Annotated in this window: 49 protein-coding genes and 1 pseudogene (1 of these 50 running past the window's edge); 41 read left to right on the top strand and 9 right to left on the bottom strand. The window is 41.1% G+C overall.

Features of this window, described 5'->3' with window-relative positions; all coding sequences use genetic code 11:
• Positions 1-380: 380 nt before the first annotated feature.
• The gene (locus HPK16_RS14070) at positions 381-1292 is read right to left on the bottom strand and encodes an ArsR/SmtB family transcription factor (RefSeq protein WP_181677550.1); all 912 of its coding nucleotides are present in this window, start codon (positions 1290-1292) and stop codon (positions 381-383) included.
• Positions 1293-1751: 459 nt separating this feature from the next.
• On the opposite strand from HPK16_RS14070, the gene HPK16_RS14075 reads away from it, so the two are divergent.
• The 17 genes and pseudogenes from HPK16_RS14075 to HPK16_RS14160 all read left to right on the top strand — a co-directional run bounded on the left by HPK16_RS14075 (position 1752) and on the right by HPK16_RS14160 (position 24481).
• Positions 1752-3014 carry an extracellular solute-binding protein gene (locus HPK16_RS14075; RefSeq protein ID WP_181677551.1) on the top strand — a complete coding sequence of 421 codons (1263 nt, stop codon included), beginning with the start codon at positions 1752-1754 and terminating at the stop codon, positions 3012-3014.
• 67 nt (positions 3015-3081) lie between these two features.
• Positions 3082-3984 carry a carbohydrate ABC transporter permease gene (locus HPK16_RS14080; RefSeq protein WP_181677552.1) on the top strand — a complete coding sequence of 301 codons (903 nt, stop codon included), beginning with the start codon at positions 3082-3084 and terminating at the stop codon, positions 3982-3984.
• Positions 3985-4007: 23 nt separating this feature from the next.
• Positions 4008-4850 (top strand): carbohydrate ABC transporter permease, encoded by an 843-nt coding sequence (locus HPK16_RS14085; protein ID WP_181677553.1) that lies wholly within the window; start codon positions 4008-4010, stop codon positions 4848-4850.
• Between the two features lie 70 nt (positions 4851-4920).
• Entirely contained in the window at positions 4921-5349 is a 429-nt protein-coding gene (locus HPK16_RS14090) for a hypothetical protein (RefSeq protein WP_181677554.1), read from the top strand.
• Positions 5346-7082, top strand: coding sequence for a glycoside hydrolase family 2 protein (locus tag HPK16_RS14095; RefSeq protein ID WP_181677555.1), 1737 nt, complete (start codon positions 5346-5348; stop codon positions 7080-7082). Before HPK16_RS14090 ends, HPK16_RS14095 begins: the two co-directional genes overlap by 4 nt.
• 124 nt (positions 7083-7206) lie before the next feature.
• Positions 7207-8412, top strand: a complete 1206-nt coding sequence (locus HPK16_RS14100; protein WP_181677556.1) for an FtsW/RodA/SpoVE family cell cycle protein — start codon at positions 7207-7209, stop codon at positions 8410-8412.
• Between the two features lie 135 nt (positions 8413-8547).
• Positions 8548-9135, top strand: a complete 588-nt coding sequence (locus HPK16_RS14105) for a type IV toxin-antitoxin system AbiEi family antitoxin domain-containing protein (protein WP_181677557.1) — start codon at positions 8548-8550, stop codon at positions 9133-9135.
• Positions 9136-9215: 80 nt separating this feature from the next.
• Positions 9216-9989: pseudogene (locus tag HPK16_RS16875) on the top strand (nucleotidyl transferase AbiEii/AbiGii toxin family protein).
• A 207-nt stretch (positions 9990-10196) separates the two neighbouring features.
• Positions 10197-13640, top strand: coding sequence for a pyruvate carboxylase (pyc, locus tag HPK16_RS14120; protein ID WP_181677560.1), 3444 nt, complete (start codon positions 10197-10199; stop codon positions 13638-13640).
• A 74-nt stretch (positions 13641-13714) separates the two neighbouring features.
• Positions 13715-14620, top strand: a complete 906-nt coding sequence (locus HPK16_RS14125) for an ABC transporter substrate-binding protein (protein WP_181677561.1) — start codon at positions 13715-13717, stop codon at positions 14618-14620.
• A 292-nt stretch (positions 14621-14912) separates the two neighbouring features.
• A complete protein-coding gene (locus tag HPK16_RS14130; protein WP_181677562.1) occupies positions 14913-15719 on the top strand; it encodes an ABC transporter permease in 807 nt (268 codons plus the stop codon).
• Positions 15720-15732: 13 nt separating this feature from the next.
• A complete protein-coding gene (locus tag HPK16_RS14135) occupies positions 15733-16746 on the top strand; it encodes an ABC transporter ATP-binding protein (RefSeq protein ID WP_181677563.1) in 1014 nt (337 codons plus the stop codon).
• Between the two features lie 90 nt (positions 16747-16836).
• Positions 16837-17670: a DUF6270 domain-containing protein gene (locus HPK16_RS14140; protein WP_181677564.1), complete on the top strand. Its 834-nt coding sequence runs from the start codon at positions 16837-16839 to the stop codon at positions 17668-17670.
• Between the two features lie 573 nt (positions 17671-18243).
• Positions 18244-19191 (top strand): glycosyltransferase family 2 protein, encoded by a 948-nt coding sequence (locus HPK16_RS14145; RefSeq protein ID WP_181677565.1) that lies wholly within the window; start codon positions 18244-18246, stop codon positions 19189-19191.
• Positions 19188-19625 carry a GtrA family protein gene (locus HPK16_RS14150; protein WP_181677566.1) on the top strand — a complete coding sequence of 146 codons (438 nt, stop codon included), beginning with the start codon at positions 19188-19190 and terminating at the stop codon, positions 19623-19625. The genes HPK16_RS14145 and HPK16_RS14150 overlap by 4 nt, the downstream gene beginning before the upstream one ends.
• Positions 19626-19640: 15 nt before the next feature.
• Positions 19641-21131, top strand: a complete 1491-nt coding sequence (locus HPK16_RS14155) for a DUF6056 family protein (RefSeq protein WP_181677567.1) — start codon at positions 19641-19643, stop codon at positions 21129-21131.
• Positions 21132-21232: 101 nt separating this feature from the next.
• Positions 21233-24481, top strand: a complete 3249-nt coding sequence (locus HPK16_RS14160) for a PA14 domain-containing protein (RefSeq protein WP_181677568.1) — start codon at positions 21233-21235, stop codon at positions 24479-24481.
• A 48-nt stretch (positions 24482-24529) separates the two neighbouring features.
• Here HPK16_RS14160 and galU read toward each other — a convergent pair whose 3' ends face one another.
• Complete coding sequence (gene galU, locus HPK16_RS14165) at positions 24530-25426, bottom strand: UTP--glucose-1-phosphate uridylyltransferase GalU (protein WP_181677569.1); 897 nt, start codon at positions 25424-25426, stop codon at positions 24530-24532.
• 208 nt (positions 25427-25634) lie between these two features.
• Here galU and HPK16_RS14170 point away from each other — a divergent pair, with 208 nt between their 5' ends.
• The 16 genes from HPK16_RS14170 to HPK16_RS14245 all read left to right on the top strand — a co-directional run bounded on the left by HPK16_RS14170 (position 25635) and on the right by HPK16_RS14245 (position 46938).
• Positions 25635-27986, top strand: coding sequence for a bifunctional glycosyltransferase/CDP-glycerol:glycerophosphate glycerophosphotransferase (locus HPK16_RS14170; RefSeq protein WP_181677570.1), 2352 nt, complete (start codon positions 25635-25637; stop codon positions 27984-27986).
• A 216-nt stretch (positions 27987-28202) separates the two neighbouring features.
• The gene (locus HPK16_RS14175) at positions 28203-28916 is read left to right on the top strand and encodes an IspD/TarI family cytidylyltransferase (RefSeq protein ID WP_181677571.1); all 714 of its coding nucleotides are present in this window, start codon (positions 28203-28205) and stop codon (positions 28914-28916) included.
• Entirely contained in the window at positions 28909-29934 is a 1026-nt protein-coding gene (locus HPK16_RS14180) for a ribitol-5-phosphate dehydrogenase (RefSeq protein WP_181677572.1), read from the top strand. The genes HPK16_RS14175 and HPK16_RS14180 overlap by 8 nt, the downstream gene beginning before the upstream one ends.
• Positions 29935-30743: 809 nt before the next feature.
• The gene (locus HPK16_RS14185; protein ID WP_181677573.1) at positions 30744-32123 is read left to right on the top strand and encodes a glycosyltransferase family A protein; all 1380 of its coding nucleotides are present in this window, start codon (positions 30744-30746) and stop codon (positions 32121-32123) included.
• 18 nt (positions 32124-32141) lie between these two features.
• Positions 32142-33296 carry a CDP-glycerol glycerophosphotransferase family protein gene (locus HPK16_RS14190; RefSeq protein ID WP_181677574.1) on the top strand — a complete coding sequence of 385 codons (1155 nt, stop codon included), beginning with the start codon at positions 32142-32144 and terminating at the stop codon, positions 33294-33296.
• 9 nt (positions 33297-33305) lie between these two features.
• A complete protein-coding gene (locus tag HPK16_RS14195) occupies positions 33306-34460 on the top strand; it encodes a CDP-glycerol glycerophosphotransferase family protein (protein WP_181677575.1) in 1155 nt (384 codons plus the stop codon).
• 56 nt (positions 34461-34516) lie between these two features.
• On the top strand, positions 34517-34900 hold the full coding sequence (gene tagD, locus HPK16_RS14200; RefSeq protein WP_036076578.1) for a glycerol-3-phosphate cytidylyltransferase: 384 nt from the start codon (positions 34517-34519) through the stop codon (positions 34898-34900).
• Between the two features lie 154 nt (positions 34901-35054).
• A complete protein-coding gene (locus HPK16_RS14205) occupies positions 35055-36506 on the top strand; it encodes a sensor histidine kinase (RefSeq protein WP_181677576.1) in 1452 nt (483 codons plus the stop codon).
• Positions 36503-37195, top strand: coding sequence for a response regulator transcription factor (locus tag HPK16_RS14210; protein ID WP_181677577.1), 693 nt, complete (start codon positions 36503-36505; stop codon positions 37193-37195). Before HPK16_RS14205 ends, HPK16_RS14210 begins: the two co-directional genes overlap by 4 nt.
• 188 nt (positions 37196-37383) lie before the next feature.
• On the top strand, positions 37384-38871 hold the full coding sequence (locus HPK16_RS14215) for a nicotinate phosphoribosyltransferase (protein ID WP_181677578.1): 1488 nt from the start codon (positions 37384-37386) through the stop codon (positions 38869-38871).
• Positions 38872-38892: 21 nt separating this feature from the next.
• Entirely contained in the window at positions 38893-39720 is an 828-nt protein-coding gene (gene nadE / locus HPK16_RS14220) for an ammonia-dependent NAD(+) synthetase (RefSeq protein WP_181677579.1), read from the top strand.
• 19 nt (positions 39721-39739) lie between these two features.
• Entirely contained in the window at positions 39740-40048 is a 309-nt protein-coding gene (locus tag HPK16_RS14225) for a putative quinol monooxygenase (RefSeq protein ID WP_036092636.1), read from the top strand.
• 235 nt (positions 40049-40283) lie between these two features.
• A complete protein-coding gene (locus HPK16_RS14230) occupies positions 40284-40706 on the top strand; it encodes a PTS sugar transporter subunit IIB (protein WP_181677580.1) in 423 nt (140 codons plus the stop codon).
• A 64-nt stretch (positions 40707-40770) separates the two neighbouring features.
• Complete coding sequence (gene guaA, locus HPK16_RS14235) at positions 40771-42315, top strand: glutamine-hydrolyzing GMP synthase (RefSeq protein ID WP_181677581.1); 1545 nt, start codon at positions 40771-40773, stop codon at positions 42313-42315.
• A gap of 648 nt (positions 42316-42963) precedes the next feature.
• The gene (locus HPK16_RS14240) at positions 42964-45705 is read left to right on the top strand and encodes an AAA domain-containing protein (RefSeq protein ID WP_181677582.1); all 2742 of its coding nucleotides are present in this window, start codon (positions 42964-42966) and stop codon (positions 45703-45705) included.
• A 420-nt stretch (positions 45706-46125) separates the two neighbouring features.
• Positions 46126-46938 (top strand): Cof-type HAD-IIB family hydrolase, encoded by an 813-nt coding sequence (locus HPK16_RS14245; protein WP_181677583.1) that lies wholly within the window; start codon positions 46126-46128, stop codon positions 46936-46938.
• A gap of 46 nt (positions 46939-46984) precedes the next feature.
• Here the strand turns inward: HPK16_RS14245 and HPK16_RS14250 are convergent, their stop codons facing one another.
• The 4 genes from HPK16_RS14250 to HPK16_RS14265 form a co-directional block, all read right to left on the bottom strand.
• Positions 46985-47893, bottom strand: a complete 909-nt coding sequence (locus tag HPK16_RS14250) for a CorA family divalent cation transporter (RefSeq protein ID WP_181677584.1) — start codon at positions 47891-47893, stop codon at positions 46985-46987.
• 120 nt (positions 47894-48013) lie between these two features.
• Positions 48014-48481: a DMT family transporter gene (locus HPK16_RS14255; protein WP_181677585.1), complete on the bottom strand. Its 468-nt coding sequence runs from the start codon at positions 48479-48481 to the stop codon at positions 48014-48016.
• A 13-nt stretch (positions 48482-48494) separates the two neighbouring features.
• On the bottom strand, positions 48495-48944 hold the full coding sequence (locus HPK16_RS14260) for a DMT family transporter (RefSeq protein WP_059140529.1): 450 nt from the start codon (positions 48942-48944) through the stop codon (positions 48495-48497).
• A gap of 60 nt (positions 48945-49004) precedes the next feature.
• Positions 49005-49646 carry a uracil-DNA glycosylase gene (locus tag HPK16_RS14265; RefSeq protein WP_181677586.1) on the bottom strand — a complete coding sequence of 214 codons (642 nt, stop codon included), beginning with the start codon at positions 49644-49646 and terminating at the stop codon, positions 49005-49007.
• A gap of 69 nt (positions 49647-49715) precedes the next feature.
• Between HPK16_RS14265 and HPK16_RS14270 the strand changes: the two genes are divergently transcribed.
• The gene (locus tag HPK16_RS14270) at positions 49716-49910 is read left to right on the top strand and encodes a hypothetical protein (RefSeq protein ID WP_181677587.1); all 195 of its coding nucleotides are present in this window, start codon (positions 49716-49718) and stop codon (positions 49908-49910) included.
• A 42-nt stretch (positions 49911-49952) separates the two neighbouring features.
• On the opposite strand, the gene HPK16_RS17215 is transcribed toward HPK16_RS14270, so the two are convergent.
• Positions 49953-50207, bottom strand: a complete 255-nt coding sequence (locus HPK16_RS17215) for a GH85 family endohexosaminidase C-terminal domain-containing protein (RefSeq protein WP_425487941.1) — start codon at positions 50205-50207, stop codon at positions 49953-49955.
• Positions 50208-50303: 96 nt separating this feature from the next.
• Between HPK16_RS17215 and HPK16_RS14275 the strand changes: the two genes are divergently transcribed.
• The 5 genes from HPK16_RS14275 (at position 50304) to HPK16_RS14295 (ending at position 54712) form a co-directional block, all read left to right on the top strand.
• Positions 50304-51137: a MerR family transcriptional regulator gene (locus HPK16_RS14275; protein ID WP_181677588.1), complete on the top strand. Its 834-nt coding sequence runs from the start codon at positions 50304-50306 to the stop codon at positions 51135-51137.
• A complete protein-coding gene (locus HPK16_RS14280) occupies positions 51127-51741 on the top strand; it encodes a GyrI-like domain-containing protein (RefSeq protein WP_181677589.1) in 615 nt (204 codons plus the stop codon). Before HPK16_RS14275 ends, HPK16_RS14280 begins: the two co-directional genes overlap by 11 nt.
• Positions 51742-51929: 188 nt before the next feature.
• The gene (locus HPK16_RS14285; RefSeq protein ID WP_181677590.1) at positions 51930-52478 is read left to right on the top strand and encodes a DUF3267 domain-containing protein; all 549 of its coding nucleotides are present in this window, start codon (positions 51930-51932) and stop codon (positions 52476-52478) included.
• 94 nt (positions 52479-52572) lie between these two features.
• Positions 52573-53424, top strand: a complete 852-nt coding sequence (locus tag HPK16_RS14290; RefSeq protein ID WP_181677591.1) for a glucosaminidase domain-containing protein — start codon at positions 52573-52575, stop codon at positions 53422-53424.
• Between the two features lie 220 nt (positions 53425-53644).
• Positions 53645-54712: a glucosaminidase domain-containing protein gene (locus tag HPK16_RS14295; protein ID WP_181677592.1), complete on the top strand. Its 1068-nt coding sequence runs from the start codon at positions 53645-53647 to the stop codon at positions 54710-54712.
• A gap of 98 nt (positions 54713-54810) precedes the next feature.
• On the opposite strand, the gene HPK16_RS14300 is transcribed toward HPK16_RS14295, so the two are convergent.
• The gene (locus tag HPK16_RS14300) at positions 54811-55566 is read right to left on the bottom strand and encodes an exodeoxyribonuclease III (protein WP_181677593.1); all 756 of its coding nucleotides are present in this window, start codon (positions 55564-55566) and stop codon (positions 54811-54813) included.
• 75 nt (positions 55567-55641) lie between these two features.
• Here HPK16_RS14300 and HPK16_RS14305 point away from each other — a divergent pair, with 75 nt between their 5' ends.
• Both HPK16_RS14305 and pepT read left to right on the top strand, forming a co-directional pair.
• Entirely contained in the window at positions 55642-56169 is a 528-nt protein-coding gene (locus tag HPK16_RS14305) for a DUF1697 domain-containing protein (protein WP_181677594.1), read from the top strand.
• Between the two features lie 23 nt (positions 56170-56192).
• Entirely contained in the window at positions 56193-57425 is a 1233-nt protein-coding gene (gene pepT / locus HPK16_RS14310) for a peptidase T (protein WP_181677595.1), read from the top strand.
• A gap of 59 nt (positions 57426-57484) precedes the next feature.
• On the opposite strand, the gene HPK16_RS14315 is transcribed toward pepT, so the two are convergent.
• Positions 57485-57671: the end of an ABC transporter ATP-binding protein gene (locus tag HPK16_RS14315; RefSeq protein ID WP_181677596.1), read on the bottom strand. Its footprint extends 587 nt past the window's final position; only the last 187 of its 774 coding nucleotides appear in the window; its start codon lies beyond the right edge, outside the window; it ends in the stop codon at positions 57485-57487.

The raw sequence follows: 57671 nt of genomic DNA on the forward strand, positions 1-57671 counted from the left end.
ACGGGCCGTTTCAGCACTTCATCAGATCCGGCTTCAACGGCTAGCTTCTCGGAAATTTCGTGACCTCCAAAAAAGTCAAAAGAGGACTTTTCTTACGCCCCCTAACAATTTCTGTCGAAGCTGAACGGGCCGTTTCAGCACTTCATCAGATCCGGCTTCAACGGCTAGCTTCTCGGAAATTTCGTGACCTCCAAAAAAGTCAAAAGAGGACTTTTCTTACGCCCCCTAACAATTTCTGTCGAAGCTGAACGAGCCGTTTCAGCACTTCATCAGATCCGGCTTCAACGGCCAGTCTCTCGAAAATTTCGTGGCCTCCGAAAAAAACAAGGGCGGTTTTTTACTGCGCCCCTAACAATTTTTTTCGAGCCTAACGGGCCGTTTCAGCACTTCTCGCTATAATAAAACTTAAACTCCATATCCTTCTGATGGTTCCCAAATCCTTTCCCAAATATCGTTGTCCCGCCGATGTTCTTCGCGTCTTTTTCAACGGCTATTCGGAATGTAAGTAGCTCTTCGGTTATGTCTAGATCATCCAGTGTTAACTCGGATAGAATTTCGCCGTCAAAATGGGTGCCATGTTTGGATATGCGAATGGTTTTGAAGAGGCCGTACTGGCTGTTAGAGTCTTCCCACCAACTTGGCGTGTATTTGCCGCGGATATCGGAAAAATTGCCTGGGCAGGTCCATGTTCCGAGTGTGTGGCCGTTTAAGTAGAAGGAGATGTCGGAGGGCCAGACGTTGTTGGAATAGGGAAACTCGGAGGCGATTTCGAAACTGATCTCGAGTAGCTCTATTTGTTCTTCTTTTTGAAGTGGATTTGGAACTTTGTATTCTAGGTAGCCTTGTGTGAACCAGATGATTTGTGCTTCCATGCGTCGGGCGTCCATGAAGTATTTTGGTTCGTCTACGTGGCCGATGAAGTCCTTGCTAGATGCCAGTCCGCACGTTGGTGTGACGTTATAATCTGTGTAATGTCCCACTGGTAATTCTAAGGAGCGCATCTTAAAATTAGGGTAAATGGTGGTCGGGAATGTAATCTCAATCTTATCTACGACGAGCTTGGAAATTTTCTGGATGCCAGATTTTCCAGGTATTTTTTCTGTGCGGATTAATTTGGCGTGCTCGAGTTGATTGATGTGTCGCGTGATGATGGCGCTACTCATATGTAAAGCGTGTGCGAGCTCTTTAATATTCATCGAACTTTGTGAAAGTAGGTTCAAAATTTGGATTCTAGTGTCGCTGGCAAGGGCTTCGTAAACATGAATGGAATCTTTGGAAATGTCTAATTGCATGTAAAAAAATCCTCCTTTAGTTAATGATTAGATAGATTAAATAGGGTATAAATTAGATGTAAATCTGTTTAGTGAACCTATTAGTTTATCATAACATAAAATTGCTATCAAAAGAACTAAAAGTGTTGACAATAAAATTTTAGTGAATTATAGTAAAAACATAAAAGAAGTTTAGTTATTAATTTACTTAAAGGTTAACTAAAGAGCTTCTTTTTTAAATATTTTATGTAGGCGTTTACATTCTGTGTGGATAATGTGAATGGGTGGTTGGATTTAGAAGTGTGAGGTGGGTGAGTTGGTTTTCACAAGGTGGAGGTAGGTTAGCGCAGAGGTTGTTCTGGGTTTGGTGTCTAAGAGCCGCTGGGGGATTACCTGCTCGCTTTGCTCGCATGCATATTGAGGCTCTAAGAAAACAAAGTACGTTTTCTAAGAGCCTCAACAAATAGGGAGGAATTTAAAATGAAAAAAATGTTAGGTCTTGTTTGTATGTTATTATTGGTCGCTGGATTGGCTGCGTGCGGTGGTTCTAGTGATGCGAAGGACACTGCCAAAAGTAAAGAAATCATTTTCTGGAATCCATTTACTGGTCCGGATGGCGCGAATATGCAGAAAATGGTGGATGCTTACAACAAAACAAATCCGGAGTTCAAAGTCAAAAACATGTCTTTAAAAGAGGGCGATATGTACACGAAAATCCCGACGGTTGTAAACTCTGGTAAGAATATTCCTGATTTGACGATTGTCCACGCCGAGCGTATTAAGCAGTATGTAGACAACGATATGTTGATGACGTATGACGATTACTTAGCTGATTTTCCAGATATCAAGGCGGAGAATTATGTACCTGAAGCTTGGAATATTGGTCAAATAGATAATAAACGATACAGTGTGCCGCTTGATATTCACTCCTTTATTATGTACTACAACAAAGATTTGGTGAAAAAATATGCTCCAACCGCGCTTGATGATGACGTCGTTACTTTTGATGAGATAAAAGCGGCGGGGGAACTTGCTAAAAAAGACAAAATTGATGCGGTGTCGGTGAGTTGGGTGAAGCCAGTGTTCTTATCGTTATATGCGCAAAATGGCGGGAAGTTAACGGAGAATGGCGTGGATCCGACGCTTGATAATCAGCAGGCGAAAGATACGTTTAATCTTTGGAAAGACATGTATAAAGACGGTATCACAACGAAGGATGGCGAGGATTACTTCCAAAAATTCATCGCTGGAAAAGTGATATTTGCGCCAGAGGGTATTTGGATGCAAAATAATGCGAAAGATGCCAAGTTCGATTGGGGAATCACGAACGCGCCGCAGTTGAGTGAGGATAAAAATAAGATGGTGAACTGGTCTAGCTCGCATCAATTTACGATGTTTAACAGCGAAGGGCGCTCGAAAGAAAAAACAGAAGGCGCGCTGAAATTCATTGATTGGGTGCAAGATAACTCACTGGAATGGGCGAAGTCAGGTCAAAATCCAGCGTCTCTGAAGATCGTGGAAGATCCGACTTACAAAGAAATGCCGCAATCGTTCTTGTTGCTAAATCCGGCCGAGCAGAAATCGCTGAAGATTTTTGATTATAAGTATAATGGTTACGTTTCCGAGCAATTGGATGCGAACGGGAATGACATTATTTTTGGGAAAACGCCGGTGAATAAAGGGTTAGCGGATATGCAAAAAGCGGTGGAAGATAAGACAGCAAAAGATAAATCCAATAAATAAATCGAAAAAGAGACTTGGGGATTTTCGTGTCCTCGAGTCTTAAGATGAAAGATTGGGAGTGATGGAAATGGAAGCAAACGCTAAAACGATAACGTATAAAAAGAGGAAATGGCAATTTACACCTTGGTTGTTCGCAGGTCCACATTTAATTATTTTCTTGATCTTCTTTCTCGTTCCTGTTGTTTACGGAATTTATATTTCTTTTACCGACTGGGATTTGATTGGGACGCCAGATTTTGTTGGTTTTGATAATTACCGCGAAATTTTGTTTCAGAAGGATTCAACTTTTTATGAGCAGTTACATAATGGGTTGCGAAATACATTCATTTTCGTCGTGTTGACCGTTCCATTTTGTATTATTGTGCCGTTGTTGTTGGCCAGTGCATTGAACGCAAAACCGAGGCTAAATAAGCTGTTTCAATCGTTATTTTATTTGCCATCGTTGTTCGCGATTTCGGCGGTTATCATTATTTGGGGTTTGATGTTTAACGTGAGTTTCGGGCCGATTAATCAGTTTCTGGGGACGACGGTGAACTGGGTGGGGACGCAACCTTATGCTTGGTTGACGCTTGTGATTGTAACGGTTTGGTGGTGTATCGGTGGGAATATGATTATTTATCAGGCCGCGCTAAACGGGATTTCGAAGGACTTTTATGAGGCGGCGGAAATCGATGGCGCCACTTCTGTGCAAAAATTCTTCCGGATTACGTTGCCAAGTATTCGCGCGCAGTTATTATACACCGTTGTGATGACGACGATTGCACAGTTTAACGTATATGGGCAACCGCTGATGCTGACAAAAGGTGGTCCATCTGGTTCGACATCGGTGCTGTTAATGTACATTCAGCAAAATGCATTTGGTACGGGACAATCGATTGCTGGGATTGCGTCCGCGATGGCGGTTATTCTTGGACTATGCATCATGGTTGTTTCTGCGATTCAATTTTTCTTTTTACGGAATAAAAACTAACGACGAGGGGGATGGGATTTCTGATGAAAAAAGATACGCGTTTTATACCAAAATTAATTGCTTTTATATTCCTGCTCGTGATGGCGATCATCTGGGTTGTTCCGCTCGCGTGGGGGATTGTGACGTCGTTTAAATCGGAGGCTGAGGTCGCGTCGGTGGGCTTTAAGTTTCTTCCGGTGCAATGGGTGACGACGAATTATACTGAATTGTTGTTTGATAATGCTGCGACGCCACTGTTGCGGTGGTTCATGAATTCGATGATTATCGCGTTATCGCAGACGGTGTTGGTGCTTATCGTAGTCTCGCTAGCGGCTTTTGCTTACAGCCGTTTGAAATTCCGCGGACGCAATGCGATGTTCGTTTTTTTGATGGCAACGATGATGTTTCCGAGTGTTGTGAATTTGATTCCACTGTATAAAATTATCGATACATTCGGTTGGGTGAATAATTATTTGGCGGCGATCGTGCCGGGAGCTGCGGCTGTGTTTAATATCTTTTTAGTGCGGCAGTTTATGGTGAATATTCCGATTGAATTTGATGAGGCAGCGCGCATGGACGGTGCTGGTGATTTCAAAATTTTCCACAAGGTTATCTTGCCACTTTTACGACCGGTGTTGATGGTTGTGGCGTTGTTCACATTCACGGCAGCTTGGAACGATTTCCTATGGCCTTCGATCGTGTTTAATGACATCGAAATGATGCCGATTACGCCGGGACTTCAACTGCTGCAAGGGATGTACCAAGCGCAACCAGCACATTTAATGGCAGGAGCACTTGTCGCGATTGTACCGACTTTCATACTATATTTATTCGCGCAAAAGTACTTCTTGCAGTCAATGGCACTCTCATCTGGCGTAAAAGGATAGACAGATTATATGCAGAGGAAATCGTAATTTAGAGCTTATTATCTTGATGAGAAGTTAGGAGGGCTTTCGAGTGAGCAGACGATTGGAACGAGTTTTTATTTACATCGCAGCGGCTTGGCAGTTGTTGGATGGGTTGTTGACGGTTTTTGTTTATGGATTATTTATAAAACGACAAGGTTTGGATGTGGCGGGGCTTTCTGTGGCGCAGATGCGGGCGATGAAGGCGTTGTTTGGCAGTATCTTTAATTTCGTGGTGATTTTTGGGGTGTTGCTGATTTTACTCGGATTATTGAATATTTATTTAGCGCGGAAGCATTGGAAAGATGGTGCGATTGGTTGGAAATTGCCGGTTTGGTTTTTAGTTTGTGGCGTATTTTCCTATTTTATTATGGATATGCCGAATATTTTCTTGTTTATGAGCGCGGGAATTATTGGTTTGGCTAAGAATAAAGGTATGAGAGTACAGAAAAATAGCTTGATTGGGGAGGAATTGGGATGACGAAATTGCATCCGAGGCCGCAGTTTGTGCGGAAGGATTGGGAGTTGCTTGACGGGAAATGGGCATTTGCGTTTGATGATGCTGGCGTTGGTTTGGCGGAGGATTGGTGTGCGCATTTGCCATCAGAACGTGTGATTGAGGTTCCGTTTACGTATGAAACAAAAGCGAGCGGGATTCACGATGAGTCGCATCACACGCTTGTTTGGTATGAGCGGGAAGTGGAGGTTGCGGCGGCGGAGAAAGATGTGTTGCTGCATTTCGAAGGTTCGGATTATGCGACGACGGTTTGGGTGAATGGGAAAGTGGTCGGTGAGCATCGAGGGTGTTATACGGCATTTGTTTTTAATATCACGGATTATGTGACGACAGGCAAAAATCGGGTGACGGTTCGCGTCCGGGATAGTATGGATACGGCGCAACCACGCGGGAAGCAGCGCTGGATCAAGGATAATTTCGGTTGTTGGTATGTGCAGACGACTGGGATTTGGAAGTCGGTTTGGCTGGAATACGTGTCGCCGATTCATATCGATTATGTGAAAATGACGCCGGATTTTGACGCTCGAAAAATCGATTTGGAAGTGGAAGCGAATGCTTGGCATGAAGGCGTGACGGCGCGCGCGACCATCCGTTTCGACGGCGAATGGCTCGAAGAAGTGAGCGCGACTTTGAAGGATGGCGTGGCGGTCATGCGCGCTTCCGTTTTGGAAAAAGGCGACCCGTGGAGCATGAAAGTTTGGAATACTGAGACGCCTAATTTATACGATATCACATTCACCTTAATAGAAGGAACTACCGTCGTCGATAGCGTGGAATCCTATTTTGGAATGCGGAAAATCGCGGTTGAGGGTGAGAAAATCCTGCTGAATAACGAAGAGCTGTATCAGCGGTTGATTCTCGATCAAGGTTACTGGCAAGACAGCGATTTGACGCCACCATCTGTCGCGGCGCTGGAACTTGATATCGACAAAATCATCGAGATGGGTTACAACGGTGTCCGCAAACATCAAAAAGTTGAGGATAATCGTTTCCTGTATCTGTGCGATAAAAAAGGGTTGCTCGTTTGGTCCGAAGTTGGCTCGACCTATAGTTTCAGCGATAAAGCGGTTGCTAATTTCACGGCAGAGTGGCTCGAAATTGTGAAGCAAAACTACAATCATCCATCGATTATCACGTGGGTGCCGTTCAATGAATCATGGGGAATTGAGGATATTCACAGCAATAAGAAACAGCAACAATTCACAGAAGGCATTTACTATCTGACCAAAAGTTTTGATGCGATGCGCCCAGTTGTGACGAATGATGGCTGGGACCACACGATTTCTGATATTATCACGCTACACGATTATGAGGAAAACGGTGAAATTTTTATCGAGCGCTATGCGAATCAGGAAAAACTGCTAGCCAATGCATTTCAACATAATGGTTTCCGTCATCCTTTTGCTAGTGGTTATGAGAATATCGGGAAACCGGTCATTATTTCTGAGTTTGGCGGTATTGCCTTCCAATCCGAATCTGGCTGGGGTTATGGCAATCAGGTGCAGGACGAGGCGGCGTTTTTAGAGCGTTTTGAAAGTATAACGAGTGCGATTCAAGGCTTGGATTACATTTCTGGTTTTTGTTATACACAAGTCAGTGATGTGCAGCAGGAAATCAATGGCCTGCTCACGATTGATCGCCGGGATAAGGTGGATTTGACCGCAATTCGCGATATTAACCAACGACGTAAGAAATAATACCTTGCGTATACATTTTCTAATAGGGCGTACTTATCATTTCTTTTCGAGCCGATTTCCTATATAATAGATAGATACTACAGTAGGGACCTTGAATAAGGCTCGAAATGATTGGACGATGTGTATGTTTAAAAAAATGTTGAAATCCTATGACTATCCTCTTTTGGCGGTATACCTCATTGTGTGTATCTTTGGATTGATCATGGTCTATAGTTCGAGTATGTTTGTCGCGATTAATAAAGGGTGGGACCCGGCGACGTTCTATAATAGTCAATTAAAAAATTGGATTATCTCGCTTGTTTTGCTGATTTTCTTCGCGGTTTTTCCATATAAAATTCTTCAAAATAATAAGATGTTGATGCTGATTATGTTCGGCTCGGTCGCGATGTTGTTGCTCGTATTGATGTTCGGTGACTCGGCGAATAACGCGCAAAGTTGGCTGGCATTAGGGCCAATCCGAATTCAGCCTTCTGAGTTTATTAAAGTGTCGATGATTATTTACATGGCCGCTGTTTATTCGAAAAAGCAGCGGTACATTGATGATTTTAACCGTGGTGTTTTGCCACCAGTCTTGTTTCTAGTTGTAATCTGCTTCTTGATATTGCTCCAACCAGATATCGGGACGGCTGCGATTATTTTTCTAACAGGATGTGGCATTATTATGGCATCAGGTATGCGACTGAAAACGATATTAAAATTAGTCGGGCTAGGATTGCTGATTTTAGCGGTTTTATGTGTGGTCGTTTTCCTGTTGCCAGAGGAGCTTCGTTCGAAATTGATTACGACGAAGCGGATTGGACGGATTACGAGTTTTCAAAATCCGTTTACAGATCATGGCGCGAGCGGGTATCAGTTGGTGAACTCGTTTTATGCGATAGGTTCGGGTGGTTTCTTTGGACAGGGGCTTGGCGAAAGTGTCCAAAAGCTGGGTTATTTGCCAGAAGCGTACACCGATTTTATTAGCGCGATTATTGCTGAAGAACTTGGCTTTTTTGGTATTATGATTACAGTCGGTGGGATTTTCTTCATCGTTTTGCGTTCGATTACAAATGGGATGCGTTTGAATGATTCGTTCGGCTCCCTACTTTGTTACGGGACGGCGACGCTCATTGGGATTCAGGCGTTCATTAACCTAGGCGGTGCGTCGGGCATGATTCCGCTAACCGGGGTGACGCTGCCGTTTACGAGTTTCGGTGGTTCGTCGCTGATGTCGATGTCGATTTTGGTCGGAATTGTGCTAAACGTATCGATGATGAATAAATTTCAAAAGAATTACGGCTCGGAAAAAGATTTGGCGAAACCGGGGAAACCGGTGCGGGCACGAACGTAGCAGTGAAGATAGGAGGAACGGGCTGAGATTTTGCGGCTCGTTTTTTTTGTATTATTTGCTTTTGGGTATCAAATATACTACACTTATTATTAAAATATAGTATATTTGATACCTAGGGTGAGGCAGTGATTGAGAATGGAAAAGTTAATGAAGCTATTAGGAGAATATAATGGAACGTTAACACTTAAGGTTGCTAAAGCTAATGGAATCAACGTTAAAACACTAGAGGATTTTGTGAAGAAGGGTATTTTAGATAGGGATGTACCAGGTGTATATACAAAATCTGGGGAATTTCCAGATGAATTTTACATGTTACAGCAAAAATTCACAAAAGGTATTTTTTCACATGAAACAGCGCTTTTTCTGTACGGTTTGACAGATGTGAACCCTGATCGCTATGTTTTGACGTTTCCAAGAGGCTATAATAACCCAAATTTGAAACAGTATTTTGTGCAGCCAAAACATGTGAAAGTGGAAGTCTATAGCCTGGGGATAGCGACGATGGAAAGTCCTAATGGTAACGAAATTCGAGTATATAATTTAGAAAAAACGATGTGTGATATGTGGAAAAAATCCTATAAAGCAGATTATTATGTGAAGATCGAGGCATTAAAAAAATATATGGAGCGCCCGGACAAAAACTTGTTTAGATTGTTAGAATATGCAGAAATGTTGAAAATTGGTACAGACTTAAAAATGGCAGTGGAGGTATTAAACCAATGACACCAAAACAATTGAAAGACTGGGTGAAGAATGAATCACAGAGATCCGCTATTAACGCTCAATTAGTGATGAGGACTTACATGTTGGAAAAAGTACTACAAAAAATAAGTGAGTCAAAGTATAATGAAAATTTTGTTTTAAAGGGCGGATTTCTAATAGGCTCGATGATTGGAATCTCGCGACGAACAACAATGGATATTGATGCTACAATGAGGGAAATGAACTTGTCACAAGATAAAATTTTGCGAATTTTTCAAGAAATCTTAGAAACGCCTACTAAGGAAGGCATGGTACTTGAGGTGACAAAGATAACGAATATCAATAAGGGTGATTTTTATGCAGGGGTCTGATTGCATATTAAAACGTATTTGGGGTCTCTAAAAGGAGATGTCAAATTGGATATTACGACTGGCGATTCTATTTATCCAGAGGTAAAAAGGTACGCACATAAAATGATGTTTGAAAATAAGTTTATAGATGTCTACGCATATCCTGTGGAGCAAATACTCGCTGAAAAATTGCATAGTATTCTGGACAGAGGGCTTGCTAATACAAGGGCACGGGACTTTTATGATATTTATATGCTTACCAGTATGGAAAGAAATCTTTTTAATTATCCTGCATTGGCTCTTTCGGTAAAAAATACTTTTGTGCATCGGAATTTTTTATTGAGTGTGGAGGATTATTTCAATGAAAGAATGGAAGCGATTAAGCACAGTCAAGATTTACAGCTGATTTGGAGCAATTATGCAAGGAGCTTACCGCACGCGGAGGAACTTTCCTATAGCGAGGTAGTTGCATCTGTTGAGAGATTGTTACTAGATATTATCGCATTGGAGGAAGTAAAGGATTAGTTAGATATTATGGCTGGTTAAACCATTGACACCACTCACTTTACGCGGAATCTCCGAACATTTTTTGCAAAAATCAGCGAAAACAATTTACATTCGGGGTACTTTAATACTATAATTGTCTGATATACCGTTTTTCTCCATGACGGTAATAATGTTAGCAGCTATGTATATAGAAAAATTAGGTAGTGTAGGTTAGGAGGAAAAAAAATGAACAACATTAAAAAGGTATTAGTTGCCAATCGTGGCGAGATCGCGATTCGCGTACTTCGGGCGTGTACGGAACTAAACATTAAGACAGTGGCGATTTATTCGCAAGAGGATACGGCGGCGTTTCACCGTTATAAGGCGGATGAGGCTTACCTCGTAGGGGAAGGGAAAAAACCGATCGATGCGTATCTGGATATCGATAATATTATCGAGATTGCCAAGATAGCCAATGTTGACGCGATTCACCCGGGTTATGGCTTTTTGTCGGAAAATATCGACTTTGCCAAGCGTTGTGAAAAAGAAGGCATCATTTTTGTAGGACCTAAATCGAAACACCTAGACATGTTCGGTGATAAAATTAAAGCGAAAGAACAAGCTTTACTAGCCGACATCCCAGTTATCCCAGGTAGTAATGGACCTGTGGCGAACGCGGAAGAAGTAGCTGCATTCGGAGAAAAACACGGTTATCCGTTGATGGTAAAAGCTTCTCTTGGCGGCGGCGGACGTGGTATGCGTGTCGTTCAAGGACCGGCGGACGTGAAAGATGCGTTTGAACGCGCTGGATCAGAAGCAAAAGCGGCTTTTGGGAACGATGAAGTGTATGTTGAGAAATGTGTTGTTAATCCGAAGCATATCGAAGTGCAGATTTTAGGGGATTCTCACGGAAATATCGTCCATTTATTTGAACGTGATTGCTCGGTACAACGTCGTCACCAAAAAGTAGTGGAGGTCGCACCATGTAACGCGATTACATCCGATTTACGTCAGCGTATTTGTGATGCTGCCGTGAAATTAATGAAGAACGTGGAGTATTTAAACGCTGGGACGGTCGAATTTTTAGTTGCTGGTGAAGAGTTTTATTTCATCGAAGTTAACCCGCGTGTTCAAGTGGAGCACACGATTACCGAAATGATTACAGGGATTGATATCGTTCAGTCGCAACTGTTTATCGCAGATGGTTGTTCGATGCATGACCAAATCGTGGGTATTCCGCAACAAGAAGAGATTCGTATCAACGGTTCGGCGATTCAATGTCGGATTACGACGGAAGATCCTTTGAACAACTTTATGCCAGATACTGGTCGTATTAATACATACCGCTCAACTGGTGGTTTTGGAGTGCGTCTAGATGCTGGGAATGGTTTCCAAGGTACGATTGTGACGCCGTTTTACGATTCTTTACTTGTAAAATTATGTACGTGGGGTATGACGTTTGAACAAGCATGCCGCAAAATGATTCGTAACTTGATTGAGTTCCGGATTCGTGGCGTGAAAACGAATATTCCGTTCTTGCTAAACGTGGTACAACATCCTGATTTCATTAGTGGAAACTACAATACATCGTTTATCGACACGACGCCTGAATTGTTCGATTTCCCGAAAGTCCGTGACCGCGGTACGAAGACGCTACGTTATATCAGTAACGTGACGGTGAACGGCTTCCCAGGTATTAAGCATCGTGAAAAACTGGTGTACGATGAGTTGCGAATTCCGAAGATTCCTTTCGACGCAAAAATCGAACCAGGAACGAAACAAATTTTGGACGCAAAAGGTCCTGCGGGAATCGTAGAATGGGTTAAATCACAAGAAGAGGTATTGCTGACCGATACGACATTGCGTGACGCGCATCAATCACTACTTGCGACGCGTGTTCGTTCGAAAGATATTTTCCAAATTGCCGATCCAATGGCGCATTTATTACCAAACATGTTCTCGTTTGAAATGTGGGGCGGGGCAACGTTTGATACGGCTTACCGGTTCTTGAATGAAGATCCGTGGGTGCGTCTGGAAACGTTGCGTAAACAAATTCCGAATGTCATGTTCCAAATGTTGTTACGTGGCGCGAATGCTGTTGGTTACAAGAATTATCCAGATAACGTGATTCGCGAATTCGTGAAGCAGTCCGCGCAAAGTGGTGTCGATGTGTTCCGTATTTTTGATAGCTTGAACTGGCTAAAAGGCATGGAAGTGTCGATTGAAGCGGTTCGTGATGCTGGTAAGGTCGTTGAAGCAGCGATTTGTTATACGGGCGATATTGAAGATGCGACGCGCACGAAATACAACGTGGATTACTATAAAGATATGGCGAAAGAGCTTGTGGCGCAAGGAACGGATATCTTGGCGATTAAAGATATGGCTGGACTTTTGAAACCGCAAGCGGCGTATCGTCTTGTGAGCGAACTGAAAGACACGGTTGATGTGCCGATTCATTTGCACACGCATGACACGAGTGGTAACGGGATTTATACGTATGCTGCGGCTGTCAGTGCGGGAGTGGATATCGTCGACGTATCGTCAAGCGCGATGAGTGGCGCGACGTCTCAACCGAGTATGACGGGTCTTTATTACGGTCTTGAAAACGGGAAACGTCAAACGATTCTCAATGCGCACAATTCGCAAATGATTAACCATTATTGGGAAGATGTTCGCAAATACTACAAAGACTTTGATAACGCGTTGAACTCACCGCAAACCGAGGTTTATATCCACGAAATGCCAGGTGGTCAGTACACGAACTTGCAACAGCAAGCCAAAGCAGTGGGCCTAGGTGATCGTTGGGATGAAGTGAAAGACACGTACGCGGTCGTGAATGACATGTTCGGCGATATCGTGAAAGTAACACCATCCTCGAAAGTAGTCGGTGATATGGCGCTATTCATGGTGCAAAACGACCTTTCTGAACAAGATGTGTACGATAAAGGTGAAACGTTAGATTTCCCAGATTCGATTATCGAGTTCTTTATGGGCGAGATTGGCCAACCGTACGGCGGATTCCCGCAAGAGTTGCAAAAACTTGTCTTGAAGGGCCGCACACCTTTGACAGAACGTCCAGGTGCTTTGATGGAGCCAGTTGATTTTGAAGCAGTTCGCGCAGAGCTTGCTGGGAAAATGACGACAGGTGACCCAACAGACCACGATGTGATGTCTTATATTCTATATCCGAAAGTGTTCTTAGACTACTTGACGATGATTGAGAAATATGGTGACGTGACGGTGCTTGATACGCCGACCTTCTTCAAAGGAATGCGTTTAGGCGAGACGGTGGAAGTGGAGCTTGAAAAAGGTAAAACACTGATTATCAAGTTAAACTCAATCGGAGAACCAATCGCAGACGGCACACGCGTGATTTACTTCGAGCTAAACGGCCAACCGCGTGAAATCTCAGTACAAGACTTTAACGTCCAATCAACCGTTGTGACACGTCGCAAGATTGATACGACAAATCCAGAGCATGTCGGCGCAACAATGACCGGTTCCGTGATTAAGATTGTCGCTGAGAAGGGCCAAGAAGTGAAGAAAGGCGATCCACTTCTAATCACCGAAGCAATGAAGATGGAAACAACAATCCAAGCCCCATTCGACGGCAAAGTCAACGCGATTTTTGTCACAGACGGCGATGTGATTGAGTCAGCCGACCTATTAATGGAAGTAGGTCGTGTCTAACACGTAGAACGCACAGGAAAAAGTCGGGATATCTAAACGCCCGACTTTTTCCATTTTTGAAAGGGAGAATTCAGATGCAATTAAAAAAAATAATCACGGCTTTAAGTCTAGCTATTATCCTTGTTTTAGCAGGCTGCGGGGCACAAACGACATCTGAGAAAACGGCACAAAAACCAGAATACATAGCAACGGATGCGACTGGCGCCAAAATGGAGCTTAGCGCGAAACCGAAAAAAATAGTTTCTTTGATTCCTAGCAATACTGAAATTTTATACCGACTTGGGCTTGGCAAAAACGTGGTAGGTGTCACATCGAGTGACGATTATCCAGTCGCTGTCAAAAAAGTTTCCGTCGTTGCCACAACGGAAATCAACGTCGAGAAAATCATCGGCATGAAACCGGATCTTGTTCTGGGCCACGCCTCCATGATGAGCTACAATAAAGATGCCTACGACCAAATCAAGAAAGCGAATATCCCGCTGTTCGTGGTAGAAGATGCGCAAGACTTCGATGCCGTGTATAAAACATTTACGCAAATCGGTGACCTAACTGGCACGACGAAAGAAGCCGAAAAACTAGTGTCATCCATGCAAGCGACAGACAAATCGATACGCAAGGAAGCGGCAAAAAAAGTTGAAACCAAAGCAAAAGTATGGCTAGAAATCAGTCCGGATCTATACACAGCAGGGCAAGACACCTTTATCAATGAAATGCTCACCAATATCCAAGCTACAAACATTGTCTCCGAAAAAGGTTATCCGCAATACAGCGAAGAGCAGGTTATCCAGGCCGCACCAGACGTTATCATCACGATTTATCCAAATGCCAAACAAGAAATCGCGAAACGATCTGCTTGGAAAAACATCCCGGCTGTAAAAAATAATCGTATCTATGAAATCGATCCATCCATTGTCAGTCGCCCAGGACCACGACTCATAGAAGGACAAGAAGCGCTATTCGAAGCCATCTATCCAAAATAAATTGGAGTAAAATAAAGATCTTGCTTTACAAATGCCCACTTTTGAGGTAATTTAACATAAGGTGGGTTTTTACGATTTTTCAAATAGCTCACCGCCAATACATAGAAACAGACCTACATTTACGGAAGAATCGACTAAAAAGCAGCTAAGAAAAACAAGCCAGAAATGCGTAAACGACATCATTATGTACCTTTTTCTAAGAACTAGGGGTGGAGCCTATACGACATGGAGCAAGTGATTTTCGGTTACTAAAATAGCTAACCGCATTATTATTCCGGAAAGAAGTGTTTTTGTGAAACAAGTAATAGAAGTCCTAAAAGAACAATTTAAGTACGCGCCAATGATTTTTCGAATTGCGCGTTATGAAGATAAAGCGACGTATCAGAGCCATTACCTAGGCCTTGCGTGGCAAATTTTAAATCCATTAATTCAAGTTGCGATTTACTACTTTGTATTCGGATTCGCGATGCGCACTAGATCAGGGATAGAAGGTGCCAGTTACATCGAGTGGATGCTAGCTGGTATTATTCCATGGTTTTTCATCAGCGCGGTTATTCTGCAAGGGGCAAATAGCATTTTCAATAAGATACACATGGTTTCCAAGATGAAATTCCCGATGAGCGTCATGCCAAATATTACAATCGTATCGAATTTGACGAGTTACGTCACGATGATGGTTATCTTTTTTGCGCTACTCTTCATAAAAGGCGCACCAGTTTCGATGTACTGGGCCCAGTTTTTCTACTATTTTGTGGCGATGATTGCCTTTTTGTTTAGTGTGACCCTATTAAACGCCACAATCAGCGTATTAGTCCGCGATTATTTTGTATTTCTACAGTCTGTTCTGCGCGTCTTATTTTATGTCTCAGGAGTTGTCTGGAACTTGAATACGATGCTACCAGCTTGGGTTGTAGACCTTTTGAAACTAAACCCAATCGTCTACATTATCGAAGGATTCCGAGACAGTTTTGTCGGGCATAAAGGCTTTTGGCAAGAACCGTCCTACACGGTCTACTTTTGGCTAATCACAATCGTTTGCCTCTATGTCGGATCCGTATTACACATGAAATTCCGCGAACGTTTCGTGGATTATTTATAGGAGGTAAGGACAAATGGGAAAAAATATCAAAGTAGCATTCAAACATGTGTCCAAAGAATACGACCTCTATCAAAATAAATCCGATAAAATCAAAGGCCTATTCTTGCCTAAAAGTAAACAAATGCAATCCTTCTGGGCACTGCGCGACGTCAATTTCAACATCTATGACGGCGAAACAGTCGGACTAATCGGCATCAACGGCTCCGGAAAATCAACCATTTCCAACATCATGTCCGGTGTTATCCCGCCAACCCAAGGCGAAGTAGTCATTAACGGCGAAACATCACTCATCGCGATCGCAGTCGGCTTAAAAGGGCCGCTAACAGGTTACGAGAATGTCCGCTTAAAACTACTCATGCACGGCTTGAAAACATCCGAAATCGATGCCCTCATGCCGAGCATCATTGATTTTGCTGATATTGGCGACTTCATGAATCAACCAATCAAAAACTACTCCAGCGGTATGCGCTCACGACTAGGTTTTGCGATTTCGGTTCACACCGATCCAGATATTCTTGTCATCGATGAAGCGCTATCTGTTGGTGACCAGACGTTTTACAAGAAATGCGTCGATAAAATTACCGAATTTAAAGAAGCCGGCCGCACCATCGTGTTCGTCAGCCATTCCCTCGGCCAAATGAAGAGCCTATGTGACCGGATTATCTGGATGCACTACGGTCAGATTCGCGAAATCGGTGATGCTCAAGAAGTAGCAGACAAATACGATACGTTTGTACGCTGGTTCAATGGCCAATCCAAGTCCTACAAAAAAGAATACCAAGACGATTTCAAACGCAAACAGAAACGTCCGCAGAAGGTGATTTATCCGAATCCGAGCGCGAATAAATATCGGCTTAGCTGGTTCGATAAGATTGCGCTGACGCTACTCATTGCGCTGGCGATATTCTTTGGTTACTGCGTCGGGACCGGGCAATCGGTTCTCGGTATGTTCAAGGCGAGCGATGACGGGAAACCCGTGGTGACCGAGACGGTAAATGTGGTAAGTAAGACCAAACAGCTTTATTAGTTCACGAAGAAATAGTATAATGAGAGCAGACAGTTAAATATTAGGCTGTCTGCTTTTTTGAGAGAGAGCGTATTTGAAGGGGAGAAATCAATGAAAAAAATAGCAGTACTTGGCAGTTGTGCCACGCGCGATAACTTTAATTCCATTTTCAATGCTGATTATAAGAAGAAATTCGAATGTGTTCTCATGCAAAATCAGAGTTCTATCATTTCTATGGCCTCTAAAAAAAGAGAGAATCCAGTCGTGTCAGCTGACGGTTTTTCGGAGTATGATGAGTGGTGCGTTAGATCTGATTTCACGAAAGAGTTTTTCGACCATTTAGCGAAACTTCAACCAGATACAATTATAGTGGATTTATTTGGCGATGCTCATTTTGGTGTTTTAGAAGTCGAACCTGGTGAATATGTGTCGAATAATCGCTGGAAACTGTGGCGCACGGCGTATTATAAAGATGTGTTAAAAGGTAAAGTCGAGGAACTATCCATTGATAAAAACCGCGAACAGTACATGGAATTGTGGAAAAAATCATGGGATATCGTTCTGGATAAGTTGAAAAAAGCGTCGCCTAAGAGCAAGATTATTCTTCATAAAATCAAGAATGTGAAGGAATACTATAATTTTGATGATAATAGATTTGATATTGCAACTTCTGGCAAGGTGAAGAATGTGAATGTGGATTATTATAATGAGCTGTTGAACGAGATGCATACGTATATTAATAAAAGCGATCGATCCATTAAAACCATTGATTTGTTTAAGGATAAAAAAGAATTTTTGAGCTTCGATGAACATCCTTGGGGACTTTTTTATGTGCATTACACAATGGATTACTATCCGTTATTTATGAATAAACTTATCTCGCTTGAGAAAGATAATAGCTGGTTTAGATTTTTTAAGAAGAAAAAAGAAATGATTAGTGAATAATTAATGGGGTTACTTTATCTAGAATACATTGATAAAGATACAGAGACAATGAAACATTGAGGGGGAATAAAAATGCTATTTTCTATATATAATTGGACGGATACATTATGGGTAATCATTGGTCCGTTAATTTTTCTGATGCTACTAATAGGTGTCATTTCATATGTACGACAAAACTACCAAAAAAAGAGTTAATTAATATTCGTATAACAGTAATAATTGGTTAATTCTTTTAAGGATTGGTATTAAATCAAGATATAGGGAAGTGGCTTTATGTCAAACATAGATTTCTATTTAAACATAGGGATTCCGCTGCTCATTGCCTTCAAAGTACTGGTTGTAGCAGCAGTTATATATGCTTTGTTCTTATTAAGGAAAATCGCGAATAAGTAACGAAAATTTGTCAATAGATTTATTATGTTAAAATTTGTACAAAAATGATCTGGGATTCCAGATCATTTTTGTACTGAGATCCATTTTTATCCACTGTCATTCAAGTCTTTCCTTTTAGGAACAAATCTTTTCTGTTATACTGATAAAGTATGTAAAAAAATAATGAGGATGTAGTGAAATATGAAATTAATAACAATCTCGGTACCTGCTTATAATGAGAGTGAGGTACTACCGCATTTATACGATCGCATAAAGGAAGTCATGGCTACGGTTTCGGATCGTTATGATTATGAGCTTTTGTTCATTAATGATGGTAGTTCGGATGATTCGGTTCAAATTATGAAAGAGTTGCGTGCCAAGGATGCTCGGGTTTCTTATGTGGACCTTGCGCGGAATTATGGAAAAGAAGTCGCGATGGCTGCGGGTTTTGATTACGCGAAGGGCGATGCGATGGTGACGATGGATGCTGATTTGCAACATCCGCCGGAACTGATTCCAGAAATGTTGCTTTTATGGGAACAAGGTTATGAGGATGTCTATGCCAAACGGAAAATCCGCGAAGGCGAAACATGGTTGAAGAAATTCACATCCAAGAAATACTATCAATTGCTTCAAAAAATGTCGAAAACACCTGTGCTTCCGGATGCTGGCGATTTCCGTTTGCTTGATCGTCGTTGTATTGACGCGCTTAAGAAATTACGGGAAACGCAACGTTATTCCAAAGGTCTGTACAGCTGGATGGGATTCAAGAAAGTTGAAATTGAGTTCGATGCTGCTCCGCGTCTAGCTGGTGAAACGAAATGGAACTACGGTTCGCTATTTAACCTTGCTTTGGAAGGAATGACATCATTTACTACGACACCGCTCAAAATTTCCTCCATCTTAGGATTTATCGTATCGATCGCTGCTTTTATTTATATGATATACATATTCATCGCAACGCTTGTGACAGGGAATGCCGTCGAAGGTTTCCCAACGCTGATGATAGTTATTTTATTCTTGGGTGGAATTCAGCTGATTTCGATTGGAATTATCGGCGAATATTTGGGTCGGATTTTTAATGAAGTGAAAGGTCGTCCGCTATACTTTGTCGAAGAATACAACGATGAGAGAGAGCCGATAAAATGAAGAAGATAAAGGAATTAATCGCTAACTTTAGAAAAGAACATGCCAATTTGTATAGTATTATTATGTATATCATTATGGGTGGCTTTACGACGGTCGTGAATATTGTGTCGTTCTGGCTCTGTAATTCGGTTTTTGGAATCGATTATGTGACGTCAAATACTGTTTCTTGGGTGGCTTCGGTGATTTTTGCCTATGTGACGAACAAGCGATATGTGTTTGAAAGCTATACACCGACTTGGAAGGACCGGGCGCGTGAAGCATCGTCGTTCTTTGGTTTCCGCTTTTTGACATATTTGGTCGATTTAGCGGTTATGGTCATTCTGATTAGTGGATTGGGCACGAACGCGCTGGTGGCGAAAATTCTAACAAACGTGATTGTGCTTGTATTGAACTATGTATTTAGTAAGTGGATAATATTTAAAATTAGGAATTAAAAAGGTAGGTTAATTATGATTCGTACAGAGAGAAATTGGAAGTTATTAAGTGTAGTAGGATTTTTGGTATTTTTATTTTATATGTATATTGCATACCGGACACCGTTAACACATGATGATTGGACTTGGGGTATGGCCAAGGGGATGGAACGTTTTCATGACGGTTTTAAGGACTATAATGGTCGTTACTTTGGAAACTATACAGAGTTATTAATTACGCGTGTAGACTGGTTCCGTATTTTTATAATGGGATTGTTTGGTGCTTTATTGGTTGTGTTACCAGCATTGATCTCGAAAACAAATTCGATAGGCGTTTACTTGCTTAGCTTCTTGCTATTCTTGACGGTGCCAGCGAATATGTTTGCACAGACATATGGTTGGGCAGCCGGCTTCTCTAACTACAATACAGCGGCTGTTTTCACCTTGATTTTTTTACTAGTAGTCAAAAATGTATTTTATGATAAAACGCCTAAATATAGTATTTGGTTAACGATTTTAATGGTTCCGCTGGGTATTATTTCACAATTATTTGTGGAGCATGCAACACTTTATAATGTTATTGCTGCCATTTTTATCATAGTGTGGGCTTTTATTAGATTCCGCAAGTTCTTCTTGTTACACATTGTCTATCTGGCTTCCGTAATTATTGGAGCAGCTATCATGTTCTCTAACGGGGCATATGCTAGAATTTTCAGTGGAGAGGATACGTACCGTACTGTAGATAGTGACATGGGCATTTTCGCAAAAATGTATGATACTTTTAAAACGACATTGTATCAATTTCTGGTGATGAATAATGTTGGGTTGAATATTGTTCTGGCACTTATCGCGATTTTTGTTTTAGTGAAAGTGGCGCAAAACCTTTCTGCGGTTCAATTGGTTTTCAAAGGTTTATTTATTATGATTCTAACGATTTATCCATTGTATAAACCAGTTGTAAAAGGAATATTTGATATTTCTTCGGAGACAACAACAACTTTTGAAGCTTACTTATCTTTGTTATTTTACTTAGTTCTGGTCGCTACGGTATTGATGTTTATTCCAAAAACAGGTTTGAAAGCGGAGTTAACTTTCTATCTTATTTCTGTCGTCACACTTGCGGCACCACTATTCTTTGTTACGCCATTTGGCCCGCGAAATTTTATAATTTGCTATATGTTCTTTGTACTTTTTGCAGTTCGAACAGTACAGTTTTTACATGAAGAGAATTACCTTAATTTACGAGCGCTTTACTTGCCGCTATTCGCTTTGGTTATGGCATTTGTTTTAGCGTATGCGTTTGTATTCACGCAAATTGGTCAAGCAAACGATGCACGAATAAAGAGTATGAAAGCGCAAGTTGCGGCTGGTGAGAAAGTAATTGTTGTGAAACGCTTGCCATACCAACAATATCTATGGATGAGTACGCCGATTCAAGATGGCCCTCATGCGCCAATTTTTGCGGAGTATTATAAATTACCTAGTGGTGTAACCCTAAAAATAGTTCCATACAAAGCCACAAAATGACACCATTGTAATGTTGTTTAAACCCTCCAAATGTGAAATAATAGAGACGTACGCAATTTATGTCAAGGAGGTAAAGGTCAATCAGAAATAAAATAGTAATAATGGCGTTAGGGTTTGCTGCAACGTGTGCGGTTTTCGTGATGAAAGAACCGATGCAGGCGGATGCGGCAACTCCAAGCTCGTGGGAAGCGAGCTATTACAACAACAAGACGCTATCTGGTACCCCGGTCTTAAAGCGGACGGAGAAGGATCTTCATCTGGATTGGGGTTACGGTTCACCAAGCGCAGCGCTACCAGTGGATGGTTTTTCTGCGACGTTCCGTAAAACAATTACAGTTGGCACCACCGCAGATTATCGCTTAATTGGGCGCGCCGATGATGGAATTCGGGTCTACGTCGACAACAAGCTTGTGTATGATGATTTCAAACCGAGCATGGCGAACCTGAACATGACGATTCCGTTAACAGCGGGAACGCATGACATCAGAATCGATTATCTAGAAGCGGGTGGCGCAGCATACATTACCGCGGATTTAGTTCGTGCGGATGAATGGCATGCCGTGTACTTTCCAAACAATAATATGACAGGAAACGTGAAGTTGACCGAGAGCATCGGCAATAAAGCATACCTGAATAAAGTTTGGGGCTACGGCTCACCTGGCGCTGGAATTGGCGTTGATAATTTTAGCGGATTCTTTTCGAAGCAGTATGATATTGCCGAAGCAGGTAATTATCGTTTTGTTGGAAAAGTAGACGATGGCATGCGAATTTACGTGGATGGCAAAGCGATTGTGAACACTTGGGATTCTTTTCAGGATAACCTAAACGTCACAATCCCACTGACAAAAGGTAAACACCAAGTCACCGTACAATATCGTGAAAAGTCTGGCGCGGCTCATTTGCAAATGAATCTCGTGAAGGCGAACGCTTGGTATGAACAGTATTTTAATAATACGACATGGGGCTTGAACTCGAATTACACGGCAGCTGGTTCGACAGCGAATAAACTGACGCACAATTGGGGCACAGGCTCACCACATGCTAGCGTGAACAAAGACAATTTCACAGGTATTATGGATAAACAAATCGAAGTGGCGACGGCTCGCGATTACCGAATTATCGGGAATGTGGACGATGCGGCGGCGATTTATGTTGATGGCAAACTCGTGACGAATTTAACGACACGTGGTGAGTTTAATACAGTTGTTTATTTATCAAAAGGTACCCATGACGTTCGGATTAAGTTTAAAGAAGGCGGCGGCGCGGCATATGTTAACTTTAATGTTATCGATGCAAACGTTTGGTACGCGAAATACTACCCGAATGAAACGGTATCTGGCTTTCCGTATGCCTTTGACGAGGTAACTGGTATGACAACGATTGCGAAGAATTGGGGTACAGGTTCGCCAAATAGTGCGGTACCGGCCGATCATTTCTCCGCACGGATGCACCGTCAAATCGATGCCCCAGAAGCGAGTCACTATCGTTTCTATGGCGACGTGAAAGACGAAGCAATCATCTATATGGATGGCAAAAATATGGGCACTGTTTCCGGCCAATACAATCAAGTCATTTGGGTTCCAAAAGGAAAACATGCGATTTCGATTGCTTATAAACACAAAACCGGCGCAGCGTCGATGAACATGAATATCGAAAAACTAGATAAATGGTTTGCGCGCTACTACAAAAACACCAATTTTACTGGTGCTTATGTAGCTAAGCTCCACGACACGCAAACGGCATTTTATCAAAATTGGGCGTACGGTAGCCCAGACCCAGCAATTCCAAACGATAATTTCTCAGCAGTCATCGAAAAGCAATATGTCGCTCCTAAAACAGGGAATTACAACATTGTAGGGCGTGCGGACGATGGCATGCGTGTAACGATAGATGGCAAAGTTGTTTTTGATAACCGCGGTCTAAGTTATGTACGTGAGGAAAATCATGTCATTCCATTAACACAAGGAACGCATAATGTGAAAGTCGAGTACGTCGAACGCACAGGTGCGGCATCTGTTGATTTTAATATTTTACCAAGCAATACGTGGTTGGCACGATATTATCCGACAGACAGCTTCTCTGGACGTCCTGTCTATAAAACAATGAGTAGCATTAATGATAACTGGGGAGCAGGAAGCCCGGATCCAAGTATTCCAAATGACCGCTTCACGGCTCGCTATGAGTCAACAATGAACATGGCGAAAGACGGTAATTATGAAATATCAGGTCGCGCTGACGATCGCATCCGCGTGAAAGTAGATGGCCAGGTTGTCTATGAAGATTGGACAGCAGGCTTAAACAATTACAAAGAAACGATCCCGCTCACAAAAGGAAATCATAAATTCATCATTGAATATATGGAGGACACAGGTGGAGCGGCCTTATCGTTCAACATCAATTACGTATCAGGCATCGAAAAGAACTATCGCACGCAATCGTATACTTCCACATTGGCACAAGCTCTAGCAATTCAAATGCAGGGCTCTACACCACCGCAAACAAGTGTCAAACCGCCGAACACTTACGTTCGTAGTAATTTTGTCACATTGAATGCTGGTGGCGCGACAGGGAAAACAACGGCTGCGACGAGCGTTCGCGATGCTGCGAACCCAAATGCCTTTTTAGTTGGACCGCTCGCGAAAGATTTAACAATCACCATTACGGGAACTGTTACAGGAACCGATGGCGCGAAATGGTATAAATTCAACTACACACGTGCATGGGTCAATGCGTACCAAAAAGATGTGCAGTACTACATGAACCCGAACAGTTTTGTAAAAGACACGAAAGAATATTTGCAGTTCCTCGTGTTATCAAAACCAGCAGGACTTAATGTAGCAGAAGTGAACAGTAAAATTCTTGTGAATAAAGGAATCTTAACTGGGCAAGGTGCAAGCTTTGCGACGGCTGCGAAAACGTATCAGATTAACGAAATCTATCTGATGTCGCATGCGATGCTAGAAACAGGAAATGGTTCATCACAACTTGCAAACGGTGTGTTAGTGAGCATGGTCGATGGTAAACCAGTAACGCCGAAACTTGTGTATAATATGTACGGAATCGGCGCTGTGGATAGCAATCCATTGAAAGGTGGTTCCGAATATGCCTACAAACAAGGCTGGGACACACCAGAAAAAGCAATCATTGGTGGCGCGCAGTTCGTAGCTCAAAACTACGTAGCGAGAGGGCAGGACACACTCTATAAAATGAGATGGAATCCCGCGAATCCAGGCGTTCATCAATACGCAACAGATATTAAATGGGCGACGAGTCAAACGACGAATATGTACAACATGTATAACCTACTCACAAGCTATATTCAAGACTTCGAAATACCAAAATATAAATAAAAAAATGCGTGGGGCCTCAGATTCGAATCTGAGGCCCCACGCATTTTTTTATTTCTTCTTTTTCACGTCTTTTTTATGAATCTCTGTGTATAATTCGTCAATTAAGGCAGAGACCTCATCTTTAATTTCAGGATGTTTCAGCGCGAATTGCATCGTTGTTTTGATGAATCCGAATTTATCGCCGACATCAAAGCGTTCTCCTTCAAAATCATACGCGAAAACACGTTGAATTTCATTAAGGCGATTGATGGCATCCGTTAATTGAATCTCGCCGCCAGCACCAGGTTCTTGTGTTTCTAGAAAATCAAAAATTTGTGGCGTTAGCAAGTAACGGCCTAGAATCGCTAAGTCAGATGGCGCTTTCGCTGGATCTGGTTTTTCAACGAAGCCTTTTACATTGTAAAGACCTTTTGCATACTCGTTCAGTGGATCGATAATACCGTAACGATACGTTTCTTCATGCGGCACGTGTTGCACGCCGATGACTGAACTATGCGTTTTTTGATATTGGTCAATGAGTTGTTTCGAACAAGGTGTTTTGGATTCAACGATATCATCGCCTAGCATAACGATAAATGGTTCGTTACCAACAAAACCTTTCGCTTGTAAAATCGCGTCACCAAGACCTTTTGGTTTCGATTGACGAATGAAATGCAAGTTGATGTTTGTCGTTTCTTCCACGAGATGCAGCAATTCTAGTTTATTTTTTTCGCGTAGGTTGTTTTCTAGTTCAGGAACGGAGTCGAAGTGATCTTCAATTGCGCGTTTTCCTTTACCAGTAACGATCAAGATATCTTCAATTCCTGATGCTACAGCTTCCTCGACGATATATTGAATCGTTGGTTTATCTACAATCGGTAAAATTTCTTTTGGCATTGCCTTCGTTGCTGGTAAAAAACGAGTTCCAAGACCCGCAGCAGGAATGACCGCTTTTCTAACTTTCATAATGGCATTCTCCTTCAAAATATATTCGTCTATATGCAACCATTATACGGTATGTACGCGTAGTGTGACAAGTTTTTGCGTGTAAAGCAGTTAACAAAGTGCCGATATATAGTAGAAACGGCCATTTTTAAATCGGGGCATCCTTGACATTTGGCGGTATTTGTAATAGATTGAAAATGATAAATAAAAGTTTTAAGGGAGAAATAGAATGCTCTATGAAATCGTAAAGCCAGCTGCAATAGTTGAACCTAAAGTATCAGTCGTTATTCCAGTATATAATGTTATTCGCTACATTGATGAAACCATTGAATCTTTACTTAACCAAACGCTAAAAGAAGTGGAAATCGTGCTTGTGGACGATGGCTCTTCGGATGGTAGTTTAGAAAGAATTATCGAATTGGCGGCGGAACACGAGAATATTTGTGTTGTCAAAGAACCGAATGCGGGACCAGGAACAGCGCGTAATAACGGTTTGGCTGTTGCTCGTGGAAAGTATATTAGCTTTGTCGACTCCGATGATGTTTTACCAGAAAAAGCGTTGGAAATCATGTATCATGCGGCAGAATCTGAACAGGTTGGCGTCGTGACAGGGATTTCTGTAAGTTTTAACAGTAATCGCTCGTGGTTTATCGGCGGGCATTTCAAGAAAGGTGTCTTCAAGAAAGGCCGTAAAACGCTTGTGAAGAACCCAGAAATGCTGTACACGCTTGGTCCATGTAATAAAATGTATCGCGCGGATGTGGTGAAAGATATACGTTTCCCTACATCTATTAAAGTTGCGGAAGATCACCCGTTTGTATTGGAAGCTTATTTGAAATCAGGCGATATCTATACCGTGGATGAGATTATTTACAATTATCGTGCGCGTGAGGATGAGGGCGATGTGTCGCTATCCCAAATCGTGAAATCAGATCCATATGTGAGTTTTAAAGATATTATCGAGAGTACGAAACTGGCAGATCCGTTGTTCACGAAATATGTGACAAATCCGATTGCGCTTGGAAAAATTCGTACGGATTACTATGACCGCATTGTTTCGGCGGATATTTGGCCGGCATATAAGGGGATTATGATGGAGGGTAACGCTGGGACACAAGTCAAGATGCTCGATTCCTTCTATGAATTAGTGGATTCGATGGATTTGAATCTTTACAATAGCCTCGGTGTGTTGCAACGTTTGCTTACGTTTGAGACGATTAATCGCTATACGTTTATTAAGGAAAAAGCGCGCCCGAATTATTTGCGTGTGTTGAAATTGGCATATAGCAAATTGGATCCGGGTTCGATGAATAAATTACTTTCTTCAGCATTCCCGCAAGAAGTCCGTGCCGGGCAAAAAGCGGCGAATCGTAATTCCGTTCAACCCATCTACAATCGCCTGGCTGTTCGAAAAGCAGGAACGATTATTTCGGCTGGCTACAAAAAAGTAGTTGTCGGTTCTTGGAAAAAGGTGCAAGATATATCGCGTAATTTCTACGCACGTCGCATCGCTTTCCCAATTTACAAACTCGGTAAAAAACAAGATAAAATTGTCTTCCTAACGAATAAGCATGATGTGTTGGCTGATTCGTTCAAGGCAGTTTATGATGAAGTATTGAAGCAGAAGCCGGATTACGCGGTTGTTGGTTATTTGAAGCAACCAAAACGTTCGCTTCGTGAGCTTTTGTCGCTGTATAAAGATGTGGCAACGGCGAAATATGTCTTTTTAGATGATTATTACCGTCAAATGTATGGTTTGACGACTGGCAGTGGCACCGAAGTTATTCAACTTTGGCATGCGGCTGGGGCGTTTAAGAAATTCGGATTTAGTTCGATCGGTTACGCGGACAGTAATACGGAGAGTTTTGAACGTGGGGCGCATAAGAATTATACGAAAGTTGTGGTGTCATCAAGCGAAATCGTGCCGTTTTATGCCGATGCATTCGATGTGCCTGAAAAAGATGTCATGCCTTTAGGTGTACCAAGAACGGATCGCTTTTTCAATGAGGATTACAAAGACTTTATCAAAGCTTCTTTCTTAGGGAAATATCCACATTTGAAGGGTAAAAAAATTATCACGTACGCGCCGACTTTCCGCGGTGGACCTGGTGAACGTCAAAACTTTGTGATGAACTTGAACATTCGTCGTTTGGCGGAGGAACTTGGTGATGAATACGCGCTTATTTTGAAAATGCATCCATCGGTAACACGAGGCGTTGGTGTGCCGTTTGATTTGCAAGAATTTGCGTTTAATATGAGCCGTGAAGATATTAATGATGTCTTGATTAACACGGATATTTTGATTACAGATTATTCATCGGTTGTCTTTGATTTCTCGATTATGGAGAAACCAGTGCTATTTTATGCCTATGATTTAGAGAACTATCTTGGCGAACGTAATTTTTACTACGATTATGAAGAATTTGTCCCAGGCCCGATTGTCCGTACGAATGACGAGATAATTAGCGCAATCGAGACGAATGATTTTGACTTAGATAAAGTACGTGCCTTCAAAAACCGCTTTTTCGATGATTTAGATGGTAAGGCGGCAGAGCGGATTGTACGCGAACTAATCAAATAAGCTCAGCCAGCGGGACGACAAATAATCATTTCCGTCGTTAAAAGCTCCGTTCCAATGCTCGCGTACCTCAGTACGCTCCGCCTTGGTACTCGCTTTTGCCTAGGAACTAATCATTTGTCGTCCCGCTGAGAGTTTGGAGATAGGGATAGGTTTCTACGAGGGATCTATGTTACAATGAAGCTATGAACATAAAAAACAGTTAAAGGAGATTAGAGAATGATATACGCTCAAATTTTAGCTGGAGGAAAAGGTACGCGGATGGGAAATGTCAGCATGCCAAAACAATTTCTGTCCTTGAATGGTAAGCCAATTATCGTACACACAGTTGAGAAATTTATTTTAAATAACCGTTTTGATAAGATTATTATTTCGTCTCCGAAAGAATGGATCAATCACGCGGAAGATAATATTAAGAAATACGTTTCTGATGATCGCGTTGTTGTCATCGAAGGCGGCACGGATCGTAACGAAACGATTATGAATGGGATTCGCTATATTGAGTCGAATTTTGGCTTAACGGATGAGGATGTCATTATTACGCATGACGCGGTACGCCCGTTCTTGACGCATCGGATTATTGAAGAGAACATTGATGCGGCGCTAGAAACCGGTGCGGTGGATACGGTCATTGAAGCGATTGACACGATTGTGGAGTCGTCGAATCATGATTTCATTACGGACATTCCGGTTCGTGACCACATGTACCAAGGCCAAACGCCACAAAGTTTTAATATTAAGAAGCTATATAGCCATTATCAAGCGTTGTCCGCAGATGAAAAACAAATTTTGACGGATGCTTGTAAGATTTGCTTGCTCGCAGGAGACCGTGTGAAGCTCGTGAAGGGCGAAATCTTCAATATTAAGATTACAACGCCTTACGATCTAAAAGTGGCAAATGCGATCATTCAGGAGCGTATCGCCAATGATTAACCAAGTATACCGACTAGTATCGGAGCGACAATTCGAAGTTGCCAATGTGGATGAGTCTTTGAATGAAGAAGTAGTCGTGGTTCGCCCAACGTATTTATCAATTTGTGCGGCAGATCAACGCTATTATACCGGTTCTCGCGGAAAAGAAATGCTCTCGAAGAAATTACCGATGGCGCTAATCCACGAAGGAATCGGCGAAATCGTATATGATGCAACAAAAGAATTTAAACCAGGCACAAAAGTAGTGATGATTCCAAATACGCCAATGGAGACCGATCCAGTCATCGATGAGAACTATTTGCGAACAAGCAAGTTCCGCTCGAGTGGCTATGATGGCCTGATGCAAGACTATGTGTTCATGCGTCGTGATCGTGTTGTCGTGCTACCAGATGACGTCAATCCAAAAGTTGCCGCGTTTTCCGAGTTAATCTCCGTTGCCGTTCACGCGATTTTACGCTTTGATCAAAAAGCGAATGAAAACCGCGAATCGTTCGGCGTTTGGGGCGATGGAAATTTAGGATTTATTACAGCTTTAATATTGAAAAACTGGTATCCAGAAAGTAAAGTTTATATTTTTGGGAAAACACCGTATAAATTGGATTTCTTCTCGTTTGTAGATGGTGCGTTTTCGATTGATAATATTCCAGCTGATTTAGTAATCGACCAAGCCTTTGAGTGCGCTGGTGGACGCGGAAGCCAATACGCCGTGAGTCAGATTATCGATTTGATTAAACCAGAAGGCACGATTTCGCTGTTGGGCGTTTCCGAATATCCGATTGAGTTCAACTCGCGGATGGTACTTGAAAAAGGTTTGACAGTATACGGAAGTAGCCGCAGTGGCCGCGTTGATTTCGAGAAGACAGTAGAGTTTTTGACGGAAAACAAGCGAGCTGTGGAGTATTTGCAAAACCTAGTTGGTGAAGTACACCAAGTGAAATGTATACAAGACGTGATTGAAGCATTCGAAGCAGATCTCCGCAGTCCGTGGGGTAAGAGTGTGATGGAATGGGGAATTTAAAGTGCTGAAACAGCCCGTTTAGCCTCGACAGAAATTGTTAGGGGGCGCAGTGAAAGTCCTCTTTGACTTTTGCGGAGGCCACGAAATTTCCGAGAGGCTGGCTGTTGAAGCCGGATTCACTAAAGTGCTGAACGGGCTCGTTCAGCTCCGAAAAAATTTGTTAGGGGGCGCAGTAAAAGTCCTCAATTGACTTTTGCGGAGGCCACGAAAATTTCGAGGAGCTAGCCCGTGAAGCCAGATTCGGAGACGCCGGAGTGTGATGCAGAGCAAGGAAGGCAGTCTCATTCCATTCCACTGCATATTGCTAAACAACGCGGTCTTAACAGAGCTAGACTCGTAGGCACTTGAATGTTCAGTGTGAGCTTTAATATTTATTTGCTTGTGGTTCTTAGATAGTCGTCAAAGAGCCACTGATGGATTACCTGCTCACTGCGTTCGCATGCATATTGAGGCTCTAAATCGGCAGGGGATGCCTCATAAGAGCCACAACATAGGGGGCGCAGTGAAAACCCTCTTTTGGTTTTTGCGGAGGCCACGAAATTTCCGAGAGGCTGGCTGTTGAAGCCGGATTCGGAGATGATGCAGAGCAAGGAACGAATGCTCAATTCAGGCTCTTCGATATTGTTGATTGGCCAGTGATTCCTAATTTGGCGTCAAAGAGCCACTGATGGATTACCTGCTCACTGCGTTCACATGCATATTGAGGCTCTAAATCGGCAGGGGATGCCTCATAAGAGCCACAACAAATCTTTTCCAGGGTTATATCTCTTCTCCAAAGGATATAACCCTATTCTAAATGGGGTGAATAAATGAAATTTGCGATAATAATACCGTTCTATAACGCCGAGAATCGCTTAGAAATATCGGTGGAAAGTATCATCAAACAATCATACGGGTTTACCGAAAATATTCAAATCCTCCTTGTCAATGATGGCAGTACTGATAAAAGTGGGAACATTGCTGATTCATTAGTCAGAAAACATCCACAAAATATCTATCAAATCCATATCAAAAATGGTGGTCCGGCTCGTGCTCGAAATATTGGCTTAATGCATGTCAGAAAAGATATTGATTTTGTTGGCTTTTTAGACGCGGATGATGTATATTCGTTACATATGATACGTGAAATGGCGCATTTTGCGGAAACGCACACGCAAGTCAATATGATGGTTCCACCGTTTTATTATCTAGATGATTGGGGAACGCGCAAGAAAATCGGGGCGCATAAGTTGAATACGCGATTTGAGCAGGGGAGCCGTGTTGTTAACATTTTAGAGGATTATAAGGCGATCCATTTTTATATCGGTGGAACTTTTTTGCGTTTTGATAGGTTGAAGCAATTGGCGTTTGATGAGTCGCTGCATTTTGGCGAGGATCAGCTGTTGATTACGAAAATGTTGTTGGATGATGAGGAATATGGCGTTGTTGCGGATGTTGGTTATTTTTACTATCGAGACATGAAAGAGAAGGGCTCGCTTGTGAATAAGTCGTGGCAGGATAAGTCGCGCTATCAGCCGTTTTTGGAGGCTGTTTATCAGAAGTATCTGCATGATTCGAAGGCGAAGTTTGGAACGGTTATTCCATATGTGCAATATTTGATTAGTTATCACGCGAAATTGTATTTTTATAAGGAGCATGTCTATTTTAAAGAGGTGCTGACGGAGGCGGAGCAAGCGGATTTTGTGACGGCGTTTCAGCTGATTTTTAGTGAGATTGAGGAGCGGTATGTGTGGGAACTTGATACACCGCAATCGGTGAAGGAAATGATGTTGTCGCTTCGCAAAAATGGCTGGCCAGTTCGGTTTGAAACGGCGCCGCTTGTGGATATTCCGGTGGTTACGCTACGCAAAAAATGGCGTCCAAACGGGCATGCGGAACTTTTTTCGGATATCGAGGAATCACGTGTCGCTTTGCCTGAAAAAAGTTTCTTCGCGGCAAAAACGTTATTTTCAACTAAAAAAGCAGTAGTCGAGAAGCGTTCGGAGGATCAACTGATTTGGAATGTTGTTGTGCGACCTGCGGGAACGATTCGCACGGCAAAAATTCGCTTGAGACCTTGGGAACTGCGAGGCAAGTGGTTTTATCAAAATGAGAATCGGAAAGTGGAATTGGAACATTTCCGTTTAACGGCTGAGCTGAGGCAGAGAGTAAAACGGCGACTAAAGCTAAAACGAGCGCTGAATCAATAGAGATAAGAGGGTCAACAGATGGCAAAATTAATCCAAATGGTGTATTATTTTTTATTTCGATTAGCGGGATTGTTACCGCGAAAACAGAATTTGGTTATGTTTGAGAGTTTTTCAGGCAAACAATATAGCTGTAATCCGCGTGCGATTTATGAGTATATGCAGGAGCAGGAGCCAGAATATACGTTATTGTGGAGTGTGAATCCGCGCTATACGAAGCTTTTTGAGGAGCATGGTGTTCCTTATGTGACGCGTTTTTCGGTGAAGTGGTTGTTTACGATGGGGCGGGCGAAGTATTGGATTTCGAATAGTCGCTTGCCGCTGGAATTACCGAAGCCGAAAAAGACGGTATACGTGCAAACATGGCACGGGACGCCGCTTAAGAAGCTTGGTGTGGATATCGACGAGGTGCATATGCCTGGCCAGACGACGGCGCAATATAAGGATGATTTCGTGCGGGAAGCTGCAAAATGGGATTATCTGATTTCGCCAAATGCATATTCAAGCAAGATTTTTCGGAGCGCGTTTGGGTATCATGGGGCGATGATTGAGTCGGGATACCCGCGAAATGATGTGCTTTTTAGTCCGGACAAGGAAACAATGATTGCTAAGATTCGTCAAAAACTCCAGATTCCGGATGGGAAAAAAGTGATTTTATATGCGCCGACGTGGCGAGATAATGATTTTCATAAGGCTGGCGAATATAAATTTGACTTGAAATTCGATGTTGCACAAATGAAGGCGCGATTCGGTGAGGATGTTGTGTTGCTTGTTAGGATGCATTATTTGGTGGCGGAGCAGTTTGATTTTGCGCAATATGGTGATTTCATTCGGGATGCGTCGTCTTATGATGATATTCGCGATTTGTATTTGGTCAGTGATATGCTGATTACGGATTATTCCTCGGTCTTTTTTGATTATGCGAATTTAGATCGGCCGATGATTTTCTTCACGTATGATTTGGCGGAATATCGTGATACGCTACGAGGTTTTTATTTTGATTTCGAGAAAAATGCACCAGGTCCATTAGTGGAGACAAGTGAGCAGCTGATGGACGAAATAGCAACAATATTGGAGCAACCAGCCAAGAGTAACAGCCAATTCTTCCAGCAATTTTGCGAATGGGAGGACGGGCACGCAGCGGAAAAAACTGTGAAAATCGTCTTTGAAAAGTAGGTGTCAGTAATGAAAAATGTAGCAATAAAACTGTATATGATGATGATTCGAGTGTTAGGTTTTGTGTTTGGGCGCTTTCCAGTGCAGCAAAAAGTGGTAATGCTGATTAGTTTTCCAGAGAATCCAGGAGCGATCTTGCGTGAAATGGAGAAATCGAACTTTATGCCAGAAACGATTGTTTTTTACGATCCGCGTTTAAATGTCGATGGAATGGCGCGAAATTTCATGCGTTCTTTGCCGAAAACAAACGGGAATCTATTCCGCTTGATGTTTCATCTGAGCACGGCAAAAGTAGTCGTGACGGATAATTATTTTGCGGAATTGGCAGGCGTGAAATGGCGTGATTCTATGGAATGTATCCAAATGTGGCATGCGAATGGGGCGCTCAAGAAGTTTGGCTGGGAAGATAAAGCGGCGCAAAAACGTTCAGAGTCGGATAAAAAACGTTTTCAAGCGGTGTATAAGACTTTTTCGAAGGTGGTTGTTGGATCGGATGAGATGGGCGAGCTTTTCAAGCGTTCGTTTTTAGTCGATGATTCACAACTATTGAAGATAGGTGTACCGCGGACGGATTATTATTTTGATGAGGCCGCGTTAGATCAAAACAAGCGTGCTGGGCTCGCGAAATATGCGATTCAAGATAAGAAAGTGCTTTTATACGCGCCGACTTTTCGTGATGAGGAATTGGCTGAGGCGAAGTTGCATTTAGATGTGGCTGCGATGAAGATTGCGTTTGGGAAGGAATACAAATTGTTGTTGAAATTGCATCCGTCCATGTTGGCTGATTTGCCGAAGAAGGATGACGATTTTTGTGTTTATATCGATAAGGAAACGGAGCTTGAGGCCCTATTACCAATGGTGGATGTGCTGATTACGGATTATTCTTCTATTCCTTTCGAGTTTGCTTTTTTTGAGAAGCCGATGATTTTCTTTGCGTATGATTTGGATGCGTATGATACGAGTCGAGGCTTGGCGGATGGCTATTTGGAGGAGATTCCAGGTCCGCTCTGCAAGACAACTGCGGAGGTCGTTACGGCGATACAAAAAACTGCTGTGGACGTGGAAGTAGTGCGAGAATTCGGTGCACGTTGGAATAAATATTCTGATGGCGAATCGAGTAAGCGTTTTGTCATGCTTTTACAAGAGGAACTGGAGCGAGAATAAGCTGGCGAAATTGGCTTATTCTTGCTATACTAGGGACTAGGAAAGTTGGTGTGTTCATGAAAAAAGTGATTACATACGGCACATTTGACCTGCTGCATTGGGGTCATATCAAGTTACTAGAGCGCGCGAAGTCGCTGGGTGATTATTTAGTTGTCGCGATTTCGACGGATGAATTCAATCGGATCAAGCACAAAGAGGCATACCATAGTTTCGAGCATCGCAAGTTGATTTTAGAGGCGATTCGTTATGTCGATGAGGTCATTCCCGAAAGTCACTGGGAGCAGAAGATTCAAGACGTGAAAGACCACGATATTGATATTTTTGTGATGGGTGACGATTGGAAAGGCGAGTTTGATTTTCTGAAAGATTATTGTGAGGTTGTCTATTTGCCGAGAACGAATGGCATTTCAACGTCGAAAATTAAAGATGATTTAGGGTGAAATAAAAGCTGCGAGAAATGGTATCGTTAAAAACCGTTTTTCGTGGCTTTTTCTATAGAATCTTAAAAGTTCCTTAAATCGACGCGGAATCCCTTGTTAAAAAAGCCGTTTCGCTATATGCTTGCTGTAGAGTAAGATGAAATGAGGAAATAGTATGTCCATTAAATTACGATTTATGCTATCTTATATTGCAGTTATCATCTTGACGGGAGCCTTTTTGATTTCGGCTTTTTTTCTAGGTGTATGTACGCTGACAGGGGCTTCACCAGGGCAACTATACAAGACGGCGACACTCCAACGCCCACTTTCAACGGATGAAGAAAATGCTTTTTTAGAGCTGAAATTATTGGCAAAAACTACGCCAGATCAGTTATTGGAATACCAGAATTTTAAATTGTTAGAAAAAAGTGAGGTACAAATCGTGGTTAGAAAAAATGACACGATTGTGTATTCATCTTCGGATTTATCTAAGAAATCGCTACTTGCGCATCAACCAGACTATGAATTAAATAACATAAATATGCGTGGAACGATTGATAATCAGGGCGATTTGTTCCGTTATATCAAGTTTGACTATCTCTATTCTGACGGCTCAAAAGGGAGTGTTATGGTACTTCAATCTGAGAATTCTTATATGGAAGTTCTGCAGAAATGGGGCGCTCTGATTGTTGGCGCGATTCTAATATTTGGCGTTTTAGTGATAGGGTTGCTTAGTTATTTCGTTGCTAGAAGCGTGATTCGGCCGATTGTTCACCTTAAAGAAGGTGCGGAGAAGATTGAAGCAGGAAATCTTGATTTTGAAATGGAAGAGCCAAAAGGGAAAAATGAAATCTCGACACTGATTGCAACGTTCGAAAAAATGCGAATCAGGCTTAAAAAATCGCTAGAGGTCCAAGAACAATACGAAAACAATCGGAAAGAGTTATTATCGAATATTTCACATGATCTAAAAACACCGATTACGTCGATTGTGGGCTATATTGAAGGGATTCAAGATGGTGTCGCAAATACGCCAGAGAAGCAGGCGAAGTATTTGGAAATCGCACATGCGAAGGCGAAAGACATGAATGCTTTGATTGATGAATTATTCTTATTTTCGAAGCTTGATTTGCATAAAGAGCCATTTTATTTTAGAAGTGTCGATTTGAATGCCTTATTGGCACAAGTTGCTGAGGAGTCGGAATTGAGTTTTGCAAAAGCGAATTTTGAGTTAGTAATTCCTGAGGAAAAACTGGTGACGGAAGCTGATCGTGATAAATTGAAGCGGGTTTTGGAGAATTTGATTCAGAATAGCATGAAGTATATGGATAAAGCACAGGCAAATATCAAGATTCAGCTTGAAAAATGTCAAATGGATGCGATAATAACGATTCATGATAATGGTAAAGGAATTTCGGAAAGTGGGATGAATGCGATTTTTGATCGTTTTTATCGGGAAGAGGTATCGCGGAATTCGACTACTGGTGGAAGTGGCTTGGGCTTGTCGATCGCCAAACAGATTGTAGAAGAGCATGGCGGCGAGATTTGGGCGAAAAGTGAGTTGGGAATTGGGACGAGCGTGTCTATCAAACTGAGGTTGAAAAAGAAAGAAGATGATGAAGGATGAAACGGATTTTGTTGGTAGAAGATGAGCTGGAAATTGCGGAATTAGAGCGTGATTATTTGGAGATTAGCGATATGGAAGTGACGATTGAGAGCAATGGTTTGAAGGGGCTGGAACGGGCTCTGGGAGACGATTTTGACTTGATTATCCTGGATATTATGTTGCCGGATATGAGCGGATTTGATATTTGTCGTGAGATTCGAGCGAAGAAGGAAGTGCCGATTTTGCTCGTTTCGGCACGGAAGGAAGATATTGATAAGATTCGTGGTCTTGGCCTTGGTGCGGATGATTATATTACGAAACCGTTTAGCCCGAGCGAACTGGTGGCGCGTGTAAAGGCGCATTTGGCACGGTATGAGCGCTTGGCAAAAAGCAATATTGGGACGCAAAATGAGATTTTGCAAGTGCATAATTTGACGCTGGATTTGGATGGGCGGAAAGTTTTTGTGGCGGATCAGGAAATCATTTTTACAACGAAAGAATTTGATTTGCTCGTGTTTTTGGCGAAGAGACCGAATCGTGTTTGGAATAAGGAGCAACTTTTTGAGCAAATATGGGGAATGCAGGCTGCGGGAGACGTGTCGACGGTTGTTGTGCATATTCGGAAAATCCGAGAGAAGTTGGAGAATCACGGCGCGTATTCTGACTCGATTGAGACGATTTGGGGCGCGGGATATCGATTTAATTTATAGGGAAGTTGGGTGCTGGTAGGCTTAGATATTGCTGCCAGCTTTTTTGTTGGAAATTTTAGAAATAGTCGTATCGTTCTACTCAAACGCCGAATGAAGAATAAAAAGTTAAATACAGCTTATAAAGTTAGCTTTTCTGTCCGATTTAAGCTATGATGTTTTATAAGAAAACATAGACAGGAGTATGGAGTATGACTTTATTTCTAGATGATAGTAAGACGCTACACACTGATTTGTATCAAATTAATATGATGAAGGCGTATTGGGATGATAATATTCATGAACGACGCGCTGTTTTTGAGGTTTTTTTCCGCGATATGCCATTTGACACGGGTTTTTGTGTGTTTGCAGGGCTTGAGCGCATTATCGACTATATGGAGAATTTGCGATTTACCGACACTGATATTGCTTATTTGCGCGAAGAAACCGATTTTGAAGAAGAATTTATTGATTATCTGAAAAATTTACGGTTTACTGGGACGATTCGCTCGGTTGTAGAAGGCGAATTTGTGTTTAAGACCGAACCGATTATTCAAGTTGAGGCGAACCTTGCAGAGGCGCAATTAATCGAGACGGCACTACTTAACATTGTGAATTTCCAAACGTTAATCGCGACGAAAGCAGCTCGGATTAAAAATGTTGTGGAAGGCGAACTGCTAGCTGAATTTGGAACGAGACGCGCGCAAGAAATGGATGCAGCGCTTTGGGGCGCACGTGCGGCTTACATCGGCGGTTGTGATTCAACGAGTAACATGCGTGCCGGCAAAACTTTCGGGATTCCAATCTCGGGAACGATGGCCCACTCGATGGTTCAGGCTTACCGCGATGAATATAAAGCTTTTAAACGCTATGCGCAGACACATAAAGATTCGATTTTCCTAGTGGATACGTACGATACGTTGAAATCGGGCATTCCAAACGCGATTAAAGTTGCGCAAGAAATGGGCGATACCATCAATTTTATCGGTATTCGTTTGGATAGTGGAGATATGGCCTTCCTATCGAAAAAAGCTCGTCAAATGTTGGATGAAGCGGGATTCCCTGATGCGAAAATTTTTGCGTCGAGCGATTTAGATGAAACAACGATCCTCCACTTAAAAGCGCAAAAGGCGAAAATCGACGCGTGGGGCGTTGGAACGAAACTGATTACGGCGTACGATCAACCAGCGCTGGGTGCGGTTTATAAACTGGTCGCAATCGCCGACGAGCAGGATGTTTTACAAGACTCAATCAAGCTTTCCAGCAATACCGAAAAAGTCACGACTCCTGCCAAGAAAAAGGTCTATCGCATTATCACAAACGAAGAAGGACCAAAAGCAGAAGGCGACTACATTTGCTTGGAAAACGAGTCATTGGAAGGCGTCGACACGCTAACGATGTTCCACCCAATCCACACATATATCACAAAAGAAGTCACCAATTTCACCGCAAAAGAATTATTGGTTCCAATTTACGAAAAAGGGGAATTAGTATACCAAAGACCAACTTTAGAACAGACGCGCAAATACAAAGAAGAAAATTTAGCCTTGCTTTGGGATGAATATCAACGGACGGTGCGACCAGAACAATACCCAGTTGATTTAAGCGTGAAATGTTGGAAAAATAAAATGCAAAATATCGAAAACGTCCGCAAAACCGTACAGAAACATTCACCGGTCAATTTTGATATTCCATTTTAAGCAAGTGAAGGGGGCAGGAGAATGAGTCTACAAAAACAGATTATCGCAGAAATGCATGTGTTACCAAAAATCGATGAAACGGCAGAAATTCGCCAAAGTGTAGAGTTTTTAAAAGCCTATTTGACGAAATACCCATTTATCAAATCGCTCGTACTCGGCATTTCAGGAGGGCAAGATTCCACGCTCGCTGGGAAGCTGTCACAAATGGCCATCAGCGAACTGCGCGAAGCCACGGGAGACGAGTCCTATCAATTTATCGCGGTACGTTTACCATACGGCACGCAGTTTGACGAGGCCGACTGCCAAGACGCGCTTGATTTTATCGAGCCAGATCGCGTGGTGACCATCAATATTAAAGCGGCCGTCGATGCGAGCACGGCGACATTGCTTGAAGCGGATATCGAACTTTCCGATTTTGCAAAAGGCAATGAAAAAGCGCGCGAACGGATGAAGGCGCAGTATAGTATCGCGGCGATGAATCATGGCGCTGTCGTTGGTACCGACCATTCCGCTGAGGCAGTGACAGGCTTTTACACGAAATACGGTGATGGCGGAACGGATATTAATCCACTGTTTCGCTTGAACAAACGCCAAGGCAAGGCGCTTCTAAAAACGCTCGGTTGTCCAGAGCATCTCTATCTGAAAAAACCGACCGCGGATCTCGAAGAAAATAAACCAGCTTTACCCGATGAAGTTGCGCTCGGAGTGACTTACGATAACATTGATGACTATCTAGAAGGCAAAAAAATCCCAACAGAAATCGCGATTCAGATCGAAAATTGGTATTTAAAAACGCAGCATAAGCGTCACATGGCAATCACAATCTTTGATGACTTTTGGAAAAATTAGTTTTGAGGAGGAGATGACAATGAAAATCGCATTTGGTTTAATTACAAAATTCAAAGCGCATCCAGGAAACAGGAAAGCGCTAGTCAATATTTTGCTAGAGGCAGCGACTGGGCTTGATAAATATAACGCGTGCATTCAATACGTCGTTAGCGTGAACGAGGATGATCCCGATACAGTGATTGTGACAGAGGTTTGGACAGATTCCGGACATCACAAAGCATCACTCGACAATGAAGAGGTCAAAGCCGTGATTGAGCGCGCGAAACCACTCATTGAGTCCATCGAAAAAAGCGTAAGCATGGACGTAGTCGGCGGAAAAGGACTATAGAGTCGTTTCTATAATCAAAATAAATCGGCGACAAGCGCTCGCATTCAGGATATTCGGCAGACTTCCGGTTCTCACGTACAGTCGTACGCTCCGCTTCCGGCTTCCACCGAATATCCTGAATACAAACGCTTTCGCTCGATTTTGCGAATACCCTAATCTTCGTCTTACCTCGTAATGGGTTAGGCGTTTCTTTATGTTAGGGTTTTACTAAATGATCTTGAGAGGAAGCTTACAAATGAAAAAACTACTCATCGTTTGCGCGGGCGGTGCTACATCAAGCTTAATGGCGCAAAATGTTGTAAAAGAAGCCGAGAAGCAAGGCATGACTGCAGCCCTTTTGTTCCCGGAAGATCTCAAATACAACCGTTTCGAATCCCACCAAGATAAAGATCTCGTCGTTGTGATGGGACCGATTGGGATGGTGAGCACCACGCGTCTTCAAGGTTATGCAAAAGTCGATGCCGTTCTCGTGTCGCCGCAAGTCAAATATCTTTTTAAGAACGCGGAAGCTGTCTTGAAGGAGCTTGGAATTCCGTGCGCAAATATAGATTCTCTGTCATTTGGAAGGATGCGGGGAGATGTTATTTTAAAGCAAGCGCTGACATTGATAAATCCCGATTTTTACGGTTGCAAGAATCCAGACCAGACGTTACAATAAAGAGAAGAACTTGAAACACGCGCAACTTACATAAATAAATTTTAAAGGGGTTTTGTGAAGGAATATGAAAGATTTTACAGAGCAAGAGAAAATTATCGTTCTTGATTTTGGCAGTCAGTATAACCAATTGATTACGCGTCGTATCCGTGAATTTGGCGTGTACAGCGAGTTGCACCCACACACAATTACGGTGGAAGAAATGAAAGCCTTGAATCCAACTGGAATTATTTTCTCAGGCGGCCCGAACAGTGTCTATGATGAAGGCGCGTTCCGTTGCGACGAAGACCTATTCGAGATGGGTATTCCAATCCTCGGCATTTGTTACGGCATGCAGCTGATGACGAACCACTTCGCTGGAAAAGTAGAGCCCGCAAAAGACCGCGAGTACGGCAAAGCGACAATCAACGTTGAGAAACCATCCCGCCTTTTTGCAGCATTACCGACCGATCAAGTCGTTTGGATGAGTCACGGTGACTTAGTCGTTGCCGAACCAGCAGGCTTTGAAGTCACTGCTACCAGCGCATCATGCCCGATTGCGGCAATCACAAACGAAGACCGCAAAATGTACGGCGTGCAATTCCACCCAGAAGTACAACATTCCGTTCACGGTACCGAGCTACTGAAAAACTTCGCGCTAAACATCTGCGGTTGTAAAGGCGACTGGACGATGGAGAACTTCATTGACGTTGAGGTTGCTAAAATCCGCGAACAAGTCGGCGATAAAAAAGTACTGCTAGCCCTTTCTGGCGGCGTAGATTCCTCTGTAGTCGGCGTTCTGATTCACAAAGCGATTGGCGACCAGTTAACCTGTATTTTTGTCGATCACGGTTTGCTACGTAAAGGCGAAGCAGAGCAAGTGATGGAGACACTATACGGCGATTTCCACATGAATATTATCAAAGTCGACGCCAAAGAACGCTTCATGACAAAACTTGCCGGCGTTTCTGACCCTGAGCAAAAACGTAAAACAATTGGTAACGAGTTCATATACGTTTTCGACGACGAAGCAACCAAGCTTGATGGCGTTGAATTCCTAGCACAAGGAACACTGTACACCGACATTATCGAAAGCGGAACAGCAACAGCACAAACAATCAAGTCCCACCATAACGTTGGCGGGTTGCCAGAAGACATGCAGTTCCAATTGATTGAACCCCTAAACACACTATTCAAAGACGAAGTTCGCGCACTGGGACTAGAATTAGGAATGCCCGACGCAATCGTTTGGCGCCAACCATTCCCAGGTCCAGGACTAGGCATCCGCGTACTCGGCGAAATCACGGAAGAGAAACTAGAAATCGTCCGCGATTCCGATTACATTTTACGCGAAGAAATTAAGAATGCCGGTTTAGATCGCGAAATTTGGCAATATTTCACGGCATTACCAAACATCCGCAGCGTAGGCGTGATGGGCGACGGCCGTACGTACGACCACACCGTTGTTATCCGTGCGGTAACCTCGATTGATGGCATGACAGCAGACTGGGCACGGATTTCATGGGAAGTGTTGGAGTTGATCTCGACGCGAATCGTGAATGAAGTAGCGCATGTGAATCGCGTTGTGTATGATATTACGAGTAAGCCGCCCGCGACTGTGGAGTGGGAATAAGTAGCTAAAGAGAATTGAGGCGTTAAACGGCTTATATATGCGTTTGAAGATGAATAAAAAGGGGATTTATATGTAAAAGAAAATGGGTCCCTGCCAAAACCCCTACCGAAAAGGATAGGGGTTTTAGAGTACATATAGAATTGTTGTGAGTGATGAAAAAATCTAAGATAGTTGGCTGCATGAACGGAAAAGGAGTATCAATACAATAATAAAGCCTAGTGAACCAATTTCATAATTCAAAAGAGTTGTGGTACAATGACTTTCCTAACATCAAAAATGGCTACCTCCCCATGCCACATTGGTAAATATCAAAAAATAACTAATATCAAATTTTCAAACCTCTTTGCCTGCGCTATTCCGAAATGGAAAGGGTTATTATTCCTGTGAAAACAAAAGTGGAGTTATGAAATTGATTCACTCAGTAAAACTAAACTAGTATATTTAATTTCAGAATCAGTAGCATTTGATAATATTGATTTGTTTTTACAAGAAAGAGCTAGTGTATCTATTGATATAGTGAGGTAGGAGCAGATAGAAATATCTGTTTTTATTGTGTATTCGGTTATTGAGAAAGAATATACAAATTGGTATAATAAAGTAATGAGGATGGAAAAATGAGATTTTATATTAAGGGATGATGGATATAATATGAGAAATATAGATTTTCTGTGGGCACGACAAGGAGATAAAGAGAAATTTGAATTCGAATATACAAACATGCAAGGAAATAGAAAGACTCATAAACCAAACGGGATACAACATATTGATGAGGCGGAGGGAAAAGTACGATTATTATTCAGTACAAGATCTTTTGAATATGTTATAGATAGAATGAAGAGCTTGCGTCTAAGAAATAGTGATATTCCTGTGGAAAAGGAAGTTAAATATGAATATAAAGCATACACCTCCAATAATATATACAGTTACTATAATGAAATAATTGACTACTTAATAGGCGGAAATATTAAAAATAATCCTAAAGTTGCTGAGGGGCTAAATTTCAGTATGCAGTCAACAAAAGAGAAAATTTTATCTAGTGATGCCCATAAGTTTAATAAAGCAATATTTAAAAAATTTATGAATGGGAATAAAGCAGAAAGAATAATTTTGAATCAAGAAAGTAAAGCACTGATGTTGCCTTTTATTTCGAATCAATCTCAAAAAAAGGCTGTTACCAATGCTTTAGAGTATGATATTTCGGTGATTCAGGGACCGCCTGGAACAGGTAAAACGCAAACAATTCTTAATATAATTTGTAATGCTATAGTTGAAGATAAGAAGGTGCTTGTAGTATCAAATAATAATAGTGCTATTGATAATGTCGCTGAAAAATTAGATGGATTAGAAAAAATGTTTAATTTTTCAATACGACTAGGAAATAAATGTTATACAAGCAAGCTAGTAGATAATATTCAAGAAAAAATGAAAAATGATTTGGAACGATTGAAAGAAAAACGAAAAAGTAATTGGAGAAAAATAGATCTAGAAAAACTAATTAATAAGATTAACCTACTTGAACTTGAGTGTGCAGAACTTATAAAATATAAAAATCAATTAAGTGAATTATATACACAAAAAAGGCATATAGATAAAAAAATAAGCACATACAATGCAGATGCAACAAAAATAGAAATAAATAAATTACTTGTTTTTCCATCAGAATTAAAAAGAGAAATAGAGTTTTTACGTAATCAAAGAACAAAAGCAAATACGTTATTGAATAAGGCTTATTTCCGTGTGCGATTTTCAGAAAAAAGAATTGATACTGATAACTATACAATGTATCAGTGGAGGCTAGAACAACTTTATGCAATAAAGATGATTAAATATCTGGAAAATAAAACTCGTAAACTCCCAGAAAAGCAAGAAAAAATAGGTAAGCTTTATGAGGTGTACAGAAAAGAATCAATTGAACAAATTAATAATAAAATAAAAAATAAGTTTCAATCATGCGAAAATGAGTGTAATGATATTGTTCAAAAAGAAAAAATTGATAGCTTTTTTAGTATAAAGCAACAAATATTGAACATTTATCCAGTTGTTCTTACAACCTTGGACTCAGTTGTATCTAATGTAGGGTACTCAAGATATGATTATGTTATTATTGATGAAGCATCACAAGCAAACATTATTACAGCTATACCAACAATAAACAACGCTATGAAGATAATAATAGTGGGGGATACAAAACAGCTTTCTCATATAGTTGATAAAGAATTAGCGATAGAAGATGAAAAGCTAATGGAGAAATATAATATAGATTATAAATATTCTTTTTCAAAGAAAAATCTATTGGAATCTATTCTAAGTGTGTGTGAACCACCCGAAGTATTGCTTAAAGAGCATTATAGATGTGATTTTAATATTATAAATTATTGTAATAAAAAATATTATAATGATGAGTTGGAAATCTATTCTAAGAATTCATTATCGGAGAGCATAAAAATTATGGCATTAAATCAAGAAAAAAATTCTGATTATGGTCTAAGAAAAAATGGTGATGGAAGCTATTTTAATAGAATAGAAGAGGTTGCAATTAAAAAATATATAGGAGATAATTTTAGTGACACTGCAATAATCACCCCATATGCGAAACAAGAAGAAAATTTAAAAGAAAGTATTACAGAACTTGCAACTACGACAGGAACGATATATAAGTTTCAAGGAAGAGAAAGTAAAAGAGTTATCCTCTCAACCGTCCTTACTCATGAAATAGAACACTGTAAAAATACGAATACATTGGGAAACGAGACTATTAATGTGGCTGTATCACGAGCAGAAGATGAGTTTGTTTTATTTACACATGATAAATTTTTTAAAGAGCAGAAGCATGAATTGAAAGATCTCATCGAGTATATTGAAACATATGGAAATATATTGGAATCAAATGTGAATTCGATATTTAGTTATTTATATAAGCAGATACCTTATTTTAAGAAGACTGCTATGTATGAAAGTGTCTGGGAAAAATCACTCTATGATAGAATGTTAATAATTATGGCAAATTATCCTGGGTTTTCAATAAATATGAAATTAACAGTTGCAGATGTAGCAGGAGATAAAAAATATCTAAATGCACATCCAGAACACAAAAAATTTGCTTTGAATAAAGGAGCGCATCTTGACTTCACAATTGTTAACGAACTTACAGAAAAACCAGTACTAGTAATTGAACTTGATGGAGAAAGTCACAAGGAACCTGAGCAACAGCGGAGAGATAGTATAAAGGAGCAAATATTAGAGCATCACGAGATTCCATTATGGCGAATAAGTAGTAAAGATGCGCTAGAACATAAAAATTTAGAAATGGTTTTTAGTGAGTATATGAGTGAAGTAGAGTTAGGAAATAGGCTGAGTAGTTTTCTTGCAGATAATAAATGGAAGTATTAATTGACTTAAATAATAAAATATTGAAGCGGTCAAGAATTTTGCATTGTTAAGAGAGAAAGAACAACCAATCAGAAATAAATTGAATAACCACTCAAAACATTGTGAACTCTAAAGCTAGAAGATATAATCATTTCGAGGAGTAGTCATTTATAGGATTAACAAGTGTATTGGAAAGTTAAGAGTAAGATGATAAAATTCTGATAACAGAAATTTGATAAGAGCCAAATAATATGGAAAATATGAATTTTAAGTGTATAAAACCACGCTAAAACTAAACTAATATATTTAATATTAGCATCACCTTGCTGAGCGGGGATAACTTCCAAAGAGTTCGAAATCCTTTATAGGTTTCGGCTCTTTTTTTGCACGTAGAAATGTTACAATAAAGCTAAATACAACTTAAAAAGGAGCCAACCCAAAATGCCAATAAAACTAATCGCAGCCGACATGGATGGCACATTCTTGAATAACGACCAAGACTACAACCGCGAACGCTTCAATCGTCAATATACCGAATTGAAAAAACGTGGTATCCGTTTCGTTGTCGCAAGTGGAAATCAGTATTATCAATTAAAATCATTCTTTCCAGATTTTGCGCATGAGATTTCTTTTGTGGCTGAAAATGGTGCGTATATCGTCCATTCAAACGAGGAAGTTTTTTGTGGTGAAATGAATGAGAAAACCGTGCATCAAGTCCTCGATATTCTTCATGATTTCCAGCCGCTTAGTCTTGTTGTTTGTGGACGAGATAGTGCGTACGTTGCTGCTAATACGAGTGAGGCGAACTTCAATCAAAGCTTGAAATATTACCATAAACTAAAGCGCGTGGACGATCTCTATACCATCAATGATACGATTTTCAAATTCGCGCTTACTTTTAACGAATCGGAAGTGCCAGAAGTGTTGAGTAAGTTGGATGAAAGTGTTGGCGATTTCATTACTCCTGTAACGAGTGGAAATGTGTATATTGATTTGATTATTCCTGGGTTGCATAAGGCGCATGGCGTGAAATGGATTCAGGATATATGTCAAATTGAGGATCATGAAACAGTGGCTTTTGGCGACAGTAGCAACGATATAGAGATGTTGCGCCACGTGGCATATGGTTTTGCAGTGGAGAATGCGACGGAGCCAGTTAAAGCAGCGGCAAATTATATGACGGACACGAACAACGAAGAGGGCGTATTTAATACGATCGATGCTATTTTAAACGACGAGTATCCGTTTAACTGAAAAAAGACTGAACGTTAAGCTTTCTGGGCTCAGCGTTCAGTCTTTTTCACCGTCTCAACAATCTGCGTAATACATAGGAAAGTACGAACCAAACAACGACACTAATCGCGATCGTAGTGACCCAACCAAATGGATTATGCTCAAGTGGCAAGGGCATGTTCATCCCGAAAAAGCCGGTAATAATCGTTGGAATCGTTAGCAGAATCGACAATACCGTCAAAATCTTAATCGTATCATTCAGATTATTATTCAAAATATTATTGTACGTCCCTGATAACTGCTGCAAAATTTGTGATGATAATTGGGTCATCTCAACCAGCTGCTTCGCCTCAATCACCGCATCTTCAAACTGCTCTTTCTCACTCGCATCGAGCGTCCGATAAATAATATGTGTCTTGATCTGCTCTAACAAAACTAGATTTTGCTTGGATGCAGAGACAAAATAAACAATCCCGGTCTCTAAATCAGATAGAGAAAGTAAGTTTTGCTTCGTCGTTTTTTCCTTCAGCTTATCATTGATTGTTTTTCGATCTGCGTCCATTTGCTCGACGAACGGAAAATAAGAATCGGTAATCATAAACAAAGAACTAAACAAGAACTCAAAAATCGTTTTTTCATCGTTGTGATCCAAATATCGCTTCATTTTATCCGCAACATATTGGTTTTTCGCGTTCGTCACCGTAATAAATTGCGAACCTTTAATCAAAAACGTCATCGGAATCGTTTCATAATGATCGTCAATTTTCTCATTGTTTGGCACGTTGAAAAACAGCACAAATGTATTCGTTGCTAAATCGTATTCCAAATGCGCGCGCTCGTTTCTATCCAGCGAATAAGCCACAACCTCATCATCAATCTCATATTCTTCATAGAACTTTTTTAATTCCGTGGGGTTCTCAATATTGATATTAATCCAATCATATTTTCCATTATTAAAAGGTATCTTAGTAATCACTGCCTCATCTCCCTTTTTTCTGACTGAGCCTCTAATTATTATAGCAGTAATTTCGAATAAAGAAAGCCTGGAATGACGACTAAAAAAGGATTTCCCGCCTAGATGCAGGAAATCCTTTTTTTAGAACCATTGAATTAATAAAACACCGCCAACCATCGAAAGCACACCGAGTATGCGGTAACGATTAATCGGATGCTTGATAATCCCGAACCAGCCAAAATGGTCAATTGTCAGCGCGATAATCATCTGGCCACAAAGCGCCAAAACAACAGTCAGCGCAGAACCGAGCAGTGGTAGCAGTAAAATATTCGACGTAACGAAAATCACGCCAAGCGCACCGCCAGTGAAAATCCACCACGGAATTCGGCCAACACCGCGCAGTTGAAAGGTTAGTCTGCGTTCGACAATGAGGGATATGAGCAGAAGTAACGTCATCCCGACTAGAAAGGAGATCATCGACGCAATAATCGGCGAGTCTACTGCAATCCGCAATCGGCTGTTGATAGAAGTCTGAATTGGCGACATCATGCCCGCGACAAGCCCCATGCACATAAACGCGATCATCGATTTAGATTTTTTTGTTGTCATAAAAAAGCCTCCCTTAGTAACGCTGCATCAGAATAACGCCGAAAAACATCATCGCAATTCCAATGACTCTTGGCAAATTAAGCTCATGAATCGGCACGCCAAACCAACCGAAATGGTCAATCAATAGCGCCATCACCATCTGCCCACAAAGCGTAATCACGACGGTCAAAGCTGATCCGAGTCGTGGCATTAATAAAATATTTGACGTTAAAAAGAACACACCAAGCGCGCCGCCGCCAAACCAAATCCACCAAGGATTCACCGCCAGCATATGTACATCAAATGTCCAACCGTGCTCAAAAACGAGTGCTAAAGCAATCAAAATAATGCTTCCAATCAAAAAAGACACCCAAGAGGCGATAAAAGGCGATTTTGTATAGCCGCGTAGTCGTGAATTCACTGCCGTTTGAACAGGGATAGTCATCCCCGCCATCAGTCCAGCCAACATCAATAATAGTGTCATCAAACGATCCCCCTTTTTCAGTAATAGTCTCATTATAGAACAAACGTGCGGATCTGTCGTTTATATTGCTCTCACCGCTAAAATTTTCTTCAACTTTTCCCAATCTGCAATGAGTTGCGGTTCTATTTTACGATTGTAGAAAATGGCGGCAGGGTGGAATGTTGGAAAAATATCGTAGGCTTGCTGGGAGGGTACGTAGTTCGAATCGGTATCAAGTTGTTTAATCTTCCCATGCCAAATGTTACCGTGAGATTCAGAAATCGTCATTTTGTTATCGATGAGGCGCTTCAATGAGCAGCCACCCAAAGCAATGATTAATTTTGGCTTAACTTGCGCGATTTCATAATCAAGAAGCGGTGCGTGTAAAAGAATTTCTTGTTGTTTTGGCATTCGATTCGGACGTTTCTCGATTTTTTGTCCTGTGTTATCGATCATCGTTTTCCTACCAAATGGACGGCTTCGAACAACACTCGTAATATAGACTTGATCGCGTGTTAAACCAGCGATAGCAAGTGTCTTGTCGAGCTCCTTACCAGAACGTCCAGTAAATGGAATCCCAGTTCTAATCTCGACTTCACCAGGAGCCTCACCAATCAACATGATATCTGGTGAAAAATCACCATTACCAAAGACAAAGCCCTCCAAGTCAAATTCTTTATTTTTAAGAATAATTGGATCGATTAGTTCTCGTGGATACGTCATGTTAACACTCCCAAACTTGAACTTTCTTCTATTAAATTATAACATGGGAGAGAGACAGGAGGAGACGGCATGCATTTTTTGAAATTATTTTTTAACGTGTTAGTCATTATTGGCCTTATTTTATTGGTAGCCAGATTAGTAACGGTTGCATTGAAGTTCGCTGGAATTGAATTCACAACGTTCTTTGTAGATTACTCGATACCATCGCTAGGAATTCTACTAGTCGGGGCTCTAGGAAGCTGGTTTATCGATAAAAAGAAATAGGAAAGTGGTCTGCTCAAGTTGCTAGCAGACCACTTTTTTCGTTCAATACACGATAGCTTTCACTGTAATTTGAGCTTTTCCTTTAACAGTATGAACATTCGTTGTAAAGAAGGCAGTAGAGGGTGTTGTACCAATCAACTCTTGTGCACCTTTGGCATTTTTTTGATAAATTTCGTAATAGCCAACGTTGCCAAGCGCTTTATCCCAGGTGATACGAGCGTTTGTTTTGCTATGTCTACGAAAACAAGATGCTTTCTCAAGCCTACTACAAAAATTTCCAATTAAAAAGTAGCGGATTTAAAGATTACTGGATTAATCTTAGCTCTGCGCTTGACTCTCCACCTGTGTCATAGTTTAAAATGAAGATATAAAAGCTTAATAAGGAGGCACATCATGTTCCAAATCGGTGAATTTTCCAAACTAGCAAACGTAAGTATCCGTTCTTTGCGCCATTACGATAAAATCGGCTTACTTATCCCTGAAAAAATTAACATAGAAACCAATTATCGTCACTATTCCGCGAAGCAACTACAAACCATCAACAAAATTCAAAAACTAAAAGAAATTGGGCTCAGCCTCTCCGTCATCAACGAAATTTTATCATCCGGATCTGACGTGAAGACCATCCAATCCCATTTTGCGATTCGAGAACTGGAATTACAAGAAGAGTTGGAGACAATCAAACAACAAAGCCTGCTTCTAGAAAGTTCGCTAGCTGTTCTAAAGGAAGATAGTGCTAAATGGAACTATCATATTATCAGAAAAGAGATTCCAGAACGCTTTGTTGCTAGCATTCGAGACACGATTCCGACTTTCGCAAGCGAGGGTCTGCTTTGGGAGCAACTATACGCAGAACTAATCCCGCAACAAGTCCCATTTGCAAAAGAACCGTATAGCATGGCGATTTTTCACGATGAAGCTTACCGTGAGGCCGATGTCGACGTAGAAGTACAAGTTGCCATTAAAAGTGCAGATTACGAGTCCAGAAACTGTATAATTTTCAAAGAAGCCCCCGCAGTAACCGTAGCCTCTGTTATAATAAATGGGAGTTACGAACAAATGACAGCCGTGACCGAGACCGTCGCGATTTGGCTAGAAAATCATAACTATCAATTAAGTGGTCCGATGTTTAATATTTATCACGTATCCATCGCAACCGAGCCCAATCCAGAAAACTGGGTAACCGAAGCATGTTTCCCAATAAAGGAGGAAAACCATGAAATATGAATGGCGAAAACAAGACAAAAAAATCTACTTACCAAAAGCAAATCCTGAAATAATCGATCTCGGGCCAATGAAATACATCACAATACAAGGAAAGGGAAATCCAAATAATCCACTTTTTTCAGAATTGGTTACAGCACTATACGCCACATCCTACGCGATAAAAATGATGCCGAAAAAAGGGATAACCCCTAAAGGATACTACGACTACACCGTATTCCCGCTAGAAGGATTCTGGAGCCTAGAACCTGGAAGTCTAGCATTTGATAAAGATAAACTCACGTATAAAATCATGCTACGCCAACCAGACTTTATCACAGCAGAACTCTTCGACATGGCAAAAGAAAAAGCAGCTAAAAAAGTTTCCGAGGAACACCTTAATCAATTGAAGTTGGAAGAAATAACAGAAGGGCTGAATTTGCAAATGCTACACGTGGGAAGCTTTGAAGATGAGCCAACATCGTTCGCCAAGATGGAAGCATTCTGCGAAGAAAATCATATAGAAAGAATCAGCAAAAACCATAAAGAAATTTATTTATCAGATTTCAAAAAAGTATCTCCAAACAAACTTAAAACAACGCTCCGCTTCGAAATAAAATATAAATAAGGGCGATAAAAAAATCTCAATCTAACTAAACGCTAGATAGGGATTTTTTTATACACTTATATATAGAAGAAACCAGATTTTTTTACATAATAATTGTTTTCTACCTGTTCTTCATACTATAATGGAAGGAAGGGAAACGGGATAATTTTGTGTTAGCAAGGATTGGAAGAAATGAGGTCAAGATTGTTATGAGAATACAAGCATTATCGAAGGAATACAACATTGTTAACGACAAAAAAAGAATGCAAACCATTAAAATTATGGCCACTGCTCTAATCGTAATCATGTTAATTGTCGGCATCGTATTGGCCTTGCGCGAAGCCGTACCAGTCAACTTCACCCTAATGGGGATTGTACTGTTTTTGATCGCGCTATACATCGTTTTCACCATTCACGAACTCATTCACGGACTCCTTTTTTGGGTGCTTGGCAATGGTAAACTAAAAATAAGCTTAAAAAAAGGTATGCTTTATTTTAACTGTCCAAATCAATTATTCGCTAAATGGCAATTCAACATCATCAGTATTGGACCATGCGTTTTAATAACCCTGATTCTAGTTATTTTAGCCCTGGAGTTTCCGGGTGATTTAGTAGCAATTTACCTGCTGATTGTGGCTCACTCTGCCCTATGCATGGCAGATATGTACACCATGAAAATCGTATCTTCTGCACCAAAAAAAGCAAAAATAAGGGATACAGAAGATGGCATTATTATTGAATCAAAAAATAATTTCTAAGTCTCGGGATGGTTGCAAAAGGTACTACTTTTCGGATACAATAAGGCAATAGGGTAAAAAGGGCATCAAGGTACAGAAAGTAGGTTTTACAAAAATGAGACGTCGGAAGAAAAAGCCACTTCTTATTGGAATTTTACTTGCAGTCGTTTTACTCGGCGGATTGGCTTTTTTCGTAGCAGCTAAATTGTTTTTCACAGAGGACGAGCCAGTAGAAGTAACGCGTGTCGATCCAAAGCAAGAATTCATTGAACTACTAGCCGGGCATGCACAACAAATACAAGAAAAAGAAGGCATTTTGACTAGTATCACCTTGGCTCAGGCCATTTTAGAGTCTGACTGGGGGAACAGCGGACTAGCGACAGAAGGACGGAATTTGTTCGGTATCAAAGGTCGCTATCAAAATGATTCCGTAACAATGCCTACACAAGAATACGAAAACGATTCGTGGATCACTGTTGATGCCGCATTCAGGAAATATCCAACATGGTTTGAATCACTGGATGACCACGCTAATCTATTTTTGAAAGGAACTTCTTGGGATAAAGATAAATATCGTGAAGTTGTTCAAGCAAAAGACCATCGCACGGCGGCCAATGCTCTGCAAAAATCTGGTTATGCAACAGACCCAGGTTACGCGGATAAGCTAATCGATCTAATCGAGCAAAGAAACTTGCAAGCATACGATAGAATTTACGATACGATTATTTCCAGAAAAACCATGCAAGAAATAGGTTCACCAATGCTTACAAAAGATACTACTATTTGGTCTAGTCCACCCAGAACAAAAGGGTCGAAAAAGACAAATGATTTAGCGAAATATGGAACAAAAAAAGTAGAAATTATTCAAGAAATGAAGACTGAAAATGGGATTTGGTACCAAATAAAATCGGGTTCAAAAATGTTGGGCTGGGTAAATAAAGATGTGATTCGCATTAAAACGCTATAAAATTATGGCGTTTTTTTGATGTGTTCAAAAATAAAACACATCTAGAAACTGGCTAAGAATAGCGGTCTAGACATGTTTCGTAATATTATAAACAGAAATGACACATTTCTGTAACCTAAATGCAACACTATTTTTGCTAGAATGAACCCTGTTGATTTGAAAAGATACATGAAAACAAAAATACTATAAAAAAATCAGAAAGAAGTGTAGAATAAATCGAATGAAAAAATCAGTCAAACGCAGCGTAGCTATTTTAGGAACAATTGGGATGATGATGGGCACAATTGGTATTCCAGTTAGCACATATGCGGCAGAACGAGAAAATAATTCATCTATAAGCTACACCAATTCCCAGCAGAAATTTCTAGATCAAATAGTGCCAGATGCACAGAAACTACAACGTGAGCATGGCGTTTTAACAAGTGTAACGATTGCCCAAGCTATTTTAGAATCAGGGTGGGGAAAAAGTGGCTTAACACAACAAGCTAATAACCTATTCGGCATCAAAGGTAGCTATGAAGGCCAATCCATCACGATGAATACGAAAGAATTTTTTGATAACACTTGGACGACGGTAGATGCACCATTCCGCGCGTACCCAAGCTATTATGAGTCACTGGAAGATCATGCTTTACTATTTGTTAACGGACCTTCATGGAATCCGAATAAATATGCGGGCTTGGTTGGCGAAGAGGACTACAAGAAAGCAGCGCAGATCATTGAAGATGGTGGCTACGCAACAGATCCGAACTATGCGGAACAACTTATCCAGACTGTAGAAACTTACGACCTTGCGAAATACGATCAAGTCTACGATACGGTAACTGCTAAAACTGGAATCTATGCATATGGACAAGTGAAGCCTAACGCCTCCGCTTCTGCATGGAGTGTGCCTGAAACTATGAAAGGCGCAACAAAAAAAGCTAATCTATCAAACTACAATGGCAAGAATTTACGACTTGTTAATCGAGCTAAAGTAAGCGATGGCTCTACTTGGTACGAAGCAACATTAAATGGTCAAAAAATTGGTTGGATCAAGGCAAACCATTTAAAACTGATCTATACAACATCTATGGAACAAGAAGTAAACCTAATCAGGGGTGTTGAAAATGCAACAGGAAAAATTTATGCTTTTCCAGTCATAGACAACAGCGCCGTTAGAGGAACACTTGCTGGTCTAGACGAGGTACATGTAGACAGTCAAGCTGTAGTGAACAATAAAATTTGGTACCGTATAAATGATGGCGGTAAGCGACTTGGTTGGGTTGAATCCCCAACGTTAAAATAAATAAATTAGAAAAACGCGTATCCAGCAATATCGGGATACGCGTTTTTTGAAATTTAAAGGGTTTTACAAAAGTTTGGCGAATAAGAATACTATAGCTTCTAAATGCGAATCATTAATTCCACAGGACAATGATCTGATCCCATCACATCCGCGTGTATTGAGGCTTCCTCAATCTTATCAGCTATGCGATTAGATACAACAAAGTAGTCAATACGCCATCCAGTATTTCGGGCACGTGCATTCATACGATAAGACCACCAAGAATAGGCTCCTTCTAATTCTGGATATAGGTGGCGGAAAGAATCTGTAAAGCCGCCTGCAAGCAAATCAGTAAATTTGCCGCGTTCTTCATCCGAAAATCCCGCATTTTTACGATTTGTTTTAGGATTTTTCAAATCGATTTCTTGATGTGCTACATTCAAATCACCGCACACAATGACCGGTTTAACTTGATCTAACTTTTTCAAATGCGCCAAGAAAGCATCCTCCCAGTCCATCCGGTAATCAAGGCGTTTCAATTCATTTTGCGAATTTGGTGTATATACTGTAATCATATAGAATGCAGGGTACTCAAGCGTAATCACACGCCCTTCCTGATCATGGACCTCAATATCCAAACCATACTTTACAGAAAGCGGCTCGGATTTAGAGAAAATGGCTGTGCCAGAATATCCTTTTTTAACAGCATAGTTCCAATAATCATGATAACCTGACAAATCTAAGTTAATCTGCCCTTGCTGAAGCTTTGTTTCTTGCAGACAAAAAATATCAGCATCTACCTCTCTAAAGTAATCCATGAAGCCTTTCTTCTCTGCAGCCCTGAGACCATTGACATTCCAAGAAATTAATTTCAATTCCATCACTCCTTCGATATCTACTATTATACCTCACAATAATTATTAGGTATAATGGGAAGTGGGAGGTAGAAGATGAAGTATATTATATTCTTGAGAGCCATTAATGTGGGTGGCAACCGCAAGATAAAGATGGCTGATTTGAAAGCCGCACTCCAAAGTGAAGGTTATCTAAACATTACGACCTATATTCAGAGTGGAAATATTATAGCAGAGCGAGAAGAGAGCGACCACGAAATTATCCAGACAGAAATAGAGGCACTAATCAAGAAACATTTTGGCTTTGATGTCCCAGCCGTAGCATTTAACGTATCCGAATATGAAGAGGTGCTAAAGCGAAATCCTTTTGACGGAGATAAACTGATGGTTCATTTCCTAGATAGGATACCTGAGCAAGCAATGATTAATAAGTTAGAACAGCTGAGCCTAGATCATCAAGATAAGAGTTCACATGCAGGAAGATTTTTATACATTTCTTTAAATGCAGGCGTATCCGATAGCTTATTTTCAAACAAGTTCGTTGAAAAGGTACTGCAGGTAAGGGCGACTGCAAGAAACTGGAACACCGTCTTGAAAATGGTTGATAAAGCAAACGGTAAATAATATAATCAGGGAGGAAAAAAACAATGAGAAATGAAATAATAGAACGATTCACAAAATATGTAAAAATAGATACGCAATCCAGTGAGGCAAGTTCAACCGTTCCGACAACACAGGGGCAACTAGAATTAGGAAATATATTGGTGGAAGAATTAAAAGCAATCGGAATGGAAGAAGTAACGATAGATGAGAATGGTTATGTAATGGCTACACTTCCAAGTAACACAACCAAAGAAATAGCAACCATAGGGTTTTTAGCGCACATTGATACAGCAACCGATATGACTGGTAAAAATGTATCTCCGCAAATTCACGAAAACTATGATGGGGAATCAATTGTGTTAAACAAAGATCAAGGCGTTGTTCTTTCACCTGAAGCATTTCCAGAATTGCCTACATACAAAGGTCAAACGATAATTACTACGGACGGCACTACCCTTCTTGGTGCGGATGATAAGGCTGGCATAACTGAGATAATGGTTGCGATGAATTATTTATTAAAGCATCCAGAAATAAAACATGGGCGAATCCGTGTAGCTTTCACACCAGACGAGGAAATCGGTCGTGGGCCGCACAACTTTGATGTAAAAGCATTCGGTGCAAAGTTCGCGTATACTATGGACGGAGGACCAATCGGCGAATTAGAGTATGAGAGCTTTAACGCCGCAGCTGCTCGGATCACATTTAAAGGTAACAGTGTACATCCGGGGACAGCTAAAGATAAAATGATCAACGCCAATAAAATGGCAATGGAGTTTCATAGCCATTTACCACAGGAAGAAGTACCGGAAAAAACAGATGGCTACGAGGGTTTTTACCACTTAATTTCACTAAATGGTGACGTGGAGCTTGCAAAATCCTACTATATTATCCGTGACTTTGATCATGACGCATTCATTATGAGAAAAGCTAGAGTTTCTGAAATAGTAAAAGAGCTTCAAGCGAAATATGGTGAGGAAAATATTGCTTTAGAAATGAACGACCAATATTACAATATGAAAGAAAAAATTGAACCAGTAAAAGAAATTGTGGACGTAGTCTATAGAGCTATGAAAAATTTGGAGATTGAACCAGACATTCGCCCAATTAGAGGTGGAACGGATGGGTCGCAATTGTCTTTCAAAGGTATGCCAACACCAAATATTTTTACAGGTGGAGAGAATTACCACGGTAAATTTGAGTATATCTCTGTTGAAAGCATGATTAAAGCAACACAGGTGATTATTGAAGTAGTACGTCTATTCGAACACGAGGCTTAACGAAAACATCGCTTATGAGAATAAATCTATTTGGAGGCATTCTCATAAGCGGTATTTTTTCATCTAGGGAATATGGATATTTGACCGTTATCGCGAGTAACGACATCTACGTCATGACAATAGAAGGAAGACAACTTTTCTTTAGTAAGCATAGTGTGAGTTAACCCTGAATCATATTTTTTTCCATCTTTAAGTAATAGTGTATGGCTAAAACATGATAATATTTCTTCTGTATGGTGTGTTACA

It is taken from the genome of Paenilisteria rustica (genome assembly GCF_013820765.1).
In the GTDB taxonomy this organism is placed as follows: Bacteria; Bacillota; Bacilli; order Lactobacillales; family Listeriaceae; genus Listeria_A; species Listeria_A rustica.

Coding starts and splice junctions, on each gene's coding strand:
- HPK16_RS14070 (WP_181677550.1), bottom strand. CDS start 1,292: ATGCAATTAGACATTTCCAAAGATTCCATTCATGTTTACGAAGCCCTT.
- HPK16_RS14075 (WP_181677551.1), top strand. CDS start 1,752: ATGAAAAAAATGTTAGGTCTTGTTTGTATGTTATTATTGGTCGCTGGA.
- HPK16_RS14080 (WP_181677552.1), top strand. CDS start 3,082: ATGGAAGCAAACGCTAAAACGATAACGTATAAAAAGAGGAAATGGCAA.
- HPK16_RS14085 (WP_181677553.1), top strand. CDS start 4,008: ATGAAAAAAGATACGCGTTTTATACCAAAATTAATTGCTTTTATATTC.
- HPK16_RS14095 (WP_181677555.1), top strand. CDS start 5,346: ATGACGAAATTGCATCCGAGGCCGCAGTTTGTGCGGAAGGATTGGGAG.
- HPK16_RS14100 (WP_181677556.1), top strand. CDS start 7,207: ATGTTTAAAAAAATGTTGAAATCCTATGACTATCCTCTTTTGGCGGTA.
- HPK16_RS14105 (WP_181677557.1), top strand. CDS start 8,548: ATGGAAAAGTTAATGAAGCTATTAGGAGAATATAATGGAACGTTAACA.
- pyc (WP_181677560.1), top strand. CDS start 10,197: ATGAACAACATTAAAAAGGTATTAGTTGCCAATCGTGGCGAGATCGCG.
- HPK16_RS14125 (WP_181677561.1), top strand. CDS start 13,715: ATGCAATTAAAAAAAATAATCACGGCTTTAAGTCTAGCTATTATCCTT.
- HPK16_RS14135 (WP_181677563.1), top strand. CDS start 15,733: ATGGGAAAAAATATCAAAGTAGCATTCAAACATGTGTCCAAAGAATAC.
- HPK16_RS14140 (WP_181677564.1), top strand. CDS start 16,837: ATGAAAAAAATAGCAGTACTTGGCAGTTGTGCCACGCGCGATAACTTT.
- HPK16_RS14145 (WP_181677565.1), top strand. CDS start 18,244: ATGAAATTAATAACAATCTCGGTACCTGCTTATAATGAGAGTGAGGTA.
- HPK16_RS14150 (WP_181677566.1), top strand. CDS start 19,188: ATGAAGAAGATAAAGGAATTAATCGCTAACTTTAGAAAAGAACATGCC.
- HPK16_RS14155 (WP_181677567.1), top strand. CDS start 19,641: ATGATTCGTACAGAGAGAAATTGGAAGTTATTAAGTGTAGTAGGATTT.
- HPK16_RS14160 (WP_181677568.1), top strand. CDS start 21,233: ATGGCGTTAGGGTTTGCTGCAACGTGTGCGGTTTTCGTGATGAAAGAA.
- galU (WP_181677569.1), bottom strand. CDS start 25,426: ATGAAAGTTAGAAAAGCGGTCATTCCTGCTGCGGGTCTTGGAACTCGT.
- HPK16_RS14170 (WP_181677570.1), top strand. CDS start 25,635: ATGCTCTATGAAATCGTAAAGCCAGCTGCAATAGTTGAACCTAAAGTA.
- HPK16_RS14175 (WP_181677571.1), top strand. CDS start 28,203: ATGATATACGCTCAAATTTTAGCTGGAGGAAAAGGTACGCGGATGGGA.
- HPK16_RS14180 (WP_181677572.1), top strand. CDS start 28,909: ATGATTAACCAAGTATACCGACTAGTATCGGAGCGACAATTCGAAGTT.
- HPK16_RS14185 (WP_181677573.1), top strand. CDS start 30,744: ATGAAATTTGCGATAATAATACCGTTCTATAACGCCGAGAATCGCTTA.
- HPK16_RS14190 (WP_181677574.1), top strand. CDS start 32,142: ATGGCAAAATTAATCCAAATGGTGTATTATTTTTTATTTCGATTAGCG.
- HPK16_RS14195 (WP_181677575.1), top strand. CDS start 33,306: ATGAAAAATGTAGCAATAAAACTGTATATGATGATGATTCGAGTGTTA.
- tagD (WP_036076578.1), top strand. CDS start 34,517: ATGAAAAAAGTGATTACATACGGCACATTTGACCTGCTGCATTGGGGT.
- HPK16_RS14205 (WP_181677576.1), top strand. CDS start 35,055: ATGTCCATTAAATTACGATTTATGCTATCTTATATTGCAGTTATCATC.
- HPK16_RS14210 (WP_181677577.1), top strand. CDS start 36,503: ATGAAACGGATTTTGTTGGTAGAAGATGAGCTGGAAATTGCGGAATTA.
- HPK16_RS14215 (WP_181677578.1), top strand. CDS start 37,384: ATGACTTTATTTCTAGATGATAGTAAGACGCTACACACTGATTTGTAT.
- nadE (WP_181677579.1), top strand. CDS start 38,893: ATGAGTCTACAAAAACAGATTATCGCAGAAATGCATGTGTTACCAAAA.
- HPK16_RS14225 (WP_036092636.1), top strand. CDS start 39,740: ATGAAAATCGCATTTGGTTTAATTACAAAATTCAAAGCGCATCCAGGA.
- HPK16_RS14230 (WP_181677580.1), top strand. CDS start 40,284: ATGAAAAAACTACTCATCGTTTGCGCGGGCGGTGCTACATCAAGCTTA.
- guaA (WP_181677581.1), top strand. CDS start 40,771: ATGAAAGATTTTACAGAGCAAGAGAAAATTATCGTTCTTGATTTTGGC.
- HPK16_RS14240 (WP_181677582.1), top strand. CDS start 42,964: ATGAGAAATATAGATTTTCTGTGGGCACGACAAGGAGATAAAGAGAAA.
- HPK16_RS14245 (WP_181677583.1), top strand. CDS start 46,126: ATGCCAATAAAACTAATCGCAGCCGACATGGATGGCACATTCTTGAAT.
- HPK16_RS14255 (WP_181677585.1), bottom strand. CDS start 48,481: ATGACAACAAAAAAATCTAAATCGATGATCGCGTTTATGTGCATGGGG.
- HPK16_RS14260 (WP_059140529.1), bottom strand. CDS start 48,944: ATGACACTATTATTGATGTTGGCTGGACTGATGGCGGGGATGACTATC.
- HPK16_RS14265 (WP_181677586.1), bottom strand. CDS start 49,646: ATGACGTATCCACGAGAACTAATCGATCCAATTATTCTTAAAAATAAA.
- HPK16_RS14270 (WP_181677587.1), top strand. CDS start 49,716: ATGCATTTTTTGAAATTATTTTTTAACGTGTTAGTCATTATTGGCCTT.
- HPK16_RS14275 (WP_181677588.1), top strand. CDS start 50,304: ATGTTCCAAATCGGTGAATTTTCCAAACTAGCAAACGTAAGTATCCGT.
- HPK16_RS14280 (WP_181677589.1), top strand. CDS start 51,127: ATGAAATATGAATGGCGAAAACAAGACAAAAAAATCTACTTACCAAAA.
- HPK16_RS14285 (WP_181677590.1), top strand. CDS start 51,930: ATGAGAATACAAGCATTATCGAAGGAATACAACATTGTTAACGACAAA.
- HPK16_RS14290 (WP_181677591.1), top strand. CDS start 52,573: ATGAGACGTCGGAAGAAAAAGCCACTTCTTATTGGAATTTTACTTGCA.
- HPK16_RS14295 (WP_181677592.1), top strand. CDS start 53,645: ATGAAAAAATCAGTCAAACGCAGCGTAGCTATTTTAGGAACAATTGGG.
- HPK16_RS14305 (WP_181677594.1), top strand. CDS start 55,642: ATGAAGTATATTATATTCTTGAGAGCCATTAATGTGGGTGGCAACCGC.
- pepT (WP_181677595.1), top strand. CDS start 56,193: ATGAGAAATGAAATAATAGAACGATTCACAAAATATGTAAAAATAGAT.